The organism is Vallitalea longa (assembly GCF_027923465.1).
Lineage (GTDB): Bacteria > Bacillota > Clostridia > Lachnospirales > Vallitaleaceae > Vallitalea > Vallitalea longa.
In genome coordinates this window covers 115343-173013 of record NZ_BRLB01000007.1, presented here as the reverse complement: position 1 = coordinate 173013, position 57671 = coordinate 115343, and the positions used below count along the sequence as shown (strand labels likewise).

46 protein-coding genes (2 of these 46 running past the window's edge) are annotated in these 57671 nt (G+C 29.4%); 45 read left to right on the top strand and 1 reads right to left on the bottom strand.

Going from position 1 to position 57671, the window contains the following annotated elements:
* The 8 genes from QMG30_RS13085 to nadC form a co-directional block, all read left to right on the top strand.
* Positions 1-2502, top strand: the 3' portion of a protein-coding gene (locus QMG30_RS13085) for a VWA domain-containing protein (RefSeq protein WP_281816031.1). It extends 252 nt beyond the left edge of the window; 2502 of the gene's 2754 nt are visible here — the last part of the coding sequence; its start codon lies beyond the left edge, outside the window; its stop codon occupies positions 2500-2502.
* Between the two features lie 11 nt (positions 2503-2513).
* Complete coding sequence (locus QMG30_RS13080) at positions 2514-4853, top strand: DUF8725 domain-containing protein (protein ID WP_281816030.1); 2340 nt, start codon at positions 2514-2516, stop codon at positions 4851-4853.
* On the top strand, positions 4853-5773 hold the full coding sequence (locus tag QMG30_RS13075) for an ABC transporter ATP-binding protein (RefSeq protein ID WP_281816029.1): 921 nt from the start codon (positions 4853-4855) through the stop codon (positions 5771-5773). The genes QMG30_RS13080 and QMG30_RS13075 overlap by 1 nt, the downstream gene beginning before the upstream one ends.
* 34 nt (positions 5774-5807) lie before the next feature.
* A complete protein-coding gene (locus QMG30_RS13070) occupies positions 5808-6665 on the top strand; it encodes an ABC transporter permease (protein WP_281816028.1) in 858 nt (285 codons plus the stop codon).
* Entirely contained in the window at positions 6658-8139 is a 1482-nt protein-coding gene (locus QMG30_RS13065) for a DUF8809 domain-containing protein (protein WP_281816026.1), read from the top strand. The genes QMG30_RS13070 and QMG30_RS13065 overlap by 8 nt, the downstream gene beginning before the upstream one ends.
* Before the next feature lie 152 nt (positions 8140-8291).
* Positions 8292-9197: a quinolinate synthase NadA gene (gene nadA, locus QMG30_RS13060; RefSeq protein WP_281816025.1), complete on the top strand. Its 906-nt coding sequence runs from the start codon at positions 8292-8294 to the stop codon at positions 9195-9197.
* A gap of 18 nt (positions 9198-9215) precedes the next feature.
* Entirely contained in the window at positions 9216-10745 is a 1530-nt protein-coding gene (locus QMG30_RS13055; protein ID WP_281816022.1) for an L-aspartate oxidase, read from the top strand.
* Positions 10746-10856: 111 nt separating this feature from the next.
* Positions 10857-11690 (top strand): carboxylating nicotinate-nucleotide diphosphorylase, encoded by an 834-nt coding sequence (gene nadC / locus QMG30_RS13050; RefSeq protein WP_330680739.1) that lies wholly within the window; start codon positions 10857-10859, stop codon positions 11688-11690.
* A gap of 142 nt (positions 11691-11832) precedes the next feature.
* Here the strand turns inward: nadC and QMG30_RS13045 are convergent, their stop codons facing one another.
* Complete coding sequence (locus tag QMG30_RS13045; RefSeq protein WP_281816021.1) at positions 11833-12420, bottom strand: hypothetical protein; 588 nt, start codon at positions 12418-12420, stop codon at positions 11833-11835.
* Between the two features lie 469 nt (positions 12421-12889).
* Here QMG30_RS13045 and QMG30_RS13040 point away from each other — a divergent pair, with 469 nt between their 5' ends.
* The 37 genes from QMG30_RS13040 to QMG30_RS12860 form a co-directional block, all read left to right on the top strand.
* A complete protein-coding gene (locus QMG30_RS13040; RefSeq protein WP_281816020.1) occupies positions 12890-13606 on the top strand; it encodes a hypothetical protein in 717 nt (238 codons plus the stop codon).
* A 285-nt stretch (positions 13607-13891) separates the two neighbouring features.
* Positions 13892-14782, top strand: a complete 891-nt coding sequence (locus tag QMG30_RS13035) for a carbohydrate ABC transporter permease (RefSeq protein WP_281816018.1) — start codon at positions 13892-13894, stop codon at positions 14780-14782.
* Positions 14779-15615 carry a carbohydrate ABC transporter permease gene (locus QMG30_RS13030; protein ID WP_281816017.1) on the top strand — a complete coding sequence of 279 codons (837 nt, stop codon included), beginning with the start codon at positions 14779-14781 and terminating at the stop codon, positions 15613-15615. Before QMG30_RS13035 ends, QMG30_RS13030 begins: the two co-directional genes overlap by 4 nt.
* A 19-nt stretch (positions 15616-15634) precedes the next feature.
* Positions 15635-16951, top strand: a complete 1317-nt coding sequence (locus QMG30_RS13025) for an ABC transporter substrate-binding protein (protein WP_281816015.1) — start codon at positions 15635-15637, stop codon at positions 16949-16951.
* Between the two features lie 208 nt (positions 16952-17159).
* The gene (locus QMG30_RS13020) at positions 17160-17486 is read left to right on the top strand and encodes a LysO family transporter (RefSeq protein WP_281816013.1); all 327 of its coding nucleotides are present in this window, start codon (positions 17160-17162) and stop codon (positions 17484-17486) included.
* A complete protein-coding gene (locus QMG30_RS13015) occupies positions 17476-18072 on the top strand; it encodes a LysO family transporter (protein WP_281816012.1) in 597 nt (198 codons plus the stop codon). Before QMG30_RS13020 ends, QMG30_RS13015 begins: the two co-directional genes overlap by 11 nt.
* A gap of 44 nt (positions 18073-18116) precedes the next feature.
* Positions 18117-19637, top strand: a complete 1521-nt coding sequence (locus QMG30_RS13010) for a response regulator transcription factor (RefSeq protein WP_281816010.1) — start codon at positions 18117-18119, stop codon at positions 19635-19637.
* A gap of 5 nt (positions 19638-19642) precedes the next feature.
* A complete protein-coding gene (locus tag QMG30_RS13005) occupies positions 19643-21370 on the top strand; it encodes a sensor histidine kinase (protein WP_281816009.1) in 1728 nt (575 codons plus the stop codon).
* A 177-nt stretch (positions 21371-21547) separates the two neighbouring features.
* On the top strand, positions 21548-22774 hold the full coding sequence (locus QMG30_RS13000; protein ID WP_281816007.1) for an ABC transporter substrate-binding protein: 1227 nt from the start codon (positions 21548-21550) through the stop codon (positions 22772-22774).
* Positions 22775-22805: 31 nt separating this feature from the next.
* Positions 22806-25850, top strand: coding sequence for a glycoside hydrolase family 2 TIM barrel-domain containing protein (locus QMG30_RS12995; RefSeq protein ID WP_281816005.1), 3045 nt, complete (start codon positions 22806-22808; stop codon positions 25848-25850).
* 256 nt (positions 25851-26106) lie between these two features.
* The gene (locus QMG30_RS12990; protein ID WP_281816003.1) at positions 26107-27465 is read left to right on the top strand and encodes an MATE family efflux transporter; all 1359 of its coding nucleotides are present in this window, start codon (positions 26107-26109) and stop codon (positions 27463-27465) included.
* A 190-nt stretch (positions 27466-27655) separates the two neighbouring features.
* Positions 27656-28552: an SPL family radical SAM protein gene (locus tag QMG30_RS12985; RefSeq protein ID WP_281816001.1), complete on the top strand. Its 897-nt coding sequence runs from the start codon at positions 27656-27658 to the stop codon at positions 28550-28552.
* Positions 28553-28609: 57 nt separating this feature from the next.
* On the top strand, positions 28610-29503 hold the full coding sequence (locus QMG30_RS12980) for a sugar phosphate isomerase/epimerase (RefSeq protein WP_281816000.1): 894 nt from the start codon (positions 28610-28612) through the stop codon (positions 29501-29503).
* A 96-nt stretch (positions 29504-29599) separates the two neighbouring features.
* The gene (locus tag QMG30_RS12975) at positions 29600-30124 is read left to right on the top strand and encodes a signal peptidase II (RefSeq protein WP_281815999.1); all 525 of its coding nucleotides are present in this window, start codon (positions 29600-29602) and stop codon (positions 30122-30124) included.
* Positions 30125-30185: 61 nt separating this feature from the next.
* Positions 30186-30701 (top strand): signal peptidase II, encoded by a 516-nt coding sequence (locus tag QMG30_RS12970; RefSeq protein ID WP_281815998.1) that lies wholly within the window; start codon positions 30186-30188, stop codon positions 30699-30701.
* An 18-nt stretch (positions 30702-30719) separates the two neighbouring features.
* On the top strand, positions 30720-30971 hold the full coding sequence (locus tag QMG30_RS12965) for a TfoX/Sxy family DNA transformation protein (protein ID WP_281815997.1): 252 nt from the start codon (positions 30720-30722) through the stop codon (positions 30969-30971).
* Positions 30972-31104: 133 nt separating this feature from the next.
* A complete protein-coding gene (alaS, locus tag QMG30_RS12960; protein ID WP_281815996.1) occupies positions 31105-33744 on the top strand; it encodes an alanine--tRNA ligase in 2640 nt (879 codons plus the stop codon).
* A gap of 364 nt (positions 33745-34108) precedes the next feature.
* Entirely contained in the window at positions 34109-35419 is a 1311-nt protein-coding gene (locus tag QMG30_RS12955) for a CapA family protein (RefSeq protein WP_281815994.1), read from the top strand.
* 177 nt (positions 35420-35596) lie between these two features.
* Positions 35597-35770: a 30S ribosomal protein S21 gene (gene rpsU, locus QMG30_RS12950; protein ID WP_113675675.1), complete on the top strand. Its 174-nt coding sequence runs from the start codon at positions 35597-35599 to the stop codon at positions 35768-35770.
* Between the two features lie 27 nt (positions 35771-35797).
* The gene (locus tag QMG30_RS12945; protein ID WP_281815991.1) at positions 35798-36241 is read left to right on the top strand and encodes a GatB/YqeY domain-containing protein; all 444 of its coding nucleotides are present in this window, start codon (positions 35798-35800) and stop codon (positions 36239-36241) included.
* A 162-nt stretch (positions 36242-36403) separates the two neighbouring features.
* A complete protein-coding gene (locus QMG30_RS12940; RefSeq protein WP_281815988.1) occupies positions 36404-36694 on the top strand; it encodes a YabP/YqfC family sporulation protein in 291 nt (96 codons plus the stop codon).
* Between the two features lie 26 nt (positions 36695-36720).
* Positions 36721-37968 (top strand): sporulation protein YqfD, encoded by a 1248-nt coding sequence (gene yqfD, locus QMG30_RS12935; RefSeq protein ID WP_281815986.1) that lies wholly within the window; start codon positions 36721-36723, stop codon positions 37966-37968.
* Positions 37928-38899: a PhoH family protein gene (locus QMG30_RS12930; RefSeq protein WP_281815984.1), complete on the top strand. Its 972-nt coding sequence runs from the start codon at positions 37928-37930 to the stop codon at positions 38897-38899. Before yqfD ends, QMG30_RS12930 begins: the two co-directional genes overlap by 41 nt.
* Positions 38900-38913: 14 nt before the next feature.
* On the top strand, positions 38914-40326 hold the full coding sequence (locus QMG30_RS12925; protein WP_281815983.1) for an HD family phosphohydrolase: 1413 nt from the start codon (positions 38914-38916) through the stop codon (positions 40324-40326).
* Positions 40307-40804 carry an rRNA maturation RNase YbeY gene (ybeY, locus tag QMG30_RS12920; protein ID WP_281815982.1) on the top strand — a complete coding sequence of 166 codons (498 nt, stop codon included), beginning with the start codon at positions 40307-40309 and terminating at the stop codon, positions 40802-40804. The genes QMG30_RS12925 and ybeY overlap by 20 nt, the downstream gene beginning before the upstream one ends.
* Positions 40801-41157, top strand: a complete 357-nt coding sequence (locus QMG30_RS12915; RefSeq protein WP_281815981.1) for a diacylglycerol kinase family protein — start codon at positions 40801-40803, stop codon at positions 41155-41157. The genes ybeY and QMG30_RS12915 overlap by 4 nt, the downstream gene beginning before the upstream one ends.
* A gap of 60 nt (positions 41158-41217) precedes the next feature.
* Entirely contained in the window at positions 41218-42366 is a 1149-nt protein-coding gene (locus QMG30_RS12910; protein WP_281815980.1) for a DUF3048 domain-containing protein, read from the top strand.
* A 51-nt stretch (positions 42367-42417) separates the two neighbouring features.
* Positions 42418-42825, top strand: a complete 408-nt coding sequence (locus QMG30_RS12905; RefSeq protein ID WP_330680736.1) for a cytidine deaminase — start codon at positions 42418-42420, stop codon at positions 42823-42825.
* 193 nt (positions 42826-43018) lie between these two features.
* Positions 43019-44644 carry a putative polysaccharide biosynthesis protein gene (locus QMG30_RS12900; protein WP_281815977.1) on the top strand — a complete coding sequence of 542 codons (1626 nt, stop codon included), beginning with the start codon at positions 43019-43021 and terminating at the stop codon, positions 44642-44644.
* A 127-nt stretch (positions 44645-44771) separates the two neighbouring features.
* A complete protein-coding gene (locus tag QMG30_RS12895) occupies positions 44772-45779 on the top strand; it encodes a hypothetical protein (RefSeq protein WP_281815976.1) in 1008 nt (335 codons plus the stop codon).
* A gap of 265 nt (positions 45780-46044) precedes the next feature.
* Positions 46045-48405 carry an alpha-galactosidase gene (locus QMG30_RS12890; protein ID WP_281815974.1) on the top strand — a complete coding sequence of 787 codons (2361 nt, stop codon included), beginning with the start codon at positions 46045-46047 and terminating at the stop codon, positions 48403-48405.
* Between the two features lie 734 nt (positions 48406-49139).
* Complete coding sequence (locus QMG30_RS12885) at positions 49140-50279, top strand: acyl-CoA dehydrogenase family protein (RefSeq protein WP_281815972.1); 1140 nt, start codon at positions 49140-49142, stop codon at positions 50277-50279.
* A gap of 33 nt (positions 50280-50312) precedes the next feature.
* Complete coding sequence (locus QMG30_RS12880; protein WP_281815970.1) at positions 50313-51098, top strand: electron transfer flavoprotein subunit beta/FixA family protein; 786 nt, start codon at positions 50313-50315, stop codon at positions 51096-51098.
* Entirely contained in the window at positions 51088-52053 is a 966-nt protein-coding gene (locus QMG30_RS12875; RefSeq protein ID WP_281815967.1) for an electron transfer flavoprotein subunit alpha/FixB family protein, read from the top strand. The genes QMG30_RS12880 and QMG30_RS12875 overlap by 11 nt, the downstream gene beginning before the upstream one ends.
* Before the next feature lie 45 nt (positions 52054-52098).
* Positions 52099-54102: a carbamoyltransferase C-terminal domain-containing protein gene (locus QMG30_RS12870; RefSeq protein WP_281815966.1), complete on the top strand. Its 2004-nt coding sequence runs from the start codon at positions 52099-52101 to the stop codon at positions 54100-54102.
* Positions 54103-54108: 6 nt separating this feature from the next.
* On the top strand, positions 54109-56172 hold the full coding sequence (locus QMG30_RS12865) for a carbamoyltransferase C-terminal domain-containing protein (RefSeq protein ID WP_281815964.1): 2064 nt from the start codon (positions 54109-54111) through the stop codon (positions 56170-56172).
* 4 nt (positions 56173-56176) lie between these two features.
* Positions 56177-57671 carry the 5' portion of a carbamoyltransferase C-terminal domain-containing protein gene (locus QMG30_RS12860; RefSeq protein WP_281815963.1) on the top strand. It continues 503 nt past the right edge of the window, so the window shows 1495 of its 1998 coding nt (coding positions 1-1495); the start codon lies at positions 56177-56179; the stop codon falls past the right edge of the window.

Here is a 57671-nt window from a genome sequence, read left to right as displayed (position 1 = left end):
AAGGATTTTATTAGGAATGCTGTTAAAGATAAAGAAAAAGATGATAGTGTTGCTTCTGTAGTATTTGGGGAAAATTCAACACTAGATGTTAACTTGACTAAAGATTTTACATCTGATGTATTAGTGACAGATGTAAATGGATCATACACAGATATAGAACAAGGTATATTGAAAAGTATGGCATTGATGCCTAGAGAAAAGAATAAAAGGATAGTTATACTAACAGATGGAAAAGCGAATAAAGGAAACTTAAATAAACTTGTTCAATCAATAAAAGATCAAAATATCGAGATAAAAGTTAAAAATATAGATTCTACTGTTACGAACGAAGTGTATGTAGATAATTTTCATATACCTCAAAAAGTCAATTTAGGTGAACAATTCCAGATTAACATGAATATATTCTCTACAGTTGAAACTAATAGTAAAATAACTGTTATAGCAGATGGGGAAAAGGTAATTACAGATGATGTAATGTTAAGGAAAGGTTCCAACAATTATGTAATGAATGATATAGCTAAGAAAATGGGATTCGTTGATTATGAATTATTGATTGAACCTGATATTGATGAACTTACAGTAAATAACACATATTCTGCATTTACATTTGTTCAGAGTACCCCTAAAATACTTATATTGAATGATGATGAAAAAGATGCTCTACAGATTGTGAAGATAGCTGAGAGTATAGGACTTGGCCATGATACACTTAATAGTGTACAGGCACCAATAAACTTGGAAAATATGTTAAAATATAAGAGTATCATCATGTGTAATGTATCTGCTGATAATTTGAGTGATGCTTTTTTAGATAATATACCAAGTTATGTTAAGAACTTTGGTGGAGGATTAGTAACTATTGGCGGGGAAAGCTCTTATGCTTTAGGTGGATACTATAAAACACCATTGGAAACTGTATTACCAGTTAATATGGATATGAGTGGAATAAAAAATAAACCTAAGATGGCTATGATGCTAGTTATTGACAAATCAGGAAGTATGTCTGGTAATAATCTAAGGCTTGCAAAAGAAGCTGCAATAAGAACGGTAGAAGTGCTGGAAGATGATGATCAAATAGGGGTTATTGCATTTGATGATACACCTACTAATGTCGTTGATATACAAACAGTGGACAATAGAAAAAGTATTAATGAAAGTATATTAAATATAAGTGAAGGAGGGGGAACATCTATACTACCTTCTTTACAAGAAGCTTATAATAGATTGATAGAATCGAAAGCAGAAATAAAGCACATTATACTGTTGACTGATGGACAAGCAGAACAAAATGGATATGACTCTTTACTAAGAAATATGAATGATAATAGAATAACGTTGTCAACAGTAGGTGTAGGAACAGGTGCTGATATCAAATTATTATCATATTTAGCTACTGCTGGCAAAGGAAGAAAGTACTTCACTAGAAGTGGTTCAAGTATTCCAAGAATCTTTGCAAAAGAAGCATTTATGGCTTCAAGAACTTATATAAATAATATGACTTTCACTCCTATAATGAATTCTTATCATTCTATTTTAAGTAATATATATGATGAGGGTTTACCACAATTACAAGGTTATGTAGGTACTTCTCCAAAAGATGCGGCAACTGTTATATTGACAAGTCCTGTCAACGACCCTATACTTTCTGTTTGGCAGTATGGACTTGGAAAAACTGCTTCTTGGTGTTCAGATTTATCAGGTGAATGGAGTGCTTCATATAATGCTTGGGATAAAAATAATGTGTTTTGGCAGAATATAATCAATTACACAATAGAGAATTATTCAGAGGATGCAATAGAGATAAACAGTTCGTATGATAATGGAAAAGTTGAAATCACTCTTAATTCTGATGTGAATGACTCTTTACTTGATACAGTAGTACAATTGAAATCACCTTCAAATGAATTATTAACCGTTAATTTGGAACCTGTGAGAAAAGGAGTATATCAAGGAACTTTTGAGCCAGAAGAAATAGGTTCATATATGATAAAAGGAGTTCAGAGGCATGAAGATGAAATAGTGGCTACGGGTTTAGGTGGTATTAATATACCTTATTCGGAAGAATATAAGATAACTACAAATAAATCTTTCAATACATTTGTAGAAAAGGTTGGAGGTAGATATATACAAGATTCTAGAGAGGTATTTACTGATATTGATAATAAAGTTAAAACTAGTAGGAAGATAACTAATGGGTTATTGATAGTTGCACTTATTATGTGGTTGATTGATATAGCTTTTAGAAGATTTAATATTGTATCTAAATTGCAAAAAATAGTATTACCTTTAACAAACCTATCAAGTAGATTAAGGAAGGGAATAGATAGTAAAAATAAAAAGGTTGTTAATAAGATTAATGAGAACAAAAATGAAACCATTATTATAGAAAAAGATATTAAAAAAGATAAGATTAATAAGAAACCTCTTAAGAAAAATCATGACAAAAAATCAAACTTAATTGATACTTCAGAATTACTTGGAAATACCAAAAGGAAAAGATAAGGGAGAATAAAATGAAGAGGATAATAAGATTAATAATATGTACATTTATAGTTTTTCTATTTACTGAAATTGGGATTAGTGTTCATGCTTCGAATAATGATAATTTTAAAATTGATGTGAATTATGGATATGATAACTATTATAAAGTTTATAAAGATATGCCTGTTAATATTAATATAGTTAATGATATAGATGATTTTGATGGGATTGTGAAAATAAGATATCATGTCAATAGTGAAAATGATGGGATGTTATCACAGAAAGTGACTTGTGAAAAAGGTAATGCTAAAGATATTAAATTCATAATACCAAGAGTCAATGAAAATTTAGCAATTATAAGAGTCATACTTGAAGAGAAGGAAAAAGTTATTTATGAGAAAAAGTTCACACTACCTTTCAATCAAGGAATAGAATCTAATCTGATGTTAGGAGTATTGGATGAGGATTATGATGATTTGAATTATTTTAATTCTGATATTTGTACAAAAGTTAACCTAAATGAGAATAATTTTCCGGAGGATGTTTTTGCTAGTAAAATATTAGATGTTATAATAATCAATAATTATAATTTATCAAAGTTAAATGAAAAACAAATAGAGGTTCTGAAAGAATGGGTAATAGATGGTGGACACTTAATAATAGGGTCAGGAGTGAATTACACGAAGACAATACCTATAATTGAAGACTTTATAGGTATAGATTCAATAAATGAGCTTATTGAAGCAGATAATAAGATATTATATGACGTTGTTAATGAACAGTCAGATGAAAATGTTATAAATAACACACCACTCAGTATAATTGAATTTGATAGTAGTACGTTAAAGGAGGTTGTTTCTAATGGTGAGTATGGACTAGCATATAATGTGAAAAAAGGAAAAGGAAATATTGATTTATATACTTTTGATTTAGGTATGGAACCAATGAAATCATTTACATATAATAATGAATTTATGAATTTATATTTATTACCAAAATTTATGGATAAGCAAATCAGAGTATCTAATGAATCTACACCATATAATAGAGCTACTGATTTTTTAGAGATAATGACACAAATTAAATATCCAGCAATATGGAAAATAATTACAATTATTGTTATATACATTTTAATATTAGGTCCTATTTTATATATATTTCTTAAGAAAAGAGGCAAAAGACAATATATGTGGGTATTCATACCGGTTATATCCATACTATTTGTAGCAATAATGTATGTGACTGGAATAAATACTAGAATAAAAGAACCCGTATCACAATTCATTAATATTCTGAACTTTTCAGAGGATGGAGGTTCGAAAGATAGTTTTGGAACTGTCTTAAATACAAATATGTCAAAGTTAAGGGTGAAATCAGAAGATGGCCTATCTATGATACCTATAATAGAGAGGAATAATCATTTTTATAGTACATCAGATGATATTCAGTATAGGGATTTCCCTATTTATTATAATTTGGAACTAGGACTTGATTCAACCATTGAATATTATAAATCAAATGTATTGAGCAATAATAGCTTTAAAATTGAAACACCTGAAAGTGTTCCGCAAGTTAATCTTATTGATTTGCAATTAACTGCTGATGGACGTGAATTAACTGGTACAGTAACCAATAATTATGATTTCGATTTTAAAAATTGTATAGTGTATTTTAATAATATGATTTATACTATAGATAATTTAAATGAAAGTGAAGTAAAGAATGTAGGAAAACCAATTCCAAAAAGTTATGATTCACTATGGAGATATGCTTGGGAAATATCACGTGGTATATCAGATTCAGTGGAAGCAAAGAAAGATATGTACCAAAACGCTGAGATGTTAGATTATATAAGGTATATATATGAAAGCATTAATAGTGATGAAGTTTTGTTTGTTGGTTTTACAGATGAAACTTTTGCGAAAGGTTTTCAAGTTAATAATAGAAAAATAGATAATAAGGAAAAAACAATGATAACTTCATTAGCTACAGTTAATTACATAAAAGGTTCTACAGTATTGTTAGATTATGGAATGGTTAAACCTCTAGTAAATGGAGTTATAAGCGAAGAGATTGCTTATGCAAATGATAAAGAATTCAGTTTTACATATCAGATGCCTACAGAAACTATGGATATGACCCTTGTAAAGATTAGACGAAATCCTATATATAGTGAGAAATTCGATAAGGGCAAATATTATCTAATTGCTAATGATGAATCTTATATAGAAATGACAGATTCTATAACCATCAATAAAGAGAATATTGATAAATATATCAGTAATGATGGAGAATTAAGGATGGTTGTTATTATGGATGATCGTGGAGATTTTGACGTTCCTGAAATATATGTAGAAGGGATTGGAAAATAATGTTGGAGATAAGAGGATTAACCAAAAATTATAGGAAATTTACTGCCTTGAAAGGTATCAATTTAAATGTTGAAAAAGGTGAAATATTTGGATTTATAGGACCTAACGGTGCAGGTAAAACTACAACTATAAAAATAATGTGTGGATTGCTTAGTCCAACTAACGGTGAAGTCTATATTAATGGTATTAACGCATTGAAAAACATTAGGAGAGCTAAAGAATACATAGGTTATATGCCAGATTTTTTTGGAGTATATGATAATCTAAAAGTAACAGAATATCTAGAATTTTATTCCTCTATCTATGGAATAAAAGGTGATGAAAGTAAAAAACTGATAAATGATTTACTTGAACTTGTGAATCTTGAAGAGAAAGCGGATTTTTTTGTTGATAGTCTATCAAGAGGTATGAAACAGAAGCTTTGCTTAGCTAGATGTCTAGTTAATAATCCTGAATTATTAGTTTTAGATGAACCAGCTTCAGGTATGGATCCAAGAGCAAGAGCTGATCTGAAGAGGATATTATGTACATTAAGAGACATGGGCAAAACCGTTATCATCAGTTCACACATACTAACGGAATTATCAGAGATATGTACATCTATAGGAATTATCAATAAAGGAGAAATGGTTATTAGTGGTAATGTAGAAGACGTTACCAATAAAGTGTATAATAACCAAATATTAGAGATTGAAGTTACAGATTCTCCAGATAAAGCAGAAACGGTTCTAAAAGAAATGGATTTCGTTCAGGAAATCAATCCATTAGGAAATAAATTAGAAGTTTCCATTAATGGAGATAATGAGCAGATAAAAACATTATTAAAAATATTGATTATAAAAGATGTACCAGTCATTACACTAAATAAGAAGACACAAAATCTTGAAGATATATTCTTGGAAGTAACTAAAGAGGCATAAGTTATTATTAATATCTAGGAAAGGGTATGGAATTATGAAATCAATTATATTAAAAGAATCTAAGATCAGGATGAGAAGTTGGAAAACCGTAGCTATGATAGTAACTTACGTTTCATTGTTGGCATTTGGAGTTATTGTTATGTTAAGTGGTTCTATATATGATGTTTATAATTCAGACTTGAGTGGTAATTATATGAATATATATATGACAATAACTATTATTCAAGTGTTGATGATATCATTTATAGTACCTATCATAGCATCTGGTTCAATATCTCTGGAAAGAGAGAAACAGACACTAGATATACTTCTTAGTACCAATCTAAGACCTATTTCTATTGTTATGGGTAAGCTGATGACAACTATAAGTGTTGTTTTATTATTAATCGTTGCCTCATTACCAGTATTTTCATTTGTTCTTTTATTCGGAGGATTAAATATATCATCTATATTTAACATGCTATTGTTTTACATTATAATTTCTTTGTTTTTTGGTTCATTAGGAGTATTTTTTTCATGTTTATTCAAAAAGACTATAACATCAATTGTACTCACATTTTTAGTTATGCTCTTTTTAACTATTGGAACAATCATACTACCATTAATATATACAGAGCTAACAGGTAACTATTCAATTATTGAAGATAATATATTTATATTGTTTTATATTAACCCAGCAATAACTTTTTGGGTAGTACTATTAAATCAATTTGATATGTTAAATGAACTTGCCCATTTTCTTGGAGGTTCAAAATTTACGAATAACTTCGTGTTAATAAGTTCAAGTTTATTTTTGATAATGTCTGGAATTTTGATTTTTGCTTCAGCACATATTTTGAACCCTATTAAGAAAAAGCATGGTAAAGAGATAAAAGAGGTTAGTCATGAATGATATTAATAAAAACATATATAGTATTATTAATAAAGTTAAATTAAAAATAATCATAAAAAAATTATTAACATATATTTTGATATGCTTTACTTTTGGTACTATGATATGCATTGTATTATCAATAATATCACATATTATGCCAATTACATTTATATATATTAAGTTTATGTATATCTTACTATGCAGCTTATTGGTAGGGGTAATATGTACATTTCTTAGTAGACCAGATAGTATGTATACTGCTAAGATTATTGATAGCAACGGTTTAAAGGAAAGAACAGTTACTGCTCTTGAATTAATGGAAAGTGATAACCCATATTCAAGAATTGAGATAAAAGATACTTATGATCATTTAAAAATGATTGATTATAAGAAGATAGTATCTTATAGACCAGGTAAAAAAAGATTAATAGTTTTATTGGTAATGTGTGTATCTTTGATAATAATTTCTAGTATACCTAATAAAAATGAAGATATCGTAGCTCAAAAAGAAAAGGTGCACATAATCAAAAAAGAAGAGAATAAAGAAATAAAAAAGATAGAAAAAGAAATAAAAAAAGATGATTACTTGACTCACGATCAAAAAGAAGAGCTTGTCAAAGAGTTAGCAACACTTAATAAGGAAATATCTACTATTAATGATGAAAAGGAATTTACTAAGCAGGCAGAGTCGAATAAAAAAATAATTGAACATAAGAAGAATAAAGCAAAAGAGAGAAATTTTGAAAAATTAGCTAATAAGATGTTACAAAATGATAAACTAAAAAATTTGGCAGAAAACCTTAAAAACAAGGATTTCGATAAAGCGAAAGAAGATATAGAAAAGTTAATAGAAGCAGCTAAAAATATGAGTGATAAAGAATATGAAAATATGGTAGCAGATATATCAGATAAATTAAAAGGTATTGATATTGATAGTCTACAAGATGCATTAGGTGAATTAACTGATGATATGCAATTGACTGCTCAACAATTATCAAATAGTCAATATGAATTAGCAAAAAAAAGTAATAATAATATGATAAGTAATAACAACAATAATACAAATGGACAGAGTACTCCTCAAAATAATAGTCAAGAAAATGGACAGAGCAATCAGGGGAATGGACAGAGTAATGGGCAAGGGAATGGACAAAGCAATGGACAAAGTAATGGACAAGGTGATGGACAAGGTAACGGCCAAGGAAATGGACAAGGAAATGGTGGTGGAAGAGGTAGAGGAAGTGCTAACGGTGACACTAATAACCAGCCTTTAAATGCTTCAACGGAAGATAAATATATTAATGGACAGCAAGGAGAAAAGAATAGTTCGATTGAAATGACAAAAGAAGGTATTTCGATTGATGGAGAAAAAATATCATATGACCAAGTAATCGGAGAATACGAGAATAAAGCATATGAATCAATGAATAGTTCGGATATTCCAAAAGGAATGCAGCAAGTAATAAAAGATTATTTTTCTGGATTGAATTAAAGTTTAAAAAAGTGATGCAAAATGGATATAAATATTTCTTAATATGCTCATATAAGTTTATGCTTATTGCATCTTAAGAAATATTATGTTATATTTATAGGTGACAAGACACATGTAAAGCCACTAACAATTAATTTATAAAAGGTGATGTAATGATAGAAGATATGAAAAGTAAAATATTAAGATTAAAGAAAGAGAAAAAAGCAGTTATTCTTGCTCACAATTATCAAATTGATGAAGTACAGGAAATTGCAGACTACATAGGAGATTCTTTAGCATTATCCAAAATAGCTATGAATGTTAAAGAAGATACTATTGTTTTCTGTGGTGTGAAATTCATGGCAGAAACAGCCAAGATTCTAGCACCTGATAAAAAAGTATTACTACCTGTTGCTGAAGCAGGATGTCCTATGGCGGATATGGTAACTGCCGAGAACTTACGTAAAACAAAAAAAGAATATCCTGAGGCTGTAGTCGTATGTTATGTTAATTCATCAGCAGACGTAAAAGCAGAGAGTGATATTTGTTGTACTTCTGCTAATGCATTAGAAGTCATTAAGAGTATAGATTCTGACAAGATACTTTTTGTACCTGACAGGAATCTAGCTTCATATATTAAAAGCCAAGTAAAAGATAAACAGATAGATATGTGGCAAGGTTTTTGTATAGTACATAACCGAGTGAGTGAAGATAATTTATCATATATTAAAGAAAATTATCCTGTTGCACCGATTCTAGTACATCCTGAGTGTAGACCTGAGATTATTGAACATGCTGATTTTGTTGGAAGTACTAGTGAAATAATCAAGAAGGTTAAAGAATTAAAAGACAAAAAGATTATTATAGGGACAGAAGAAGGAATTCTATATACGCTTAAAAAGCAAAATCCAGATAAAGAATTCATATTATTATCAAATAAATTGGCCTGTGTTAATATGAAAAAAACAACTTTACAAGATGTAAGTAATGCACTAGAGAACGATATTAATAGGATAGAAATAGATGAAACCATTAGAGAAAAAGCATATAATTCTTTAATAAGAATGATTTCATTATAGATTGCAGGTGAAAATGATATGAGAGATTATGTAATACCTTTTGATACGGATAATATACCAAAAGAATATGTAGATGTAGTTATAGTAGGTTGTGGAGTAGCATCTTTATATACAGCTTTGATGTTACCAGATAACTTGAATATAACTATAATAGCTAAAGAAACTTATAAAGAAACCAATTCATACTTGGCACAGGGGGGAGTAGCAGCACCTTGTGATAAAGAGAACGATATGAAAGAATTGTTTTTCAATGATACTCTAACTTGTGGTAGAGGAGAATCAGATGTTGAAGCTGTTAAGATATTGGTTAATGAAGCAGTAGATAATATACTAAATCTAGAGAATCTAGGTGTGAAGTTTGATAAAGACAAGACAGGGAAATATCTTTTGGGAAAAGAAGGGGCACACAGTGTGTCCAGAATCGTAAGAGCGGGTGACTTTACTGGAAAGTCAATAATGGAAGTTCTATACAATCAAGTAGAAAAAAGTAAAAATATTACTATAAGAGAAAATATATTTGTTGTAGATATCTTGACATATAAGAATAAGTGTGTTGGTATTCTTGTACTGGATAATAAAAATATTAAGTCGATTTTATCTAATTACATTATATTAAGTTCGGGTGGTATTGGTAATATATATGAACATACTACTAATGCTAAAGGAATTAATGGAGATGGGATTGCTATGGTTCTCCGTGCAAATGGAGCTGTTAGTAATATGTCTTATATTCAGTTCCATCCTACTGTTTTTTATGATAGTTCCCATAATGGACAGAGCTTTCTTATTTCTGAAGCGGTAAGAGGTGAGGGGGCTATATTATATAATGAAAATGGCGAACGGTTCATGGAAAAAATACATCCAATGAAAGATTTAGCTCCAAGAGATATAGTTTCATCTGCTATCATAGAGCAAATCAAAAAGCAAATTGCACCATGTGTGTATTTAGATATAACCCATTGGGATGAAGAAGCTCTTAGATTACGTTTTCCTACGATATTTGAATTTTGCATGAGCAAAAATATAAATATGGCAGAAGACCTAATACCAGTAGCACCTAGAATGCATTATTTTATGGGTGGAATAAAAGTAGATATCAATGGACAAACATCAATTGATAATCTATATGCTAGTGGAGAATGCTCATGTACAGGTGTTCATGGAAAAAATAGATTAGCTAGTAACTCTCTTTTGGAAGCATTGGTTTTCGGTAGGAGGATAGCTAGAAATATTGAATCTAAGTATGGAAAATCAACTAAAATAGATAAAAATATAAGAATCAAAAATAATGATTCATCATATAAAATACTTCAAGATAGAAGTTCAATCACTAAATGGATGGAACAATATTTTGGTATAGACAGAACTTATTATTCAGTAAAACACTTAGAGACAAAGATTAACAATATATTGAATGATACTATAGAAATTGATTATTGCAGTAGGGATGATATAGAAAAAATTAATGCTGTTATGGTAATAAAAGCTATCATAAATGATGAATTGAATAAGAAATTAAGTAAGAATAATCTAATTAATGCTAACTGAATTTAAAATTTAATACACGGATATATTAGTTGAATTAAGCATTAGATGACACTATCAAATAGCAAAAATATTATTATATTAACATTAACTAATATTAGGAGGAAAGACAATATGCTATTAATGCAAAAAGTTGATAAAATAATTATTGAGGCTTTGGAAGAAGATATGAACAATGGAGATATAACTAGTGATACATTGATTAATGACAATCAAAGAAGCAAAGCTAAACTGATTGCAAAAGAAGATGGAATATTAGCAGGATGTGAGATATTTACTAGGGTTTTTGATTTGGTTGATAGTCATATCAAAATGAATTTATTCTTTAAAGATGGAGATAGTGTAAAAGAACAAGATGTCATTGGTAAACTCTATGGTCCCACTAAAAGTATACTTAAATGTGAAAGAATAGCTCTTAATTTATTACAAAGATTATCAGGAATAGCTACTATGACCAATAATTTTGTAAAAGAGATAGAGGATATGTCTGTAAGAATTGTAGATACAAGAAAAACTACTCCAGGGTTAAGAGTATTAGAAAAATATGCAGTTAGAACAGGTGGAGGCTTCAATCATAGATTTAATTTGTCTGATGCAGTTATGATTAAAGACAATCATATTAAAGCTGTAGGGAGTATTAAAATGGCTATTGAAATTGCAAAAGCTAATATACCACATACCATGAAGATTGAAGTTGAAGTTGAAGATTTAGAGCAATTAAAAGAAGCGCTTGATTCAAAAGCTGACATAATTATGCTTGATAATATGTCTACAGATATGATGAAAGAAGCTGTAATTTTAGCTAAAGGCAAAGCTATAATAGAAGCATCTGGTAATGTGACCAAAGACAGAATAAAAGATATAGCTAAAACTGGTGTAGATATCATATCTATTGGAGCGATTACTCATTCAGTAAAAGCTTTAGATATTAGCTTGAGGTTTTGCTGATTAACACAAATAAAACGTTGTATTTTCTATGAATTCAATAGAATAGACAAATCTAAATAGATATCTATAAGGATACTTTGGAAGATAATTATATTATTTTCCAAAGTTTTTCTTAATAGTAGGAAATATTTTTGAACTTAGATCACTTATATGGTATTTCAACATCTTCAATTTCAATTGTTTCACCATCTAATACTCTAAGATAAATATCTGAAATGGCATTATCATGATAGATATCAGGATATTCGACTATAGTATTATGTAGTGCATCAAAATCACCTTTTCTTCCATGAAAATCCTTTATAAGTAATGAGATTTCATATAAATGGATTGTTATTTTATCAAAATCCAGTAATTCATTTTTGTTATTGAAATATTGATCTTCAAGTATATGAATATAAAGCTGCAAACATAAAATAAAATGGTATATGTATTTATGGGAATCCATGTTTTTAATAAAATCGCTAGCTGAATAAATTCTATAACTATTAAAGATTTCATCATCAATTTGTGTTAAATAATAAATCTGTTGTGCAATATTATTTTGTTTAATGGATCTTATATAATTTGATATTTCATCATATACATAGAAATTACGGCAGAATAAATTTAGCTGACTACGTTCAAGATTCTTTGTTTTGCTTATTGAAGATACTAAAGTAATTATGCATATTATTAAGATTATAAGTGTTATTCTATACTTATTAATAGATTCTATTTTTTTAAACATAATTTCCTCCTAAAAATACAGTATTTTAGCAAATTATTAACTTTTATCGTATCAATATATTATCTTAAATCAATATGTTGGAAGTTCATGTGGTGATAGATAAATTAAAAAATAATATATATATATAATATATAATATATAATACATATCTTAATAAAAGTTTGCAATATATTATTTGAACCGGAATTAAATTCTAGGTAAATCTTATATCTCATTTTACTACTTAAATTTAATGCAGGTAAATAAAGACTTCTAATTAGCTTACCCCATAGAATATTGACGTGGGTAATTTTGAGTGAAAGCGATGTGCCACATGATGTATAAAGTCGAAAAGAGCTAAAAAATCAGAATAATCTAAAATATTATATTGAAAAAAGGGGACAGATACTATATAATTAGATTTATTATTACTGATGGATAAAAGGAGAGTGTGAAATCTCAGAAAAAATAGTTAAAGAGGAGAATAGTTATGAAAAAAATTGGATTATACATAATAGTTGTTGCATCAGTTTTTATCTTCATATTTCTAATCAACAACTCATCAAGTAAAAATTATAATATTGAGGATTATTACAAGATTGATAAGCAATTCGTGGATAATTTTTATGACTATAGTACAGGTTCAATCAATTATGATGAAATTAAACTGAATTATGATGCATATTCGCTACTTGATATATCCATGAATATTGAAATTAAAAATATTAATCTTGACAAACTTATTGATATTAGACCTTTAATGGAGGGACATCTTGAAAAATTGATAGCTGATGGATATTCTGATATGGTTGATTCACTAAAAACCAATCAAGATTATTTTGATTTCATGGAAAAACAGATAATTCCTGACGATCAGTATTATTCTATAATAAACAGACATCCTAAGTTGAAAGCTTACCCGGTTGGAGAATTAACATACTCAGTATATCATTCACTAACAAAACCAGAAGTATCATGGGATTCTACGTTTACACCTGAAGAAAAGCAATACTTCATTGAAAAAAAAATAACTATAGATGATGGCGTTTTTTTATTGCATGCCTTTAAAACCGTTGATAATATAAAAAAAATGTCAGATGTTGAACTTGAGCAAATACTAGTAGATGAATACTTATATAAGCAAAAGATGTGTAAGAAATATTTGGCGCTATACGCGATCAACAAAATATATGATTCTACCGACTAGCATTTGATTTTGAATAGATTTGCTAAATAAATTTAACAGAATTGACAAATCTAAATAGATATCTATAAGGAAACTTTGGAAGATAATTATATTATTCTCCAAAGTTTTTATTTATAGTAGGAAGTATTTTTGGAATTAGATTATTTATATAGTATTTCAACATCTTCAATTTCAATTGTTTCACCATGATAAATATTATAGAAAAGTATACAAAATTAAAGGATTATAACATTTAAATATATTTATAATTTATGTATTATGAATGTATAGAAGGAGGAGGTAACAATGGATAAAAAGTCTCATAAATTTATAAGTGCATTTAGATTAAATAAGAAAACTGCACCGTATTATTTTATGTTGCCTGTTTTACTTATTTTTGCTATTTTCATGGTATATCCAATAATTAATTCATTGATACTTAGTTTTAATAAATTTGAATTTGGGGAATTTCATTTTGTCGGGTTTAATAATTATAAACTATTATTGCACGATCCAATTTTTAAAGCAGCATTGATTAATACGTTCATTTACTTAATCATTCAAGTACCTATAATGATATTTTTCGCACTTCTCTTAGCAAACACATTAAATCAGAATTCACTAAAATGTAAAACTTTTTTCAGAATTTCTATTTTTATGCCTTCAATAACATCACTTGTAGCATATTCTCTAGTATTTATGCTTCTTTTGAATACTGAGTATGGATTGGTTAATTATATATTGAAGCTATTTCATATTCCTGCAGTAGATTGGCTTAATAAGCCTACAAGTGCTAGAATCTCAATCATTATTGCAGTATGCTGGAGATGGACAGGTTATAATATGATTATTCTACTTGCTGGATTGAAACAGATTCCTGCCAATTTATATGAAGCATGTGCTATAGATGGAGCAAACAGATTTCAGACATTCTTCAAGGTAACTATACCAATTCTAAAACCAATAATATTATTTTGTACTATAACTTCCACTATAGGAACATTACAATTATTTGATGAGTCATATATCTTGACACAAGGTGGACCAGATAACGCAACAATCACAATATCTCATTACCTATATAATTCAGGTTTCAAATACGTAAAATTCGGATATGCATCAGCTATAAGTTATGTGTTGGTTATTATTATAGCCATATTATCTTTTATCCAATTTAAGGTGGGTGATGAAAAATGAAGTTGAAAGCAAAGAAGCATTACCCTGTTAAGATTATTAGTTATATATTTCTTATAATCATTACTTTCTTTTCGTTATTCCCATTTTATTTGATGTTCGTTTCAGGAACTAATTCAACATCGGATATATTAGGAATTCCACCAGCATTATGGTTTGGAGAAAATTTGATTGATAATTTTAATAATTTGAATGAGAGAATGTTGATTCTTCGTGTAATATTCAATTCTCTATTTATTACTATTACATATACAGTCCTGACTCTTTTGTTAGCTTCATTATCTGGTTATGCATTAGCAAAATTTGAATTCAAAGGTAAGAAATTATTTTTTACAATTATTATTGTTACCTTGATGATACCATTTCAAGTTTTATTAGTTCCTTTATATAATCTAATGAATGCTATTGGATGGCAGAATTCCTATCAAGCAGTAATAGTCCCATTATTAGCCAATGCTTTTGGAGTATTTCTTATGAGGCAGAATATGCTATCTTTTCCTGATTCCTTAATTGAGGCAGCAAGGATTGATGGATGTAATGAATTTAGTATATTTATGAAAATAGTCATACCTACTATGAAACCAGCATTAGGTGCATTAGCCATATATACATTTATGTCAATGTGGGGTAACTTCATGTGGCCACTTATTATTCTCAATACAAAAGAGATGTATACACTTCCTGTTGCATTAGCTTCTTTAAAAGGTCTTATGAGAATTGATTACGGTATGATTATGTTGGCTGCTACTATTGCCACTATTCCTATAATGATAGTTTTTCTAATCTTTCAAAAGCAATTTATATCAGGAATTATGGGTGGGGCAGTCAAAGAATAGAATAAAAGGAGGATTTACAATGAAAACTTTAACAAAAAGTTCTATGATGGTAAAATTAATTTGCTTATGTTTAGTAATGGTTTTAGTGATTTTGCCAACTGGGTGTAGTAAAAAAGATGAAAGCGAAAAAGCAGATAAAAATCTTAGTGAGGAGGATGGTACACTAGAAGGTACAGTTACAGTGTGGAGTTGGGATGTTGCCGCAAAGGCACTAGAAGAAGCAGCTGTAAAATTCAACAAGACATATCCTGATGTAGAGATAGAAATATTGGATTTAGGTAATTCACAGGTTTATGAAAAACTAACTACAGCTCTTTTATCAGGTGAAGGATTACCTGAAGTAGTTACTCTTGAAGGAGAAAGGATACCTTCTTTTGTAAATAAATTTCCAAAAGATTTTGTTGAACTAAGTGAAATAGTGGAAGAAGACAAATTCCTTCCCATAAAGATGTCCGAATGTAAAATTAATGGTAAAATATATGCATTTCCATGGGATGGAGCTCCATGCGGTCTCTATTATAGAGAAGATTTTTTTAATGAAGCAGGTGTAAAAGCAGAGGATATCGTAACTTGGGATGATTTTATTGAAGCAGGAAAGAAAATGAATGAAATAGGAGTAAAAATGATTCCTGTAGCAATTTCTAAGAATGACACTTTATTTAGAATGATATTAAATGAAATGGGTAGTTTCTACTTTGACGAAGATGGTAATACTACGTTGAATAATGAAGCTGCAATAAAAGCAATGTCAATAGTAAAAAAGATGTACGAAGCAGATGTATTATTTGATAATGTCAATTGGGATGGTCTAGTAACAGCATCAAAAGAAGGTAAAGTAGCTACAGTAGCTAATGCTGTATGGTGGGCAGGAACATTAAAAGATGAATGTACAGACAGTTCAGGTAAATGGCGTATCATGAAATTACCTGTTGTGGATGAGAATTCAGTTCAAGCAGCTGTCAACGGAGGTTCTAATATAGTGATACCTGCTAAATCAGAGAACAAAAAAGCTGCAATGGAATTCGTGAAATTTGCAATGACAGACCATGATTCACAAATTAATGCATTTTCCAAATACGGATTATATCCTTCTTATGAACCTATATACTCTGATAGTGTTTTTGAGAATGAGGAAGAATATTTCGGTAATCAGCAAATATGGAAATTGTTTGTTGAGATTGGAAAAGATATACCAAGTCTTAATTTTACACAAAATTTTGCTGAAACCAATGATTATGTTAAAGATGTTCAAGCGAAAATAACCTTAAAAGATGCAGATGTAAAACAATCAATGGACAAATTACAAAAAACAATGAAAGAAATGTATGGTAAGTAGATAGATTTAGATGGGTGATGTTTATAAATGCTAAATATAAACATCACTCATACATTAGGTTGGCTTGTTTTAGAAAATAATGTCTGATATACTGTAATTATTAAATAGTACAGCCATTTTATTACAATGAATGAGATGGTTATTATATTTTATCTTATATTATGGAGAAATTACATATATAGAATTTTTATACTAATGGAGGAAGATAATGATACAGAAGATGTTATTGTATTTATTTCTATTGATAGCTGGGGTTTTAATAGGTAATACTAAATTTATCAAAGATAAATTAATAAATAAAATTGAATTTATGCAATTGATATGTCTTTTTTTATTGCTATTTATAATGGGATTGCGAATTGGGATGGATGATTATATAATAGATTCTTTCTTAGAATTAGGAATCAAAGGTATTATAATATCATTAGTGATTATTAGTTTCAGTATTTTATTTACATTCATTGGGAAATGTATATTTTTTAGTAAAGCCAAATATCCGGACATAAGAGAAAGGAGACATTCTAATGAGCATTAAAATCCTTTTAGTAATTATAGTAGGTATTTTATCCGGTTATTATATCATACCAGATACGATGACATTAAATACTGACTTATGGCTAGATATAGGCTTGTGCTTATTGCTTTTTTTTGTTGGTATTGATATAAGTAAGAATAAGAATGTTATTAATGATATTAAGAAAATGGGTTTTAGAATATTATTGTTTCCCCTATTAATAGGTGTAGGCAGTATATTAGGAGGAATCGTAGGAGGATATATCATAGGCTTGAATTTCAATGAAGGGGGAGCTGTAGGAGCTGGTTTCGGATGGTATAGCTTATCTGCGATTATCTTAAGCGAACACTCTGCAAAATTAAGTGCATTAGCTTTCATTTCTAATGTAACTAGAGAAATATTAGCCTTCATATTAATCCCATTCATCTCTAAATACATAGGTTTAACTGAAACGATATCCATAGCAGGCGCTACTTCAATGGATACAGCTCTGCCAATTATTTCAAAAAATACTAATGCAATTATAACTATCATTGCTTTTGTATCTGGTATCATTTTATCTATTCTGGTACCATTTTGTGTTTCTATTATTATTTCATTAAGTTAGTAGTCAATTGATATTACTAAAATTTTTACAAGGAGCAGGTATTAGTGAAAAAATGGAAAGTTATGCTGATTGATGATGAAATTATGGTTATTGAAGATTTAATGGATATAATTGATTGGGAAGCCAACGGTTTTACAATTGTAGCAAAAACTACGAGTAGTAGAGAGGGTCTTTCATTATACAAGAAATATGAACCTGACATTATCTTCATTGACATCAATATGCCAGTAATCAATGGATTAGAATTGACTAAAAAAATAACGAAACTATCTAATAACAAAAATATTCAGATATTCATTCTAACAGCATATAGTGATTTTAATTATGCAAAAGAAGCAATAGGGTTAGGTGTATGTGATTATTTATTGAAACATGAAATCAGTCATGATAGTCTGTTGGATAATTTGAAAAAGGCAGCAAATAACTTAGAAAAAAATGATGTCATCAATAGTGTCATAAGTAAAGATGTCATATCTTGTTTAATTAAAGGGAAACAACTTTCATCAGAACTAGAGAATTATTATAGAGTGTTAGTCAAATACAAGGTATCATTATTATTATTTGATATTAAAGATGATATGGAAATCGAAGATAATAATATACTGGATCAAATAAGTAAAGATGATAGAAATAGTCTGAAGATAAAACAGTCGTTAATCATTACTGATAGAAATAGGAAAATAATATGTATAATACGCAAAAAAGTCAATAGTAACAGTAAAATCCAAGAATGCCTATATTTGATAGCACTTAAAATAGGGAGATATATTAATAAAAATAAATATACGTATTCTATGGTATTGTTTAGAAAGAGTTGTCAATTAGGTGAATTAAAAGATAATGCTAGATATGTTAAAGATTGTATGGAATATCTATTTTATCTAGCCGAAAATAAAATAATATGGGATTTTGAAGTCCCAAAAAAAGAATTGATTTGTAAAGAAAGATTAGAAGGCATATCACAGAAATTAGTACAGGTTTTGGAGAGTAAAGTTATTGATGATGTGGACATCTTCTTTTCCAATCTACATCATGATCTTATAAGATATTATGGAAGTAATAACATGTTCCATATTATAGAAACATTAACGAAGACAATAGAAAAATATGCTGTAGACCATAATATTGATCCAGATAAATACATTAATAATTACAATGAAAAAGAAACAATGTTCATAAAAATCAATGATGTCACTGAGTATTATAAAAAAACATACAAAAGAATTATTAAAGATGTGCTAGAACAGAAACTTTACTCAAAAAAAGTATATGAAGCTATTTTATATATCCATGATAACTATAAAAAACCTTTAACAGTAGATAAAGTAGCAAAATATTTAGATATAAGTGGTGTTTATCTTAGCTTATTATTAAAAAAAGAGCTCAACAAAACATTTACAACTATATTAACCGAATATAGGATAACTATGGCATTGAAAATGATGGATGAAGGGAATTACAAGATCTATGAGATTTCTGAAGCTGTAGGATACAAAACCAGTCAATATTTCAGTAAAGTATTTAAAAAAATAGTAGGAACCAGTCCTTTAGAATATAAGAAGTGATTATTATGAAAAAATTAACATTAAGCTATAGAATTATTAAGATGACAACAATGGTAATAACAATTTCTATGGTTTGTTTGGGTGTAATTGTATATATATACTCTAAAAATACGATAGAGAAGCAGATTATAAAAGATTATAACACCAATATAAATCAAAAAGTAAAACAGATAGAATTTATAATGGAAGATTTATATTTAATATCTCAAGAAATAAGTGTCAGCAATGAAGTACAAGATTTTCTCATCTCCCACGAAAAAGTATCTGAGATTGATAAGACCATGAGCTATATGAAAAATTATAGCTATTTAAGAGAATATATTGATAGTTTTGTTTTAATAGATACCAACGGTAATTGTTTTTGGAACATATTTCCCTATAGTAGCTATTTTGAGTATAAGCTAAAAGAAGATTGGTACTCATATGATAGAAAATTGTATGGAAGATTTTCGAGAAAGCATGTAGTCTTTACAGACGGGAATGTAAAAACGGATGTTATTAGTTTTATAACAGATATAAATAATATAAATAGAAGTGATAATAAAATAGGCGAATTGATAATTAATATCAAAGTTGATTTTTTAGAGAATCTATTTCAAGAAAACAATAGTGAAGATGGACAACTGCTAATAAATCCATTTAATGAATTGATATACAAAGATTACAAAAAATTCGACTCAGCTAAGGTTAATGACTATATCAAGGACATAGAATTCCAAAATGGCGGAATGTATAGAAAATCAGACAATATGGTCTTCTATAAGAAATTAAACAATGGTTTTAAATATATAATAATAACTAATAGTAAAATATTTCATGATATCAGATTGCTCTTAATGTTTTTTGTGCTATTGACAATAATCATCAGCATAATAATTATGATGATTTTCTTAGGAAAGATCATTTCAGATATGACTAGACCAATCACTAACCTTGCATCAGCTATGGAAAGATTATCAGAAGAAAATCTGAAAATAAGAGTTGAAACCAATAGTTACGGAGAAATACAAATACTAGAAGAAGGTTTTAACAATATGGCTGTTAAGTTAGAGGAATATGTCAAGAAAATAATTGAATACGAGAAGAAAAAAAGAGATATGGAATTGGAATTGCTTATGTCACAGATAAATCCACATTTTATTTATAATACGTTAAATTCCATCGTTTACATGGCAAGAAAAGGTAAAAATAAAAATATAGAAAATATGACTAAGGCTTTCATAAATATATTACAAGATTCAATCAAAGTTACTATGTCACCAGAGGCTATGTTTGAACAAGTAGAAAATGAAATTGATACGATAAAAAGTTATGTGGAAATTCAAAAGGTCAGGTATAGAGACAAATTCCATATTGAATTTTTTATTGACGAGGAGATTAAGAAAATATATATACCTAAGATAATATTACAACCTCTTATTGAAAATGCGATCTATCATGGTATTTCACCATTATCTCGTGAAGGTAATATAATAGTGGATATCCATAAAGATGGTGAATATGTGTTTATAAGTGTTGAAGATGACGGGATGGGTATAGAGAAAGAAAAAGTTGATAATATGTTCATATTTGAAGATAGAAAGTACAGTAATTCATTGAAATCTATAGGATTATACAATATAAAAGAACGTCTGGACTATATATATAAACAGGATTACATGATTAGTATAAAATCTGATATAGATAAAGGTTGTAGAGTAGTTATTGAATTACCTTTGGTAAACAAAAATTAATTTGTAGTATAGAATATTATACAAAATTAGTGGATTGTATAGTTTATTAAATTTGTTATATCAAATAAAATATTAATATCCGAGGATAAAGATATGCACAAAACAAATAAAAAATTAATATTAATTACATTGCTATTTTTTATTGTATTTTCAATTTTCGTAATAGGTGAGTTTCTCTTGTTAAGATATCAAAGTAATAAAGACCCATTGATTAAAGATAGTAAAATAAAGGATTCAATTCTTATATGGGGATGGGATGAATCTCTTAATAAGAGTTTTTCAGAATACTCTAAGAAAAACAATGTCAGCATAAAATATGAGTTGATTGATAGTAATGATTATTTGAGAATATTGCAGAGTTCGTTAGCAGTAAATAAAAAGATACCTGATATTGTTTTTATGGAACGTGACCAGATCAGTGATTTAATAGATTTAGGTCTATGTGAAGATCTAGGGAAAAAACCGTTTAATATATTAAGTGAAGATTTTTTGCATTATAACATCGACAATTATAAAGATAAAGATAACAATATAATTGGAATACCCTATGATATTGCAATTTCTGCACTAGCTTATAGATCTGATCTCACAGAAAAATATTTTAATGTAAAAGATAGGAAACTGGTAGAAGACAAGTTATATTCTTGGGATATATTATTTGAAAATGCTCTTGAAGTAAAAAACAGAAGCAAAGAGGACATTAAATTATTCCCAAGCATCAGAGATTATGCTGTAATGGTTATCAATCAATATGATAAGAAGCTAATTGAAAATGATAAGTTGAATTGTAAGGAATACGTTGAAGATATTTTTGGAGATTGCATTTTCCTTAGGGATAATGAATTGGTATATCCAATATGTCAATGGAGTCCAGAATGGTATTACTACATAGATTATGGAAACAGTATATTTCTACCTTGTCCACCGTGGTTTTTACATTATGTTATTGAAAATATGGAAAATAAAAATATCCACTATAATATTATGATGCCACCTGAAGGAGGTTTCATATGGGGCGGAACTGCATGGGGAATATCAAAACAAAGTAACCATAAGGAAGAAGCTTTTAAATTATTGAAATGGTTACTTCTATCGGAAGAAGGAGCTTACCATAATATAAATGATTATAGGTTGTTAACCCACTATGCTCATTCATATAATGAGGATAAGTTTATTTATTCTAAGAAACTGATATTTGAAAATCAAGCAATGGGCGAAATCTATATGAGGGAAATATATAATAACATGAAAGTTAGACCCATCAGTGAATATGAAACAAAGTTCAACTGTGCTTTTGATTATACTCTTGAATGCATATTGAAACATGAAGCCAACAATAGTAAAGAGGCAATGGAAATATTTATTAGCAAGATAAAGAATTTGATTCCAGAATTAATAGATTAGCATTGAATATTGGGAAGGAGAATAGGTAATCATGAAAGATTATGAAAATCTAGATATATTAAGTATAAATAGACAAGAGCCTAGAGCAACAATATTTTCATACGAAGATAGAGAAAGAGCGCTAACTTATGAGAGAGGAACATCAAAATTTTTTAGTTTATTGAATGGAGTATGGGATTTTAAATATTTATTATATCCTAATGAAATCAATGAAGATATATTCAATAATGATGAAGAGTGGGATAAAATAGAAGTTCCAGGGCATTGGCAACTTCAAGGTTATGGAAATCCTCATTATACAGATTTAATTTATCCATTTCCAATAGATCCCCCGAATGTTCCATCTAAGAATCCTACTGGAATCTATAGGAGAAATTTTTATATAAATAAGGATTGGTTGGATAGACAGATAATTATTCATTTTGCAGGTGTGGATAGTGCTTTTCATTTATATATAAATGGTAAGATGGTAGGTTACAGTCAAGGAAGTAGGATGCCTTCAGAATTTGACATAACAACATATATAAATCAAGGAACTAATCAAATAACAGTTGTGGTTTATAAATTTTCAGATGGAAGCTATTTAGAAGACCAAGATATGTGGTGGTTAAGCGGGATATTCAGAGATGTTTATTTAGTGGCTAAACCTATGATACATATTGATGATGTTGAAGTTATTACAGATTTAGATGATGAATATAAAGATGCTGATTTGAAAGTAAATATTAAGTTGAATAATAATACTCATAAGGTAGAGAAAAGGTCAATAACTTTGCAATTGTTAGATGAATATGAATCAAATGAGATAGAATCTAAAACAGTTGAAGATATATTAATTAATCCTAATGCTAGTATTAGAAATAATATAGAATTATCTATATCCAATCCCAAGAAATGGACAGCAGAAAGTCCTAATTTATATAATCTTTTGATTATGTTACATGGTGCTAATGATATCCAAGAATTTGTACCATTAAAAGTAGGTTTCAGAAAAGTAGAGGTAGTTGATGGTAACTTCTTAGTTAACGGTAGGGTGGTCATGCTACGAGGTGTCAATAGACATGAACATCACGAGTTAATGGGAAGGGCTTTACCATATGATTATATGGTAAAAGATATCATGATGATGAAACAACATAATATTAATGCAGTTAGAACATCTCATTATCCTAATGACCCAAGGTTTTATGATCTTTGTGATAAGTTCGGTTTATATGTAATGGATGAAGCAGATCTGGAATGTCATGGGTTTGAAACAATAGGAGATATCAGTATGATAAGTAAAGATCCAAAATGGAAAGAAGCTTATCTAGATAGAATTAGAAGGATGGTAGAGAGAGATAAAAATCATCCTAGTATTATTTTTTGGTCCCTTGGTAATGAATCTGGTTTTGGTGATAATTTTAGAGCTATGGCAGAATGGTGTAAGAAAAGGGATAAAACAAGACTTATTCATTATGAAGAGGATTTTGAATCAGAAGTAGTAGATGTGGATTCCACTATGTATAGCTCAGTTGAGAAAATGATTGAATATGTTAATAAAAAAACTGATAAGCCACGTATTCTATGTGAATATGCCCATGCTATGGGTAATGGACCTGGTGGATTAAAGGAATATCAAGATATATTCTATAAGTACAAAAATCTACAGGGTGGTTTTGTGTGGGAATGGATTGATCATGGACTTTTGACAGAAAATAGTGAGGGTGAAAAGTTCCATGCATATGGGGGAGATTTTGGTGATATACCTAACAACTCCAACTTTTGCTGTGATGGTTTGATAAGACCAGATAGGACAATAGGAAGCGGGTTACTTGAATATAAGAAAGTAATTCAACCAATACATTTTGAGTTGAATGAAGATAAGAGTATAGTAACCATAACTAATTTATATGATTTTATTGATACTTCTCATCTGGAATTTTTTATTACATGTAGGCAGAAAGGAAATGTAATATTCAGTTATACATTAGAAGATATTATTATACCATCCAAAGAGAGTAAAAATGTAGAACTACAACTAGATGAATTCATTAAAGATCATACAGAATATTTAACTATTGAATGTAATCTGAAAAATAATACATCATGGGGAGATAAAGGTCATATTGTTGCTTGTGAAACATGGAAAATAAATAATGATACAACAAATAATCTATTGACTAACATATCGACACCTATTAATTATGAAGAAACCAATAATAATATTATTATCAAGGGAACCAACTTCAATATGTCATTCTGTAAAAACAGATTGATCATAGAACATTTAACATATGAGGGAAAAGAATTAATTAACTTAGGAGGACAATTCAACCTTTGGAGAAGTATAATTGACAATGATATGTATATAGTTAAAAAATGGAAAGAGGAATATGTACATCTAGTTCAGAATAGAATTGATGATGTTACTGTAATTGAAAAAAATAACAATATTGAAATAAATGTTAAAAGCTATCTTGCTCCACCTAATAGAAATTGGGGATTTACATTGAATTATCGATATCTAATTTCTGCAGATGGTAAAATAAAGATTAAGATAAATGGTATACCAAAAGGTAAAGTACCTGAATCATTACCTAAATTAGGTATGGAATATCGACTTCCTTTGTGTATGAAAAATTTTCAATGGGAAGGACGGGGAAAACACGAGTCATATAGAGATAAGAAACTGGCTGCTAGCTTAGGCACATATGAATCTGATATAGATGAATGTGTAATGCCTTATGTTTATCCTCAAGATTATGGTAATCATACAGATACACAATGGGTTAATATATATGATGAAAGAGGTATGGGATTTCTTGTTAAAATGGAAGATAATAAGTTCGATTTTTCAATGAAGCCTTATTCAAAAGAAGAAATTGATAAATGCAATCATAGGAATGAATTGAAAAAGGGTGATTATATATACTTAGATATTGATTATGAACAAAATGGACTTGGAAGCAATAGTTGTGGTCCAAAACCAGCAGAACAATATACATTAAAGCCACATGAATTCAACTTTGAAGTAGTAATATATCCGTTTTCTAGGAATAGTTATTCTCCTTTTACAGCTATGCGATATTTATAAAATGTGAAGAAATCGTCCGATAGGGCGATTTTTTTAGTCAGTAGTATATATGTTGATAATTATAAACTAATATTTATGAAATATTTCAATGTGTATTGATAAAAATATCTATTTATATAGTAATTGTTATCAGAATTTGTTACAATATATAAATATAATGGAAATCAGTTATGAGCTAGGAGGCTTCAAAATGGTCTATGCGCCTGTAAATTCCCTTCTTTTTTAATACGAAAAAAGAAGGGAGACAAAAAGAAAATTGAATAAGAATTTAATAAATAAAGACACTTTTTTAATAAATGAGATTAACAAGATGGCAATACCCCTTGTATTTAATTCAGTAGTAGGAATGCTGATAGGGCTTATAGATACAGCAATGATAGGAAGAATATCTTTAGATGCTTTTGGAGCTGTTGGATTAATTAGTACAACCATTAACAGTATCACCGGAGTTCTTGGAGCTATAGCAGTAGCATTCAATATAGCAGGAGCTAAAAGTGAAGGTAAAGGTAACACAAAGGATTTAGTCGATAACTTCATATCAGGTATCTCAATTAGTTTGTTTATTGGTACGTTATTTTGGCTCATTTTATTTGCATTTGGAGATGGAATACTTAAGGTAGTATATGGATTACAAGGTAGTTTATTAAAAGAATCGCTTTCATATATGAATCTGTTCAGTATGACAACCTGCTTGAACATGATGTTATTTATGTTTTCATCATTGTTTAAGATATTGAATACCACCAAGTATCTGTTTATAGGTAACATTACAGCGACTATCACTAATGTAATTCTTAATTATATTCTTATTTTTGGAAAACTCTCCTTTAAGCCAATGGGAGTTAAAGGAGCAGGAATAGCATCAGTTATATCGCTTTCATTGAATTTGATTATATATGTTTTTATTCTATATAAGAAGAAATTAATTGTAATTGATTACTTATTACCCATTATTAAAATATTGAAATTGGGATTGAGATTAATTAGAAAATCTTTGGCATTAATGGGGCAGGAGATATTAGAATCTACGCTATTGGTAGTATGTATCAATGCAATATTATCTCGTATAGGAGTACTTGAACTATCTGCATATACTTTATTGGAGAGTGTTGTTACTATTGTATTAATGCCCATGTATTCCTATGCATCAACAACATTGACATTAGTCAGCAAGAATTACGGAGAAAAACAATACGAAAAAATGTCTATAATACCTAGACAATCGTTAAAATTAGCATTGATTATTTCAATAGGATTAATCATATTATTAATCATTTTCAAGTCATATATAGTTTTATTACTAACTAATGATTATAATTTAATAAACTATAGCATTAATTATTACATTATTGCTTTAGTTGCCTGTTTATTTAGCATACCTAATAATATATATAAATATGGTTTACAAGGTATTGGAGATGAAAGATGGGTTCTATTTAATTCTATAGTTATAAATCTTATAGGTATCGCGCTTGTCTTTTTATTTAGCTTAGTATTTAAAATGGGTTTGTATGGACTATATTTAGGTATAACAATTGATTTTATCTTATTAAGCATATGTGATTACCTAAGGTTTTCAAATAAAGTTACTAATAAAAAAACAGAGACGATATAAATTACTTGTTATTTTAATGTTTAATATGACATATAGTTGTCATATTAAACATTTTATAATAGTAGTATAGGTTTTGAATTTCTAGTATAAAGATAGAAGAAACATCTATATTTTTATCTTATAAAGCCTTTTGATGAACTTACCCGTATAGAAAGTTAAAAGGGGAAATATGTTTAGAAGGAAAAATAGAATGGAATATATTAAGGCAAAGACAATAATAACTAAAAACAAGAAACCTGATTATTGGTTTGGTCATGATTACAATATGAACATATATAAAGGTTGCAATCATGGATGTATCTATTGTGATTCTAGAAGCGAATGTTATCATATTGAGAATTTCAGCCAAGTTAGGGCTAAGGAAAATGCACTGGAAATTATAAGAAATCAATTAAGAAGTAAAGTAAATAAAGGTGTTGTGGGTTCTGGTGCAATGAGTGATCCTTATAATCCATATGAAAAAGAGCTACACCTTACAAGGAATGCATTGGAATTAATTAATGCATATGGTTTTGGAATAGGAATAGCTACAAAAAGTGCTTTAATAACTAGGGATATGGACATTATTCAAGATATAAATAAACATTCACCAGTATGTTTGAAGTTGACGATAACTACTGCTGATGATAATCTGAGCAGAATTATTGAACCAAATGTAAATGTTTCTTCTAAGCGATTTGAAGCATTAGCAGCTTTATCAGATAAAGGAATATATGCTGGAATACTTTTGATGCCTGTACTACCTTTTATAAATGATACAGAAGATAATATAATTTCTATAATCAAGATGGCACATGAAGCAGGCGCCAAATTCATATATCCTTATTTTGGTGTGACTCTTAGACAAAATCAACGTTGTTATTTTTATGATAAGTTAGACAAGCATTTTCCAGGAATAAAAGAAAAGTATATTAAACAATTTGGTAATAGCTATAAATGTAATAGCTCAAGATATAGAAAGTTATGGTCTATATTTAAAGAGAATTGTGATAGATATAATATGTTATACAATATGAAGGATATCATTAGTAGCTACAGATCCAGTGTCAAGCAAGTACAACTGAGTATATTTGATTATTTAACATAGAGTATTAATATTAATTTATTATTATATGTGAACAAAAGAAGGGGGAAATAAGGTATTATGAAAAGATTTTTAATTGGTCATTTTGGGGTATACGATGTTAATAAGCAACAAAGAGATTTTAGAGAAGATTTTTATGGGGTAGAAGCTTGTATGCTTAATGATAACAAAGAAATAGACAGATTAATAGAAGCATCTCGATCAGATGATTTCAATATATGTGTTCATTTTCCTCTTAGAAGTAATAAGTGGAGATTGAGGGATCCACAATACATGTCAAATGATATAGCTAACAAAAACAGTTCATATGATTATATAGATAATGAGTTGACTTTTATGTTTGGAAAATTCAAGCCACATTATGTATTGTTTCATTATCCAAAACCTGTAATATTAGATAGTCAGATAAATTGGAGTAATTGGCGATTTGCAGATGAAACAGAGTATGCCTATGATGATAAATATACATATGACGATTTTGCAAAACATAGTGAACAATTTTTTCAGTACATATCTAAGAAAGCAGCAGAGTTTGACTTCATACCCGTTTTGGAATTTGATGCATTGAATAAATATGTTTGTGATAATGACGCATTGATATCCCTATTAAAAAAATATCCAAATGTTAAGGTGTGTTTAGATATAGCTAGATTACATTTACAACATAGCATAGATAGTAATTTCAATCCATATGAAATATTAGATAAATATGCTGAATTTACTGAAGTTGTACATGTTTCTAATGGAAGGTTATCGGATAATTTCAGTAATAATCATTATCCTGCTTTGCCAGAATTGAAGTCTGTTGACGGCTGGGCTGATGTAGAAAAGTATTTTAGAATAATCAATTCACATAATAATTCGTATAAAGTACTATTTGAACATAGATCAGAAAAGATAACTGACGAGCAATTAGAAAATTGTTATGAATGGATAAATGAATTGATTAAGTAATATTTGTTTGCATTAAATAAATAACTTTTAACTACATATAATAACTTAATATAGACTTGTAAGTATGACTGAAATTCTTTTATAGGAGTCTTTATTATGAAGAAATATGTTAATAGAAATTTATTATTAATTATAATATATGTTATGATTGACCAATTGATTAAAATATATATTGATAGTTATAACTTGAACTATCATGATTTGACTGATGTAATAGCATTTAGACCTGTACTTAATGATAGATATTCATATGTTAATAATGTTTTTAACTGCAATATGGGTATTGAACTTCATATAATATTGATTACACTAGCCTTAATAGTAATTATTATATTTTATAAATATATTTTAGCAGAGAACAATAAATCAAAAGAATTAATAGTAGGGTTTAATTTATTGATAGCAGGATGTATATGTTCTTTGATAGATAAGTTTTTTTGGTCTGGAAGTTTGGATTATATATGGTTGAAAGGATTCTTCATATTCGATTTGAAGGACGTATATATATCCATATCAGAAGTAATAATTATTACATGGGTTATAATTAATTATAAGTTGGTTATCCATTTTAGAACTAGAGATTTAATAAGATTTATTAAAGAATCTATCATAAAGCAATAATCAAAGATCATAATATTTTTGATATCAGACTAATTAATTTACAAGGGATAAGGTGAGTTGCATGAAAAAAAGAACAATATCCTTTTGGATAATAACACTAATAGCTATGGATCAAATTATTAAACTTATAATAAAACAATATTACTTCCAAAAAGATATTAATATCCTAGGGGGACTGGTATATTTTAGACCAGTGATAAATACAAGTTATTCCTGGTTTAATTCGTTGTTTGATTTAGGAGTAGGATATTATTCTCATATAATATTCAATATATTGACTATCATATTAATGTTGGTCGCTATAAATTATATATATTATTATAATAACAATTCAACATTGACTGATATCATTACAATATTATTTATCTCTGGAGCAATATGTTCATTGATTGATAAAATATTTTACGGTGGAAGCTTGGATTTTATTTATCTAAGGTCATTGTTTACTTTTGATATAAAGGATTGTTATGTTAGTGGAGGATTAGTAATTTCATTTTATACTATCTATAAATATAGAGATCAAATAGATAATTTTAAAATAAAAAATATTATTGTTCATTATAAAAAAAGATTATGAAATAAGGAGTTTACTGAAATGAAATTATCAGAATTACCTAATATAGGCAAAACGCTTGAAAAGGAATTAAATGATATTGGAATACAAACAGCTGAAGATTTAAAAGAAACAGGTAGTATAGAAGCAATAATCAGGTTAAATGTACATGGTGATACATGTTGCAATAAATTGTATGCACTAGAAGGAGCCATTAGAGAGGTTAGGTGGCATCATTTGCCTAAAGATGTGAGATTACAGTTGAAATCTGAATACGATAAACTAAAAAAGTAATGGCATTATCTACATTTTATAAAGGCTAGTATTGACAAAAGTAAGGCATTTAATTATAATTTTAAAAAGAGAATTGTATACCTCGTAATAGCGGGGATTTTTTTTTAATAGCTGAATGGAGGAAAATAAAAGAATGAAAAAGTACGGTTTAAACGAACTTAGGAAAATGTATCTGGAATTTTTTGAAAGTAAGAATCATCTTATAATGAATAGTTTTCCATTAGTTCCTAGAAACGATAAAAGTGTATTATTGATAAATGCTGGTATGACACCATTAAAACCTTATTTTACTGGGCAAGAAGTACCACCTAGAAAAAGAGTGACTACATGTCAGAAATGTATTCGTACAGGTGATATAGAAAATGTAGGAAAGACTCAGAGACATGGTACTTTTTTTGAAATGCTTGGTAATTTCTCATTTGGTGATTATTTTAAAGAAGAAGCTATAGAGTGGGCATGGGAATTTGTTACTAAAGTACTTGAGTTACCAGAAGATAGATTATATGTTTCAATATATTTAGAAGATGATGAAGCAGAAAAAATATGGCATGAAAAAATTGGTCTGCCAAAAGAAAGAATTATCAGATTAGGAAAAGAAGATAACTTCTGGGAGCATGGTGTAGGTCCTTGTGGTCCATGTTCGGAGATTCATTATGATCGTGGTGAAGAATATGGTTGTGGATCACCTGATTGTAAAGTCGGTTGTGACTGCGACAGATTCATGGAATTCTGGAACCTAGTATTTACTCAATTTGAAAAAACAGAAGACGGAAAATATGTTCCACTTGAGTTCCCTAATATAGATACAGGTATGGGTCTTGAAAGACTTGCTCTTCTAATGCAAGATGTTGAATCGATTTTTGATGTTGATACTATACAAGCTTTACTTCAAAAAGTATGTGAAATGGCTGATGTCAAATATAAAGAAGACAAGAATAAAGATATTTCAATAAGATTAATTACTGACCATATTCGTTCAGTAAGTTTTATGATATCAGATGGTATATTACCTTCTAATGAAGGTAGGGGATATGTTCTTAGAAGATTGTTAAGAAGAGCTGCAAGACACGGCAAACTTTTAGGTATTGAAGATAAATTCTTAGCTAAATTATGTGAAACTGTTATAGAAGTTTCTAAAGATGCCTATCCTGAATTACAAGAAAAGAAAGATTATATTACTAAGATCATTACAGTAGAAGAAGATAGATTTAATGAAACTATAGACCAAGGTCTAGGAATATTAAAGAACTATATACAAAAACTTAAGGATGAAGGTAAAAAAGAACTTTCTGGTGAAAATGCGTTTAGACTATATGATACTTATGGTTTCCCAATAGACTTAACAATAGAGATACTAGAAGAAAGCAATCTAACTGTCGATGAAGATGGATTCAATCAAGAAATGGAAAAGCAGAAAACAAGAGCTCGTGAAGCGAGATCGGAGAGTAACTATATGGGTTCAGAAGAAACTGTATATAATAAACTTGATGCATTCTTAGAATCCAAATTTGTAGGATATAACGATTTAATATCTGTATCTCCTATTACAGCTATAACTGATGAAGAAAATGTTGTAGAACAGCTACAGAAAGGTAATAAAGGTACTATATTTGTTACAGAGACACCTTTTTACGCAACAAGTGGTGGACAGGTTGCTGACTTAGGTTATATAACAACAGACACAGGTAAATTCCAAGTAGAAGATGTAGTTAAGATAATTGGTAATAAAATTGGTCATATTGGAGTAGTTGTTGAAGGAAACATTAAGGTTAATCAAGATGCTACTCTAGTTGTAGATGAAGCTAATAGAAAAGCTACAGCTAAGAATCATAGTGCAACTCATTTATTGCAAAAGGCGTTAAGAAATGTATTAGGCAGTCATGTTGAACAGGCTGGTTCACATGTAACTCATGACAAGTTGCGTTTCGATTTTACACATTTCCAACCACTAACTGAGGAAGAAATAAGAAAAGTAGAAGATGAAGTCAACTCTAAGATCATGGAAGGTCTTAATATAGAAACTACAGAAATGTCTATAGATGAAGCAAAAAAATTAGGAGCTATGGCTCTATTTGGTGAAAAATATGGTTCCAAAGTAAGAGTAGTCAATATGGGCGATTATAGTATAGAATTATGTGGTGGTACACACCTTAGTAACTCTTCAGAAGCTGGTACATTTAAGATTATATCAGAAACAGGTGTAGCAGCAGGTGTTAGAAGAATTGAAGCATTAACATCCAATAATGCAATCAATTATTATAAGCAATTGGAATCTTTAGTAAAAGATTTTTCAAAACTATTGAAAGTTGAGCCATCAATGTTAGCTAAGAAGGCTGAACAATTACTTGAAGAAAACAAAAAGATAAATCGTGAGATAGAAAAATTGAAAGCAAAATTATCAAAAGATGCTGCTAAAGATTTATTAGATAATGTTGTTGATATAAAAGGAATAAAATTATTGACAGCAAATATTGAAGATCAAGATGTAAATGGTCTAAGAAACCTTGGAGACAGCTTAAAACAAAAGTTAGGCGAAGGTGTTATAGTATTGACGACTTCAAAAGGAAGTAAAGTTAATTTAGTTGTCATGGCTACTGATGAAGCAATAAAAAAAGGAGCACATGCAGGAAATTTGATTAGAGAAGTAGCTAAAGTTGTTGGTGGAGGCGGTGGAGGCCGTCCAAACATGGCTCAAGCAGGAGGTAAGAATCCTGATAAGATAAATGAAGCATTAGAAAAAGCAAAAGATGTATTAGAAACTCAAATAAAATAATTAGTTTTTGCTGTTAAGTAAAGCCTAGTATTGAATAATTTTATACTAGGCTTATACTACAGATTAAATTTATATTAATTTTTTATCTTTTAGGCGAGTCATTTTTAAAAACATATGAAATAGGAACGTTTTCATATGTTCTATACTTTTATTGACTTATAAATAATCTGAATACATACTAAATTTCTTCTGGATTTGTTAAATTCAAACAAACTTCATATTACATGCATATAGTTAATACAATAGAAAGATTAATTAACTTACTAAAATTTTTGGTTTAATGTTTTTTAGCATAACCAAAGGGAAATTAAGAGATACTAATACAGTTATAGTATAATATGTATAATTGAATGAAGGGATTAATATGAAAAATAGAAAACTAAGTATAATAATTTTAGTTTTTTTTATACTTATGGGTTGTAGTAGTGAATCTAACAATTCATATAGATTAAAGTATAATAATGATAAATTGAGTTTTGGTATAAACGAAAGTTTAGCTGAGTATTTGTATGATAAACCTATAGTGGAACATAAGATCAATACTGTTACACTAACTGCTGTTGGGGATATGATGTTTCATAAATGGCAACTCTATAGAGGATATGATGCCACTGCTGATAGTTTTGATTTTACAAATTCATTCAAGTATGTTAAAAAATATTTGGAAAATTCTGATTGCGTTATTGGAAATCTTGAAACGACATTAGCTGGTAGGGATAAAGGGAGATGTCTTAGACCTGAAAATGAATATAAGGGTTATCTGGGTTTCCCATGTTTTAATACTCCAGAAATATTGGCATATAATTTAAAAGAAGCAGGTTTCGACCTAATATCTACAGTTAATAACCATTCTTTAGATAGTAGAGCTGAAGGTGTTATATCCACTATAAACTATTTGGAAGAGCAAGGGTTATATCATGTGGGAACTTATAGAAACTCAGATGAAGCTAAAGAAATATTTACCATTGATATTAATAATATAGAATTTGCGTTTTTAGCTTATACTTATGGAACTAATGGTCTTACGGCACCAGACTCTATGCCTTATCTTGTTAATTCTTTAGACATGTACGATAATGATGAAATCAAAAAAATGTTGTTGGATGTTGAGAAAGCAGATGAAACAGGAGTTGATTTCGTTGTTGCCATTATGCATTTTGGCGAAGAATATTTTAATTATCCCAATGAAATACAAAAAGATATAGTGAATGATTTGTTTGATGCAGGTGCAGATATTATTATCGGCAGTCATCCGCATGTATTACAACCATTAGAGATTAGAGACATCCTGTGCAGTGATGGAACTACTAAAAAGGGTATTGTAATATATTCTTTAGGAAATTTTATTTCTTCTCAGCGATATACCAAACAATACCCCCAGCAAACAGATGTAAGTGCAATTATGAATATTAAATTTGAAAAAATAGATAATCATAATCCAGAAATAAAAAGTATATCTTTTGTACCCACATGTACTTATAGAAACAGCAAAGAAATATCTGTATTACCTGTAGATGAAGTTTTAGAGAATATGGATCATTATAACCTGGATATAAATGAATATGGCATAAATAGACTAAAATATACACAAAAGAATGCAATTAAACATATATTAGCATATACACATAATAAATATATTTATAATAACTATGAGTACGAGATTTCTTTAGAATAATAGGGCTTATGGCAAATAATGACTAACAATATATACCAGAATAACTATTAAGTTTTTAAAAAACATATTGACGTATTTCTATAATATGATATAATCTAATATAGTGCTAGATAATTAATACCCCAATAGTTGTGAGGTAAGGCACAAATTGCAACTGGAGGGAGGTAGGAGTTGGCTATGTCAAACATTGTTATTAAAGAAAATGAAACCCTAGATAGTGCACTCAGAAGATTTAAGAGAAGTTGCGCAAAAGCAGGGATTATGCAGGAAATTCGTAAGAGAGAACATTATGAAAAACCTAGCGTAAAACGCAAAAAGAAATCTGAAGCTGCTAGAAAGCGTAAATTCTAATAAAACTTATAGTTTGAGGATGATTACATGTCATTAAAAGTTCAATTATTGCAAGATATGAAATCTGCAATGAAAGAAAAAGACACTTTACGTAAAAACACTATTCAGCTAGTCCGCTCAGCCATTCTTCAGGAAGAAAAAGACAATCATGTAGAATTATCTGATGATGATATAATTAAAATTATATCTAGTCAGGTAAAGAAAAGAAAGTCTAGCCTTCCTGAATATGAAAAAAGTGGCAGAACTGATTTGGTTGATGACTTAAAAGTAGAAATTAAAATTTTGATGTCTTATTTACCCGAACAATTAACTGAAGAAGAATTGATTTCAATAGTTAAACAAACTATTGAAGAAGTTGATGCTTCATCAATGAAAGACATGGGTAAGATAATGTCTGCGATTATTCCTAAAGTACAAGGAAGAGCAGATAATAAAAAGATAAGTGAAATAATTAGAAACATCTTAAAATAAAGCTGTTGATTTATCAACAGCTTTTTTAGATTGCTTTTTTATTATTAGTTCTTTAATTATTTTAATTCATCTTATAGAATATATAATATACAATTATCATATTTATGTATAAAGGAGGGGAATATGAGTTGAAGAAAATCTTCAACTGTTTTGAGAGGATGAATGATTATTAAAAAAAAGAAAAAAGAGAAAAACAATGATAAAAAATTTCATATCGCAGAAATATTAGAAGTACCAAGAGATGTAGCTCTTGGAGATTCAATCATAACTCTCACAGGAAAAAGAGAGATGCTTATTGAAAATTATAAAGGAATAGTTGAATATGATGATGAATTCTTAAAAGTAAAAACCAAGAATGGATTGATAGAATTAGAAGGCAATCATTTCTTAATTACATATCTTACGGATGAAGAAATTAAAATAACCGGTCAAATAAATAAAATCAAATATTAAATTAATAATAGGAAGAAGGGTGACATTTGCTTCTTGAAATATGGAAATATATAAGAGGCTATGTTATTATAAATGTAAGTGGTTTTTCACCTGAAAGATTTATAAACCTATGTGCTAATAGAGGAATATATATATGGAATATCAAAAGTGTCAATAATGGATTTAATCTGTGTATTAGTGCTAAAGGGTTTAAATTGATACGTCCTCTTGTGAAAAAAACAGGATGTAAGGTCAGGATAACCAAAAAAATAGGATTACCTTTTAGATTCCTGATTTTCAGGAAAAGAAAGATATTTCTATTTGGTATGATCATTTGTATGGCAATAGTCTTTTTGTTATCTTTATTTATATGGAAAATTGATATTGAAGGTAATTCTATGTATACTGATGAACATCTTATCAGATTTCTTAATAGCCAGTCACATTTTGTGGGAATGTGGAAGAAAGATGTTAAGTGTAGTGAGTTAGAAAAAATATTATTGAAAAATTATAATTATATAAACTGGGTAACTTGTGAAATGTCAGGAACAAAACTACATATACAGATAGAAGAAGGGAAAAACAACATAGAGATAGAGGATATAAGTAAACCTTGTGACATTTTATCCAGTAAAAAAGGTGTTGTAGTTTCAATAGTTACACGAACGGGTACTCCTGCGGTAGTAAAAGGAGATGTAGTAGAAGAAGGAGATGTACTTGTTTCGGGAACATTAGAGATAAAAGAACTTGAAGAAATAAGAGCTATTGAATTTACTCATGCTGATGCGGATATATATCTGAAAACTATTTATAATTATCACGATCAAGTGAATTTTAAGTATGTAAATAAGTTATATACTAATAATAAGAAAAAGGATAATGCCATAAAAATAGATGACTTCAAAATTAATTTAATAAAACCTAGAATTAGATACAGAAATTATGATAAAATAACCACAAGTGAAGAAATTTGTTTATTCGACAACTTTTATTTGCCAATAAGTATTGACAAAACGTCTTATGAAGAATATAAAATAATAGAAGAAACTTATACAAATGAAGAAGCACTAAAAATAATTAATGAGAATATAACAAGGTATTTACAAAAACTAGAAGATTCTAATAAGCAAATAGTAAGTAAAGAAATTAATATTAATGACACAAAAGATGAAATAATTGCCGATGGAATTATTGTAGTAGTTGAGAAAATAGGAGAAATGAAATACTTTGATGAAAATGAGCGGAGGCAAGAATATGAAGAATACTTTAGAGAAGATGATACAAATACCCCATGAAATAATAGTTAATGTATTTGGCCAATATGATAGCAATATCAAGATTATTGAAAATAAATTAGGCGTTAATATTATTAATAGAGGTAATGAAGTTAAAATTATAGGTAATGACAATTCTGTAAATATTGCTCTAAGAGTTATAAAACAATTAATAGAAACTGCAAATAAACAAATTGAAATTACTGAACAAAGTGTAGATTATATATTATCATTATGTGAAAAACAGAAAGAAGAAGAGGTAAGCAAATTAAATGATGATTTAATATGTATAACACCAGGTGGTAAGCATATAAGACCAAAAACACTAGGTCAAAAAAAATATATTGACTTAATAAGAAAAAAAATGATTGTTTTTGGTATTGGTCCAGCGGGTACAGGTAAAACTTATTTGGCTATGGCTAATGCCATAACAGCATTCAAAAACAATGAAGTTAATAGAATTATTCTTACAAGACCAGCAATAGAAGCTGGAGAAAAATTAGGTTTTCTGCCAGGAGATTTACAAAGTAAAATAGATCCATATCTAAGGCCATTATATGATGCTCTTTATGAAATTATGGGTGCAGATACATTCCTTAAAAATATGGAAAAAGGTTTAATTGAAGTTGCTCCCCTTGCATACATGAGAGGAAGAACTCTTGATAATTGTTTTATTGTATTAGACGAAGCCCAAAATACGACACCTGCACAAATGAAGATGTTCTTAACTAGGATTGGTTTTAATTCAAAAGCAGTTATTACAGGTGATATAACACAAAAAGATTTACCAAACGGTCAGAGATCGGGATTAGAGGTAGCATCTAAGATACTTAAGAATATCAATGATATAGGAATAGCTAATCTAACAAGTAAAGATGTTGTAAGGCATCCGATAGTTCAAAAAATAATTAATGCATATGAAAATTATGAGAACAAAAAAAACAAACGATAAGATGGGGGTAGAATATGAGAACCAAAGAAGATCATTATAAAAAAATAAGTATATTAATATCTTTTTTTGCAACATTAATGATTTTAATAACGATTATAGCATCAGTTATAGCACTTAGCGAAAGTCAACTATTAGTTAAAGTAAGTGTTGGATGCTTTATAATACTGCTGTTCAGTATGTTATATATATATATGTACTTTTTTAACAGGGACTTATTTAAACAAAAAAACAAACTACTACTATTTATATGTATCTATGTTATTATGATGATTGTAGTAGTAGCTATGAATAAATTACCTTATCTTCTTATTCCTATAAGTATAGCAGGTATGTTGATTGCTATAATGATAGATAGTAGACTTGGTATTATGACCAATATGTTATTAACGATAGTAGGATTACTTGTGAGCGGCAATGGAATAGATTTCTTCATTTTTTATATGATTTCCGGTACTTTATCATGTTTGGTAATTACAAAAGCTAAAAGAAGGAATAAGATTGTTTTTGTAGCTGGTTATCTTAGCATAGTAAATATTATTTTGGTGGTACTGATTAATTTGTATCAGCATGGAAGTTTTGTAGAATTTAATGTCACAGATGTTTTTTATGGAGTACTCAATGCTGTTTTTTCTGTAATAATAACTATTGGAAGTTTACCATTATGGGAGACATTATTTGATGTTTCTACTCCATTAAAATTATTAGAATTAACTAATTCTGACCAAAAATTGATACAAAGATTATTGTTGGAAGCTCCTGGTACATATCATCACAGTCAAATGGTATCTAATTTAGCTCAAACAGCAGCTAATGATATTGGTGCAAATGCTTTACTTGCTAGAACGGGAGCATTATATCATGATATTGGTAAATTAAAAAATCCAATGTATTTTACTGAAAATCAAGATGGTGTTAATCCTCATGATGAGTTAGATCCTGTATCAAGTGCTAAAATAATAATCAACCATGTTGGGGATGGAGTTAAACTTGCTACAGAAAATCATCTTCCAAAAGCTGTAAGAAGTATTATTAGAGAACATCAAGGAGATACTTTAGTTAAATATTTCTATTTTAAAGCTAAAGAGAGTAGTGATGGATTTGATGTAGATGAAGATGATTTTAGATATGCTGGGCCAAAACCTCAAACCAATGAGGCTGCTATTATAATGTTGGCTGATTGTACAGAAGCATATATACGTTCATTACATGAGTCCAAAAGGACACTTGGTAATATAGAAAAATGTATTGAAGAAATAATTAACAGCAAGTTTTCAGAAGGTCAGTTAAGTGAATGTAACCTTAAGATAAAGGAATTACCTGTTATAGCAGGTTCATTTATGAAGGTTTATAATGGATTATATCATGAAAGAGTAAAATATCCTGATAACAAAGTAGGAGGAAATGAAGTTGTCGATAATAATAAATAATGAACTTGAAGAAAAACTAGATAAGAACTATATGGATATCATAAATAAAGTAATTGCACAGTCATTAGAACAAGAAGAATGCCCTTATGAAGTTGAAATCAGTGTAACAATTACTGATAATGAGAAGATAAAAGAAATCAATAAAGAATATAGGAATATGGACAAGCCAACAGATGTATTGTCATTTCCTTTGATAGATTTTACTAGACCAAGTAATTTTGATGAAATAGAAGAAGATAATGACGAATGGTTCGACTTGGATACAGGAGAACTTATGTTAGGCGACATAATAATTTCACTAGAAAGAGCTAAACAGCAGGCACAAGAATATGATCATTCATTAGAAAGAGAAATCGGCTTTTTAACAGCTCATAGCATGTTACATTTAATGGGTTATGATCATATGATACAAGAGGAAGAACAAGTTATGCTTTCTAAGCAAAAACAAATATTAAATGAAGTAGGTCTTAGAAGATGAAGAATAGACACCTGACTGATAGTTTTAGATGTGCCTTTAGAGGTATATTTCAAGCTTTTAAAACTGAAAGGAATTTTAAACTTCATGTATTAGCTACTATTATGGTTATATTGTTTGCTTGGTATTTTGATTTTACCAAGTGGGAATATATGATACTTATTATCACTATAATGATGGTTATTATCACTGAATTATTGAATACGGCTGTTGAATATACTGTAGATCTGGTTTGTGGAAACAAGTATAGTCAATTAGGGAAATATGCAAAAGATATTGCTGCAGGAGCTACTTTATTAGCTGCTTTTGGCGCAGTTATCATCGGATGTATATTATTTATACCTAAAATTTACTAATCTGTGAGACATGAAAGATTAAAATTAGAAATATACTAAAGAGAAGGGTATGATGTAAAAATGAATAAACCACTTAATAAAGTACTTATAACAATAACTTTGGCAGTAATAACATTAACAATGCTTACAATAACTGGTTGCAAAAAAGACAAAGTATCCGAGGATAATACGAATGATGAAAACAATACTAAAGCAAGTGTACTAGATATTTTAGCAGATAACAATTATATTGATATAACACTTGAAAATGGGAAAAATACAGAAGAAAAAGATAATCGCGAAGGAAAGGTAATTAATACATTGACAGGTCTTTGGATTAGTGAAGAAGCTGCCAATAGAAGACCTATAGGGATAATGATTAATAATTTAAAGGCGGCTATGCCACAGAGTGGAATTGCTCAAGCAGATATAGTGTATGAAACACTTGTTGAAGGTGGTATCACAAGACTTTTTGCTGTTTTCAGAGATTTTGATGCAGAAAAGATAGGTCCAGTAAGAAGTGCAAGACATTATTATCTTGATTTTGCTTTTGACCATGATGCTATATATGTTCATTATGGTAAAAGTACTCATGCATTTAAAAAATTCACTGAATGGAATTCACCTCATCTAGAAGGACTTTCTGGACTTGATGCGGTTATGTGTTTCCAAGACCCAACTAGAGTAAGACCTCATAGTACTTATACTAGTTATGAAAAATTGATGAAGACTTGGAAACAAGTTGGATATAGAGAAAATATTGATGAAAATTTTAAATCCAAATTCAAATTTGCTGATGATGAGTTGGATTTAGTTTCAAATATGGAAGCAACATATATAGATTTGCCATATTCCCATTATGAACAAAAACCTTGGTTTGAGTATAATGAAAAGGATAAAATGTATTATAGATTCCAATTCAGTGGTAAACATATTGATCGAGAAACGGATGAACAACTGAAATTTAAGAATATCATAATTCAATTTTCCAATATATGGACCATAAAAGGTGACAAATACGGTTGTATGGATATGTCACTAGTGGATTCTGGAGATGGATATTATATCACTAATGGTAAAGCTACAAAAATAACATGGAAGAAAACTTCTCATTATCAACCGACGTTATATTATAATGAAGGTGGAGAAGAGATTAAAATAAATAGAGGAAAAACATGGGTTTCAGTTTTCCCTAGGAACAGAAAAGATAAAATAACTTTTACTAAATAGTTACTGATTACTATTTATATAATGCATAATTTACTAAAGGAACTGTTTTATATGTTATATGAAAGGAATGATTGTAATATGGATTATAACGAATTAGTTAGAGAAGCACTTAAGGCAAAAGAAATGGCATATGTCCCTTATTCTAATTTTAGTGTAGGAGCTGCTGTTGTAACAACACATGGAAAGGTATACAGAGGGTGTAATATTGAAAATGCTTCATTTGGAGCTACTAACTGTGCTGAAAGAACTGCATTATTCAAGGCAATATCTGAAGGAGACAGAGATTTTGAAGCAATTGCAATTGTAAGTTCAAGCGGTGATTTTACTCCTCCTTGTGGTATATGTAGACAGGTAATGGCAGAGTTAATGCCAAAAGGTAAAATAATATTGGCTAACGATAAAGGTGAAACAAAAATATACGAACTAGATGATCTTTTACCAGTGAGATTTGATTTATAATTATATTTAATCATGTAATTTTTTAGAAATTGATATAAAAGCTATAGTATTAGTCAACAATATTAGCTAATACTATAGCTTGTTTATTTGAAAAATAATATATCTTAAAAAATAATAATGTAAACTTTATTTGAAAAATGTAAAATTATAGTATAATATATAAGAGACTTTATTTTATTTTTGAGGTGTGAAGATGAATAGTTCGAAACAAAAGAAAAAAGGTAGTAACTTAGCAGTTCAGGGGGCAATATTAGCTCTAGCAGGAATAATAGTTAGATTAATTGGTTTTGCTTACAAAATCCCATTAGTAAATACTATAGGAGATGTTGGAATGGGATGTTATAATAAGGCATTTAGCATATATTCTTTTGCACTTGTTATTTCATCATATGGTTTTCCAGCGGGTGTATCAAAACTTGTATCGGCAAGAATGGCTGTAAAGAAATATAAAGAGGCCCATAAAATATTTATCTCTGCTGTAGTGCTTGCACTTATTATAGGGATAATATCAGCAAGTATCATGTTTTTTGGTTCTGATCTACTTGCGAAATTGGTTTATAGTGAAAAGTCAAAATATGCTTTACAAGCATTAGCTCCAACTGTACTTATATTTTCATTAATGGCAGTATTTAGGGGATACTTCCAAGGGATGAACACAATGATTCCTACTGCTGTTTCACAAATAGTAGAACAGATTTTTAATGCGATATTTAGTATTGTTTTAGCTACTATGTTCTTATCGAAAGGTTATGAATTCGCAGCAGCTGGAGGAACATTTGGAACGGGAATAGGAGCTTTATCAGGATTATTAACTTTGATAGCTATTTATTTTATGTCAAGAAAGCTATTTATGAAACGGGTTAATAAAGATACTCATTCTAGCGATAGCAATACTTATCCGAGTTATGCAAAATTGGTTCTCATGACTGCTGTACCTATAGTTATAGGTAGTGCAACATTTCATTTAACTAATTTAGTTGATATGATAATGTTTAATGATGCTTTAAGGTTTCATGAATATAATCAAGAAACGGCTGATACCCTATATGGTTTGTTAACTGGAAAATACAAAACCATTATAACGCTTCCAATTTCCATTGCATCATCTATTGCTGCTGCTACAATACCTAGTATCACAACATCAATAGTGTTAAAAGACAAGAAACAGATAAAAAGAAAAATTAATATGGCAATCAGGTTCACAATGTTCATTGCCATTCCAGCGTGTGTAGGGATATTTGTTTTATCTACACCTATAATTAGATTGTTATTTGGTGAAACTAATCTAGAAAAAACAGCGTTATTACTTAAGATAGGAGTTATATCCGTTGTATTTTTTGGCTTATCCACAATATCAATTGGTATATTACAAGGAATGAACAAATTGAGAATTCCAGTTATAAGTGCTGTCAAGTCATTGCTTATTAAAATATTCTTCAATATAATTCTACTATATGTTTTTAATACTAATTTAATTGGAGCTGTTGTGACTAATATAATATTCTCATTTAGTTCAGCATTCTTTAATATGAGAGCAATAAAAAAATATACTAGAATTAGATTCGATATCAAAAAGACATATGTGATTCCTGCTATCTCAGCACTGATAATGGGATTATGTTGTAATATAGTTATTAGATTATTTGACGTAATGAATATAGGGAATATGATATCAACATTAGTTGCAATATTTGTAGGGATAATAGTTTATTTGTTATTATTGGTCAAATTAAAGGGTGTTGATGAAGAAGAATTATATTTAGTACCCCAAGGTGATAAATTAGTTAAACTATTATACAAGGTAAGATTGTTAAAATAAGTTTGGCATAAAATTAAAATATAATTACTGTTAATCTTGTAGGATATTCAAAGAAAACATAAATATGTATAAAATTTGTAAATATTGTTAATACTTATACCAAAAATACTCGTAAGGAGTGATTTTGGTGAAGAACAAAAAAATACTAATTATAGCTTCAATTGTATGTGTAGTTGCTATAAGTGTAATTGCAGTTAATGAATTTTATGGATATGTATTTAATGATAATATTAATGAAAACGATAATGAATTACTGCTTGATAAAAATATAGACCAAACTGATTTGGACAATATTGAAAACAACAGTGAAAATCTATTACAGAATAATAGTCAAAATCTGATTGAGGAAGAAAATTATATAGAAAATTATAAAGAAAACATTACTGATATTGAACCAATAGCAGGTAATGTCAACAATGATATAGTTTCAGTAGATACTGTAAAAGAGCCTAAGATAATGTCTTCAACACGTATAGAATACCAGAATTATTATACAGTGGATGGTAAACTCGAGATTGAGAAAGAAGTTGAACCACCATACTATATGATTAATCTGACAAGAGAACAGATAGAGGAATTTTATCCTGAATATCAGTTAATATCTTTTTCAGCAGAAAAAGTTATTCTTAGAACGATAATTGAAGACCGTTCTGATAAATATTATATTATTAAGAGATATAATACTAATATAGGGGTTTTTCATGACTATAGAGGTGAAGAGAATAATGTTAATATCAATGACTATCTGAGAGATACAATTGATATAGAAGTAAATAACCTTGTATGGGAAGAACAGGAAAAATTAAATAACGGAATAATAGTATACGGTGAAGAGGAACTATCTGAAATCCTTAAGAAATTATGGCATCTGAATAAACTAAACCAAAGTAAAAAATATATTTTAAAAGAATATAATGGAGTGATGGGAATTTTCTATGATTATAAACAGGATGAAAGATATTCATCTAATATGGAGTCAGATAGTTTAAATAAACTTTTAGAAGAATACTTGCGAAAAGTTGTTGAAACTCCTGTTAGTGGTCTAGAAGAAGAGTTGATGAATAAATTAAAAAAAGGAATAACAGTAAATAACGAAGAAGAACTGATTAGGCTATTAGAAAATTATACAAGCTAAGAACAAAAAGATTATAAAAAACAATATGATTATTAATAAATATAAGAAGGAGCAGTTACGCTAAATAGTGAACTGCTCATTTTCTATCTTATTGGCAGTCCTCTTTATTAGCATATGAAATAGAAGTGTTTTCATACGCGGTAAGTTTACATGAAATATACGTTATGATACACTAATAACCAGAAAGAACTTTTACACATTGTGGGGAATTCGCTTTGTAATGGTTGATCAAATATATTGAATATGCTTAAGGAAGGTGAAAAGAATGATTTATGTTAATAATAACAATGAGTTTCATTTATCAACAGCTAATACTAGCTATATTATGAAAGTACTAAAATCTAATCATCTATCTCATCTATACTATGGAAGAAGAATAAAAGATAGAAATGATTACAGTAATCTATATAGAAGCTACGCTACACCAGTCGGGAATGAAACTGATTATAGCAAGAAATGTAATAATTATTCTTTGAACGTAACTAATTTAGAAATAGCCACATATGGTAAATCTGATTATGGAGAACCTTCGTTACAAATAGAAATGGAAGACAACTCAAGAGTAAGTGATTTCTTATATCAATCTCATATTATTTATGAAGGCAATAAACAGTTAATTGGATTACCTCATACTTTTCAAAATGAAGATAAAGTGGAGTCGCTGGAAATAACTCTATATGATCAGATTGTTGACGTATATGTTGTATTAATATATAAGGTGTTCTATGATAGAGATATCATAACTAGAAGTATGAAAATCATTAATGGGGAATCTAGTAAAATAAAAATAGAAAAAGCTATGAGTCTAAACATTGATTTCGAAAATAACAATTATGACCTAATAACTCTTGAAGGTAAATGGATTAGAGAAAAGCATATACAAAAGCAACGACTTAAAAAAGGTGTATATTATATTAACTCTAAAAGATTCACTTCAAGTGCCGATCATAATCCTTTTATGTGTTTAGCAGATATTGATGTTACAGAAGATTATGGTTCATGTTATGGATTTGCTTTAATATATAGCGGAAATCATCAAGGTTTGGTAGAAGTTAATCCCCATAATCGAACTAGAATACAAATGGGGATTAATCCTTTTGATTTTAGCTGGATATTAGATGAAAAGAAAGAATTTCAAACACCTGAAGTGATTATGACATATTCATATAGGGGACTAGGTGATATGAGTAGAAATTTTCATAATGCTATTAATTATAACTTAATTCCAAAACAATGGCAGTTCAGGAAAAGACCTTTATTATATAACAGTTGGGAAGCAGTATATTTTGACTTCAATGAAAAGAAATTATTGAAACTTGCAAAAATGGCTAAAGAATTAGGTATGGAATTATTTGTTCTTGATGATGGGTGGTTCAAAGGGCGTAACGATGATACAACCAGTTTAGGCGATTGGATTGAGGATAATAAAAAACTTCCTAATGGTTTGGCAGGATTAAGTAGTAAAATAAATGAATTAGGCTTGCAATTTGGTATTTGGGTAGAACCAGAAATGATATCTAAAGAAAGCGATTTATATAGAAGACATCCAAATTGGGTTATTAAACTCGATAATAGGGAATCATCATTAGGAAGAAACCAGCTTATGCTGGATATGGCTAATCCTAATGTAATAAGTTATCTTTATAATCAGCTTAGCAGTGTATTTAAACGAGGAAAAGTCAGATATGTTAAGTGGGATATGAATAGATCCGTAACTGACATATATTCCTCATATTTGCCAAAACACAGGCAAAAAGAATTAGCACATAGATATATATTGGGTTTATATGATTTGATAGGACGATTAAAAAATGATTTTGAAGATATCTTGTTTGAAAGTTGTGCCAGCGGTGGTAACAGATATGATCTTGGGATGCTATATTATATGCCTCAAACATGGGCAAGTGATAATACTGATCCAGGAGAAAGAATGAACATTCAATATGGTTCATCATTATTATATCCATTAAGTACTCTTGGTGCTCATGTAGGATCGAATCCTTCTCATCAGGTATTAAGACAAAATAATATAGAATCAAGATTTAATGTAGCTTGTTTTGGACTTTTAGGCTATGAGCTTAATTTAAATAATTTATCCAATTTTGAAAAGAAAGCTATTAAAAAACAAGTTGAATTTTATAAAAAACATAGAAAACTATTACAGTTTGGTACATTTTATAGAATCAAATCTCCTTTTAACAGTAATCATGCTGTTTGGATGGTTGTTTCAAAAGATAAAGATGAAGCTTTACTTGGATACTATCAGAAGTTACAAGAAAGTAATGAAAATTTAGAAACTGTAAAATTAAAAGGATTAGATAAAAATGCTTCATATCATCTTGAATCCCGTGAACAATATATGAACATAGAGAGATTCGGTGAACTTATTAATGATTATGTACCTTTTAATGTTAAGACCAATGGATTAAGAGGTATTGTACATAAGACCATATCAGATAATTATATGTTTAAAAATGACGTTCAAAAGATTGATACGTTTGGTGATAGTTTGATGTATGCTGGATTTAAGTTATTACAGCAATTTAATGGAGCAGGTTTCAATGAAAATGTAAGATACATTGGAGATTTTGGTTCAAGGATTTATTACATAAAAAGGTTTCAATAATTGCATCTTTACAGTTACAAAGTCTAGAAATCTTTATAGAATAAGGATTCTAGGCTTTTACTTATTAATAAAGTAAACTGTCGAAGAATGGGTTTTTTTAATGTAGAGAATTTTTGTAATTATATTTGATTGAGTAATATTACGAAATAATTAAATACATAATTAAATTAATACACTGAAAATACATATAGTAATTATATAAAAAATTAAGTAGAGTTTTAATTAGGATAAATTTATAATATAATAACCTTTTATATAGTTTTGATAATATACAATAATTAATATACTGGTTAATAAATTATGTAATTAGAAATAAATAACAAAAACATTGAAAAATTCGCAAAAAAATGATATTATTACAATAAGATGATAATTATAACTATAAATTCTAATTAGTGTCAATTTATTAGATAAAACTACATACTGAAGTTGCTGTTATTTGTGAAGATAGGATACTTATATATTAGCATTTTCATATTAACTATTCATAAGATTTATAATTATCGATTTATTTTATTTCCTGTATGAGTATAATTAAATGGTTAATCTCTAACTATGGGAAAATTCTAAATTATTGATATATTCAGTTATAATGCGTTTTGCAACTTATAACATAGTTGAACATGTCAGTATTGTTTAGGTAAGTATTAATAAGTAGATAATTAATATGTAAGTAGCCAAGATTATGGAATATCTATGCGTTAATATAGTACTAAAACATAAGGAGGGATACAATGGATTTCTTAATTTCAAAAGATCAAATAATGTTAAAAAACGAAATTATCGATTTCGCAAAAAATCATCTTAATGACAGCAAGTACATAGAGACATTCTCCATGGAAATGTGGAAAGAAATTTGTAATCTAGGATTACTAGGAGTTACTATATCAGAAGAATATGGTGGTTTAGGGGAAAGCTATCTAACAGCAGCTTTAATGTTTGAAGGGTTAGGATATGCTTGCAAAAATAATGGATTTATTTTTGTGGTCAATAATCATATTTGGGTAAGTCAAAATCTTATTTATCTGTATGGTAGTAAAGAGTTAAAAGAAAAATATCTGAAAAAGATGGTAGCAGGAGAAAAAATTGGTGCAATTGCCATAACCGAAGCAGAAGCTGGATCGGATGCTATGAGTATGACTACTCATGCAGAAGATAAAGGAGATTATTATGTCTTAAATGGTACTAAAATGTTTATTTCCAATGGTCCAATTGCGGATATATTTATTGTTTTTGCAGTAACAAGTGAAGGAACATTCAAACGTTATACTGCTTTTGTTGTAGAGAAAAATTTTGAAGGATTTCAGGTATGTGAAGATATAAAGAAGATGGGACTTGGAGCATGTCCTACTTCAGAAATTGTCCTTAATAATTGTATCGTACCTAAGGAAAACGTTCTAGGTACTTTCAATATGGGAGCTAATATAATGACTGCTGCACTTGAATGGGAGCGTTGCTATGAATTTGCTCCTCATGTAGGTGTTATGCAGAGAATAATGGAAAGATGTCTAGAGCATGTAAACAATCGTAAACAATTCAATAGGTTAATCGGTGAGAACCAATCTATATCTCACAAAATAGCTGACATGCAGGTGAGTATAGAATTGTCAAGACTAATGTTATATAAGATAGCATGGCTTAAGGATCAAGGTAAAAGTGCATTTATGGATGCTTCTATCTTTAAACTCTATGTTAGTGAAAATTATATTAAGACATGTAGAGACGCCCTTCAGATATTTGGTGCCTACGGATATACAAAAGATTATGAAATAGAACGAGAATTAAGGGATGCCCTTGCTTGCAGCATCTATTCCGGAACTAACGAAATGCAGAAAAATACGATATACAATATGATCAGAAGTCGAGCATTATAGGTGCTATAAATGTAATTGAAAGGATTTGATTACTTGAGAATAGTTATGTGTATTAAACCTGTCAAAAAAGAACTTGTGTATAAGGAAGATGATTATCGAGAAAACTTAGTAATAAATCCATATGATTTATTCGCTTTACAAAACATCATTGATATGAAAAAAGAAGGTACAGAAGTAATCTGTATCAGTATGGGTCCAGAGGCTGCAAAAGATACATTGAGACGTTGCATTGGGCTTGGTGTGGATGAGGTTATTCATTTACACGATAAGCATTTTGCTGGTTCGGATACCATTGCAACTTCATATGTGTTAAAAAAGGCAATTGAAAAGATAAGTGATGTAGATCTCATATGCTGTGGTCAAAAAACAGTGGATGGAGAGACAGGACAAGTTTCATATGCTCTTTCTGAACAACTCAAGATGCCTTGTATAGCTCAGGTTGAGAACATAACTGATTTAAATATGGAAAATGTATCCATTGAAAGAGAGAATGGAGAGTGTTTTGAAAAGTTGCGGGTAAAATTACCTGCAGTCATTTCTTATAGGAATTGCACAACCATATATAAAAACATGAATTTGTTAAGGTTAAAACGTGCAAAGAATCATAAAATAGTTGTTTGGGATACAAATGACTTACAGGTTGATAAGTCCATGTGTGGACTGAAAGGGTCTAAAACCGTTGTTCAAGATGTTAATAAAATCAACTCTATCGTAAAAAAAGAACAGACCGTATTAGATGGAGATATCAAAGATACGGCTTCTATAATTAAGAATATCATATTAGGGAAAAATAATGGAGTATGTACATATGAGAAATAAAAAAATATGGATTATAAGTGATCAAGATAAACGATATGCTACAGAACACCTTTTACAGATTTTGCATAAAGGCATTGAATTAAGAAGAAACGATAAGGATGAGGTTTCTGTTATTTGTGTTGGAATGAGTCGGGAAGATCAGTTTGAGAAATTATTTCAATACGGAGCAGATAGAATTATATTCTGTGAACAAAATGAAGGATACAGTATCTCATTGTATGTTAAGTGCATAGAGGCAATGCTACAAGATAAAATGCCTGATGTGATATTATTTCCAGCTTCTATAACAGGTAGGCAGACTGCTGCGATATTATCTGTCAGATTTGGTGCTGGATTGACTGCTTGTTGTACTGATGTACAGTATGATAATGAAGTGGATAGATATGTATTTATTAGACCTGCTATGAGTGAATCTGTATTAGCTAAGATAACATGTATCAACAAAAATCTCCAGATGTGTACAATCAAAGAAAATATTTTTGATTCTGAATTTGTAACAAATGGTAAAAGTTACAATATGGAGTATTTTCCATATATAGAAAAAAAATCTGAGAAAAACATTGAAGTCCTGGAACGTAAGGCATTGAATCTTAAGGAGCGTGTGGATATAAAATCAGCTAAAATCGTCTTTGTCGTGGGAAGAGGTATGAAAAATTCTATGGACCTATGCAAGTCCGTTGCCAGACAATATGGTGCTGTAGTTGTAGGAACAAAGGCAGCTGTAGAAGAGAAGATGATTCAAGAGAATCATCAGATTGGTCAATCGGGTATAAGTATTAGTCCTGATATTTGTGTTGCGTTTGGAGTGTCTGGAGCAACTCAGCATATGGTAGGTATCAAGGGTGCACAGCTCATCATTGCAGTTAATACTGATAAAAATGCCCCTATATTTCAATACTCGGATTATATCATAGTAGACAAAGGGGAGAATGTATTAACAGAACTTGCTCAATAAGATAAAGCAATAAATATGAAAAGTATTAAGAAAGGAGAATCAACGATGAAAGATGGATTTTATATCTCAGCTTATATCACTATAACGAAATTAGGTAATCTATATAGAGCTGGACATAGACATGATGAGAGTATTGCGTTATGGCAGAAAAAAGGAAAGAAAGTATCTTTAATCCACTATTGGGAGTTAGAAAGGCTAACAGGAATTAAACAACAGAGGTTACCGTTCTTTGATATTAAGCAATTCAGACACATCATCAATGGACTATTAAGGGAATATGATATAACACTAGATGATGTTATAGAGATATGGGGTGTACCAGAGTTACAAGAAGATGATAGTTATTTGTCCAAATATCTGTTTCCTGATTATGCATTACATGGTTTTGCTCATCTGGCTTCTTGTATTTTTATGGATATGGATATATTCAAAAACAATAATGTTCTTGGATTCTCTGTTGATGGAGGTTCTGATTCCACTATTGATGCATACGATAGAGAAGGCAGAAGCGAATATGACCGTTACCATTTTATAGGATGTTACTCAGAAGCTAAGAAAAACAAATTGAATCTGTTTCCAGCAGTATCACCCGCTGAAATATGGGGATGGTCTCTAATGAGGTATAACATAAGAGAAGGTACTTTAATGGCATTAGCTTCCGCTAGCGAAAGCGAAGCCTATTATGATATAGAAAGTCTATTCCCATTTGATGAATATAAGATGGGGCCAGGCATACGTCAAAGAATATTTGATATGTTTGATGAAATAGACCACTACAAAAAAGATGACATAGGTATAAAGTTCAACTACTTCGATGAAAAATTCAGCGAGAAAGAAAATCGTATAAGCATGGCAATGAAGATAGTTCAACAAGTATCTTACAAGATTATGGTAAACAGCATTGAAGAAGCCATTGACAGATTTGGAATAGATACAGAAAATACTTATCTAGCCATGTCAGGCGGATTTGCATTAAATTGTCCTTGCAACACTTACCTGATGGATAAATATCATTTCAAAGGTTTCATAGCACCACCTTGCGTAAGTGATTCCGGTATGGCTATGGGAATTGGGTTATCTTCATTTTATGTAAGAACATTAGGTGACTTTGAATTCAAATTCAACCATGCTTATTATGGCGATAGTTACAATGTAAAAGATTTTTTGGCTAAAGGGGAATTCAGTAATTTTATAGAAAGTGTTGAAGAATTTGATGCAGCTCAAGTAGTAAAAGATATGGAAGAAGACATTGTTATATGGTATGAAGGAGGTGCAGAGGTTGGACCAAGGGCTCTGGGTGCAAGAAGTTTAATTGGTGATCCTAGAGTTATGTGGACAAAAGAGCGTTTGAATGAAGTAAAAAAAAGACAATGGTGGAGACCTGTAGCACCTATTGTATTAAAAGAGAAAGTAGGAGAATGGTTTCGTAATGAGTATGAATCACCATATATGTTACATGCCTTAGAGTTATTGGAGGATAAAAGAGAAGAGGTGCCTGCAATAGTCCATATAGATGGAACATCAAGATTACAAACTATTGATGCAGAGAATCCTAAGATCTATCTATATCAGGTAATGAAAGAATTTGAAAGAGTTTCAGGGGTACCTATTATCTGTAATACCTCTTTAAATGATAAGGGTGAACCTATAATCAATCGAATTGAAGAAGCGTGTAATTTTGCACTGCGTAAAAATATAAAAGTCGCATATTTTAACGGAAATAGAATCTTATTAAGGAACCATGAACAATACAAGAATGAAGAAGTATTAAAGAGAAAACTACGAATGGAAATATGGAAAGATAAATTGGATAAACAAGAATTCATCAATAAATATAATCCATATAATCTTTCTGAAAAAGAAGTCTTTGTCTATACATTTACTAATATGTATAAAGGAATTGAATTATTTGACTTGGATTATGAAGAACAGAAAAAGATAGAAAAACAAGTAAAAGATTTTTTGAAAGAAAATCCATTATTTAATAAACATGTTCTTCTAGTAAGAATAATGAATGCCAACCTAAATAAAAAGAAAATGGAAAGGTGAAGTCAAATGAGAGATGGATATTATTTATCTGCATATTTAGAAATTGCGAAAGCGAAAAATGTCTTTACTATAGCATGCCGACATGATAATTGTGTTGCTTTATGGAAGAAAACCGATTATGAAATAGAACTTATACGATATTGGGAGTTTGAACGATTAACTGGATATAAGCAGAATTGCTTTGCTTTGTATGATGTAGAACAGTGTAAAGATATAATAAATGATTTGTTGAAAAAGGAAGGTTTGACGTTAGAAGATATTATAGAAATTTGGGGAGTTCCAGAATTACTTAGTGACGATAGCTATTTGTCAAAGTACCGATACCCAGAGTATACCTATCATTGTATGTCCCATTTGTCATCTAGTGTATTTATAGATACTGATCTTTTCAAGAAAGAGAATATCATTGGATTTAATGTAGATGGAGGTTCTGACTGCATTGTTGATGCATACAAAAAAGAGGATGAAATCTTTGAAACAGATAAATATCCATTTGTTGGATCTTATTCAAAAGCAGGGAGTACGGATATGTCAGTATATCCAGCATATTCACCAGGATTGCTTTGGGCTTACGTCGCAGGATATTATTATATGCGAGAAGGAAGTTTGATGGCACTTTCTTCAGCCAGTGATAGCAGGGCGTATATAGATGTTGATGATATCCTCGTAAATACAGCCCCTATACTGGATAAAGAATTCTTACCTGAAAACAGATTACTTGATTTAATTAATGAGATTGATTCATATACTCAAGAGGACGCTGGAACCAAGTTCAATTATTTTGATGACAGGTTCAGTGAGAAGGAAAACAAGATAAGTATGGTTATGAAAATCGTACAGAATATGTCTTTTAGAATCATGGAAACAAATATTAATTATGCTATAAAAGAATATAGTATGATTCCAGAAGAAACTTATCTAGCTATGTCAGGAGGATTTGCTTTAAATTGTCCATGTAATACTTACTTAATGAATAAATTTAATTTTAAAGGTTTCATTGCTCCGCCATGCGTGAGTGATTGTGGTATGGCTTTAGGAATTGGATTATATTCATTTTATAATAAAACACAAGGGAAATTCAATTTCAAGCTTGAATCAGCATATTATGGTGAAAAAGATAGTTTAGAAACATTTCTTGAAAGCAATAATGAATTTGAACAGTATATACAAAGTATCAATGAGTTTGAACCTAGACAAGCTGCAAAGGATCTAATGGAAGAACCAATTGTATGGTTTGATGGTCATACAGAAATCGGTCCTCGTGCTTTAGGTGGAAGAAGTTTATTGGGTGATCCACGAAAACAAGCAACAAAAGATGCTCTCAATATCATTAAAAAAAGGCAATGGTGGAGACCTGTCGCACCAATAGTATTAATGGAATGTGTGGATGAATGGTTTGAGAACGCTTATGAATCTCCATATATGTTGCATACTCTAAAAATAAAGGATGAAAAAATAGACGAAGTCATAGCCGTTGCACATTCTAATGGTACAGCAAGATTGCAAACTATCGCTAAAGATACAAAGCAGATAAGATTATATCAGGTAATGCAGGAATTTTATAAGATAACAGGAGTACCAATGATATGTAATACGTCTCTAAATGATAAGGGTGAACCTATCATTAACCGTATCGATGAAGCTTTTAATTTTGCTTTAAGGAAAAAAATCAGAATAATGTACGTTAATGGACATAGAATTGAGATTAAGAATCATAGTAGATATACTCAAAAACAACCATTACGTAGGAAATTAACATTAGGCAAATGGAAAAATGAAGAAGAATATCTAGAATTATATAACAAGTACAATCCATTCCATATCAGTGACAAAGTTATTATGCCAAGAATGATATGGGGATTACCGTTAGATAGGATAATGAATCAAAACGATAAACGTGATGCAATGAGATGTGCTGTAGAAACTAAGATGTTCATTAATACGGTAGGAACTCTTAGAAAAGGTCTAATGTTTGTACTCTATAGTATGTGCACAACTGCAAAAGAAAGGGAGACTAAGTTTCTTAAGGTAGAAGAAGATCTGCAAATGAATCAAAGAGAGAAGGGTTAAACCAATGATAAAAGAATTAAAAGATGGGTATTATTTATCTGCATATGTAGAAATTGATCCTCTTGGTAATATCTATAAAATTGCTCATAGACATGATCAAAGTATTGCATTATGGCATGTAAAACATAGAGAAGTAAAATTAATTCACTATTGGGAACTAGAGAGATTGAGTGGTAGTAAGAAGCATCAATATTGTTTTTTCAGTAAAGAGCAATTTGATAAAGTAGTTGATGAATTATTATCCACTTATGATCTGACCTTAAAAGACATAGTAGAAATATTTGGGACGCCAGAATTAGGTGACCGTGATACTTATATGTCTATTGAGTGTTATCCTGAATTTTCATATCATTCAATGTGCCACTTGGCATCTTGTGTTTTTATGAATACGGAAATCTTCCATAATGAGAAGATATTAGCTTTTTCTGTAGATGGAGGTTCTGACATCGTATCTGATACAATAGCCTACAAGCGTTTTCCATTTATAGGATGCTTTTCAGACTATAAGAATGATATATTTGAATTGGAATCCGTTTGTTCACCTGCTATTTTGTGGGACTATATGAGTAGTTATTATACTATGCGGGAAGGTAGCTTGATGGCACTTGCAAGCGCTAGTAAAAGTGTCGCCTATTATACAATGGAAGATATACTGTTACATAGTAATGTGAATGTATCTGGTGAGGTATATGATAAGATTAATAATTTATTAGAGTTTGTGGATAATCTGACACAAGAAGATGCAGGTACAAAATTCAATTATTTTGACGAACGCTTCAGTGAACGAGAGAACAAAATCAGTATGATAATGAAAATAATTGAAGATTTATCTAAACGTATAATGGAACATAACATTGAATTGTTTATAGAAAAATATGATATTGATACAAAAGAATTCTATCTTGCTGTTGCAGGAGGTTTCGCATTGAACTGTCCTTGCAATACCTATTTGATGAACAAATACGATTTCAAAGGATTCGTTGCGCCACCTTGTGTGAGTGATAGTGGTATGGCATTAGGAATTGGGTTATATGTATTTTATGATAGATTAGGTGGAGATTTCCATTTTCAATTGGAAGATGCTTATTGGGGAGATAGAAGTGATTTCGAGAGTTTTGAAATAGACAATTATAGTCAGTACATAAAAAGTATGAGTGATTTCAACCCAAAACAAGCAGCTATGGATATAATGGAATTTCCTATCATATGGATTGAAAATGGTGCAGAAATAGGTCCTAGGGCATTAGGATCAAGGAGTTTATTAGGTGATCCTAGAAAGATGAAAACAAAAGACGAGCTTAATCATATTAAGAAAAGACAGTGGTGGAGACCAGTTGCTCCAATTATCCTTAAGGATAACATTAAAGATTGGTTTGAAGATCAGTATGAATCGCCTTTCATGTTACATGCATCTAAGATTAGACAAGAGAAGATAGATGAAATAGTTGCTATTGTACATGAGAATGGAACTGCGAGACTTCAAAGTATTGATGAAAGTA

Excerpts from the sequence above, each read along its gene's own strand:
- QMG30_RS13080 (WP_281816030.1), top strand. The coding sequence starts at position 2,514 with ATGAAGAGGATAATAAGATTAATAATATGTACATTTATAGTTTTTCTA.
- QMG30_RS13075 (WP_281816029.1), top strand. The coding sequence starts at position 4,853 with ATGTTGGAGATAAGAGGATTAACCAAAAATTATAGGAAATTTACTGCC.
- QMG30_RS13070 (WP_281816028.1), top strand. The coding sequence starts at position 5,808 with ATGAAATCAATTATATTAAAAGAATCTAAGATCAGGATGAGAAGTTGG.
- QMG30_RS13065 (WP_281816026.1), top strand. The coding sequence starts at position 6,658 with ATGAATGATATTAATAAAAACATATATAGTATTATTAATAAAGTTAAA.
- nadA (WP_281816025.1), top strand. The coding sequence starts at position 8,292 with ATGATAGAAGATATGAAAAGTAAAATATTAAGATTAAAGAAAGAGAAA.
- QMG30_RS13055 (WP_281816022.1), top strand. The coding sequence starts at position 9,216 with ATGAGAGATTATGTAATACCTTTTGATACGGATAATATACCAAAAGAA.
- nadC (WP_330680739.1), top strand. The coding sequence starts at position 10,857 with ATGCTATTAATGCAAAAAGTTGATAAAATAATTATTGAGGCTTTGGAA.
- QMG30_RS13045 (WP_281816021.1), bottom strand. The coding sequence starts at position 12,420 with ATGTTTAAAAAAATAGAATCTATTAATAAGTATAGAATAACACTTATA.
- QMG30_RS13040 (WP_281816020.1), top strand. The coding sequence starts at position 12,890 with ATGAAAAAAATTGGATTATACATAATAGTTGTTGCATCAGTTTTTATC.
- QMG30_RS13035 (WP_281816018.1), top strand. The coding sequence starts at position 13,892 with ATGGATAAAAAGTCTCATAAATTTATAAGTGCATTTAGATTAAATAAG.
- QMG30_RS13030 (WP_281816017.1), top strand. The coding sequence starts at position 14,779 with ATGAAGTTGAAAGCAAAGAAGCATTACCCTGTTAAGATTATTAGTTAT.
- QMG30_RS13025 (WP_281816015.1), top strand. The coding sequence starts at position 15,635 with ATGAAAACTTTAACAAAAAGTTCTATGATGGTAAAATTAATTTGCTTA.
- QMG30_RS13020 (WP_281816013.1), top strand. The coding sequence starts at position 17,160 with ATGATACAGAAGATGTTATTGTATTTATTTCTATTGATAGCTGGGGTT.
- QMG30_RS13015 (WP_281816012.1), top strand. The coding sequence starts at position 17,476 with ATGAGCATTAAAATCCTTTTAGTAATTATAGTAGGTATTTTATCCGGT.
- QMG30_RS13005 (WP_281816009.1), top strand. The coding sequence starts at position 19,643 with ATGAAAAAATTAACATTAAGCTATAGAATTATTAAGATGACAACAATG.
- QMG30_RS12995 (WP_281816005.1), top strand. The coding sequence starts at position 22,806 with ATGAAAGATTATGAAAATCTAGATATATTAAGTATAAATAGACAAGAG.
- QMG30_RS12985 (WP_281816001.1), top strand. The coding sequence starts at position 27,656 with ATGGAATATATTAAGGCAAAGACAATAATAACTAAAAACAAGAAACCT.
- QMG30_RS12980 (WP_281816000.1), top strand. The coding sequence starts at position 28,610 with ATGAAAAGATTTTTAATTGGTCATTTTGGGGTATACGATGTTAATAAG.
- QMG30_RS12975 (WP_281815999.1), top strand. The coding sequence starts at position 29,600 with ATGAAGAAATATGTTAATAGAAATTTATTATTAATTATAATATATGTT.
- QMG30_RS12970 (WP_281815998.1), top strand. The coding sequence starts at position 30,186 with ATGAAAAAAAGAACAATATCCTTTTGGATAATAACACTAATAGCTATG.
- QMG30_RS12965 (WP_281815997.1), top strand. The coding sequence starts at position 30,720 with ATGAAATTATCAGAATTACCTAATATAGGCAAAACGCTTGAAAAGGAA.
- alaS (WP_281815996.1), top strand. The coding sequence starts at position 31,105 with ATGAAAAAGTACGGTTTAAACGAACTTAGGAAAATGTATCTGGAATTT.
- QMG30_RS12955 (WP_281815994.1), top strand. The coding sequence starts at position 34,109 with ATGAAAAATAGAAAACTAAGTATAATAATTTTAGTTTTTTTTATACTT.
- rpsU (WP_113675675.1), top strand. The coding sequence starts at position 35,597 with ATGTCAAACATTGTTATTAAAGAAAATGAAACCCTAGATAGTGCACTC.
- QMG30_RS12945 (WP_281815991.1), top strand. The coding sequence starts at position 35,798 with ATGTCATTAAAAGTTCAATTATTGCAAGATATGAAATCTGCAATGAAA.
- QMG30_RS12940 (WP_281815988.1), top strand. The coding sequence starts at position 36,404 with ATGATTATTAAAAAAAAGAAAAAAGAGAAAAACAATGATAAAAAATTT.
- QMG30_RS12930 (WP_281815984.1), top strand. The coding sequence starts at position 37,928 with ATGAAGAATACTTTAGAGAAGATGATACAAATACCCCATGAAATAATA.
- QMG30_RS12925 (WP_281815983.1), top strand. The coding sequence starts at position 38,914 with ATGAGAACCAAAGAAGATCATTATAAAAAAATAAGTATATTAATATCT.
- QMG30_RS12915 (WP_281815981.1), top strand. The coding sequence starts at position 40,801 with ATGAAGAATAGACACCTGACTGATAGTTTTAGATGTGCCTTTAGAGGT.
- QMG30_RS12910 (WP_281815980.1), top strand. The coding sequence starts at position 41,218 with ATGAATAAACCACTTAATAAAGTACTTATAACAATAACTTTGGCAGTA.
- QMG30_RS12905 (WP_330680736.1), top strand. The coding sequence starts at position 42,418 with ATGTTATATGAAAGGAATGATTGTAATATGGATTATAACGAATTAGTT.
- QMG30_RS12900 (WP_281815977.1), top strand. The coding sequence starts at position 43,019 with ATGAATAGTTCGAAACAAAAGAAAAAAGGTAGTAACTTAGCAGTTCAG.
- QMG30_RS12890 (WP_281815974.1), top strand. The coding sequence starts at position 46,045 with ATGATTTATGTTAATAATAACAATGAGTTTCATTTATCAACAGCTAAT.
- QMG30_RS12885 (WP_281815972.1), top strand. The coding sequence starts at position 49,140 with ATGGATTTCTTAATTTCAAAAGATCAAATAATGTTAAAAAACGAAATT.
- QMG30_RS12875 (WP_281815967.1), top strand. The coding sequence starts at position 51,088 with ATGAGAAATAAAAAAATATGGATTATAAGTGATCAAGATAAACGATAT.
- QMG30_RS12870 (WP_281815966.1), top strand. The coding sequence starts at position 52,099 with ATGAAAGATGGATTTTATATCTCAGCTTATATCACTATAACGAAATTA.
- QMG30_RS12865 (WP_281815964.1), top strand. The coding sequence starts at position 54,109 with ATGAGAGATGGATATTATTTATCTGCATATTTAGAAATTGCGAAAGCG.